This window comes from Paractinoplanes hotanensis (genome assembly GCF_023717965.1).
GTDB classification, from domain to species: Bacteria; Actinomycetota; Actinomycetes; order Mycobacteriales; family Micromonosporaceae; genus Actinoplanes; species Actinoplanes polyasparticus.
In genome coordinates, this window is the sequence record NZ_JAMQOL010000004.1 from 1 (window position 1) to 54,712 (window position 54,712).

General features: G+C 72.6%; 51 protein-coding genes and 1 pseudogene. 14 read left to right on the forward strand and 38 right to left on the reverse strand.

The features are described 5' to 3' along the window. Nucleotides 1-77: 77 nt before the first annotated feature. From LXN57_RS03615 to LXN57_RS03630, 4 genes are read right to left on the reverse strand one after another with little or no spacing between them, the layout of a single operon-like run. Nucleotides 78-947 carry a class I SAM-dependent methyltransferase gene (locus LXN57_RS03615; RefSeq protein ID WP_251796556.1) on the reverse strand — a complete coding sequence of 290 codons (870 nt, stop codon included), beginning with the start codon at nt 945-947 and terminating at the stop codon, nt 78-80. A 49-nt stretch (nt 948-996) separates the two neighbouring features. After that, nucleotides 997-2,586, reverse strand: coding sequence for a hypothetical protein (locus tag LXN57_RS03620; protein ID WP_251796557.1), 1,590 nt, complete (start codon nt 2,584-2,586; stop codon nt 997-999). Next, nucleotides 2,583-3,218: a hypothetical protein gene (locus tag LXN57_RS03625; protein WP_251796558.1), complete on the reverse strand. Its 636-nt coding sequence runs from the start codon at nt 3,216-3,218 to the stop codon at nt 2,583-2,585. The genes LXN57_RS03620 and LXN57_RS03625 overlap by 4 nt, the downstream gene beginning before the upstream one ends. Next, nucleotides 3,208-4,662 (reverse strand): glycosyltransferase, encoded by a 1,455-nt coding sequence (locus tag LXN57_RS03630; protein WP_251796559.1) that lies wholly within the window; start codon nt 4,660-4,662, stop codon nt 3,208-3,210. The genes LXN57_RS03625 and LXN57_RS03630 overlap by 11 nt, the downstream gene beginning before the upstream one ends. Before the next feature lie 90 nt (nt 4,663-4,752). On the opposite strand from LXN57_RS03630, the gene LXN57_RS03635 reads away from it, so the two are divergent. Beyond that, a complete protein-coding gene (locus LXN57_RS03635) occupies nt 4,753-6,954 on the forward strand; it encodes a glycosyltransferase family 2 protein (RefSeq protein WP_251796560.1) in 2,202 nt (733 codons plus the stop codon). A 191-nt stretch (nt 6,955-7,145) separates the two neighbouring features. Here LXN57_RS03635 and LXN57_RS03640 read toward each other — a convergent pair whose 3' ends face one another. The 7 genes from LXN57_RS03640 to ftsY all read right to left on the reverse strand — a co-directional run bounded on the left by LXN57_RS03640 (nt 7,146) and on the right by ftsY (nt 16,949). Further along, on the reverse strand, nt 7,146-8,162 hold the full coding sequence (locus LXN57_RS03640; protein WP_251796561.1) for a class I SAM-dependent methyltransferase: 1,017 nt from the start codon (nt 8,160-8,162) through the stop codon (nt 7,146-7,148). 37 nt (nt 8,163-8,199) lie between these two features. Further along, nucleotides 8,200-10,620: a glycosyltransferase family A protein gene (locus LXN57_RS03645; RefSeq protein WP_251796562.1), complete on the reverse strand. Its 2,421-nt coding sequence runs from the start codon at nt 10,618-10,620 to the stop codon at nt 8,200-8,202. 42 nt (nt 10,621-10,662) lie between these two features. Further along, nucleotides 10,663-12,930, reverse strand: coding sequence for a [protein-PII] uridylyltransferase (locus LXN57_RS03650; RefSeq protein WP_251796563.1), 2,268 nt, complete (start codon nt 12,928-12,930; stop codon nt 10,663-10,665). 9 nt (nt 12,931-12,939) lie between these two features. Then, nucleotides 12,940-13,278 carry a P-II family nitrogen regulator gene (locus LXN57_RS03655; protein ID WP_221376040.1) on the reverse strand — a complete coding sequence of 113 codons (339 nt, stop codon included), beginning with the start codon at nt 13,276-13,278 and terminating at the stop codon, nt 12,940-12,942. A gap of 35 nt (nt 13,279-13,313) precedes the next feature. Beyond that, nucleotides 13,314-14,681: an ammonium transporter gene (locus tag LXN57_RS03660; RefSeq protein WP_285904588.1), complete on the reverse strand. Its 1,368-nt coding sequence runs from the start codon at nt 14,679-14,681 to the stop codon at nt 13,314-13,316. Between the two features lie 236 nt (nt 14,682-14,917). Next, nucleotides 14,918-15,709: a phosphotransferase gene (locus tag LXN57_RS03665; RefSeq protein WP_221375988.1), complete on the reverse strand. Its 792-nt coding sequence runs from the start codon at nt 15,707-15,709 to the stop codon at nt 14,918-14,920. A gap of 40 nt (nt 15,710-15,749) precedes the next feature. Continuing rightward, nucleotides 15,750-16,949, reverse strand: coding sequence for a signal recognition particle-docking protein FtsY (gene ftsY, locus LXN57_RS03670; RefSeq protein ID WP_251796564.1), 1,200 nt, complete (start codon nt 16,947-16,949; stop codon nt 15,750-15,752). Between the two features lie 143 nt (nt 16,950-17,092). Here ftsY and LXN57_RS03675 point away from each other — a divergent pair, with 143 nt between their 5' ends. Further along, a complete protein-coding gene (locus LXN57_RS03675) occupies nt 17,093-18,775 on the forward strand; it encodes an alkaline phosphatase D family protein (protein WP_251796565.1) in 1,683 nt (560 codons plus the stop codon). 9 nt (nt 18,776-18,784) lie between these two features. On the opposite strand, the gene LXN57_RS03680 is transcribed toward LXN57_RS03675, so the two are convergent. The 3 genes from LXN57_RS03680 to LXN57_RS03690 form a co-directional block, all read right to left on the reverse strand. Continuing rightward, nucleotides 18,785-19,396, reverse strand: a complete 612-nt coding sequence (locus LXN57_RS03680) for an HAD family hydrolase (protein WP_251796566.1) — start codon at nt 19,394-19,396, stop codon at nt 18,785-18,787. A gap of 5 nt (nt 19,397-19,401) precedes the next feature. Continuing rightward, nucleotides 19,402-22,983, reverse strand: a complete 3,582-nt coding sequence (gene smc, locus LXN57_RS03685; protein ID WP_251796567.1) for a chromosome segregation protein SMC — start codon at nt 22,981-22,983, stop codon at nt 19,402-19,404. A gap of 204 nt (nt 22,984-23,187) precedes the next feature. Then, complete coding sequence (locus LXN57_RS03690; protein ID WP_097318386.1) at nt 23,188-23,382, reverse strand: hypothetical protein; 195 nt, start codon at nt 23,380-23,382, stop codon at nt 23,188-23,190. Between the two features lie 639 nt (nt 23,383-24,021). Between LXN57_RS03690 and LXN57_RS03695 the strand changes: the two genes are divergently transcribed. The 3 genes from LXN57_RS03695 to LXN57_RS03705 are packed head-to-tail and all read left to right on the forward strand — an operon-like array spanning nt 24,022 to nt 27,445. Continuing rightward, a complete protein-coding gene (locus tag LXN57_RS03695) occupies nt 24,022-25,542 on the forward strand; it encodes a DUF3492 domain-containing protein (RefSeq protein ID WP_251796568.1) in 1,521 nt (506 codons plus the stop codon). After that, nucleotides 25,539-26,879, forward strand: a complete 1,341-nt coding sequence (locus tag LXN57_RS03700) for a hypothetical protein (protein ID WP_251796569.1) — start codon at nt 25,539-25,541, stop codon at nt 26,877-26,879. The genes LXN57_RS03695 and LXN57_RS03700 overlap by 4 nt, the downstream gene beginning before the upstream one ends. Next, nucleotides 26,876-27,445 (forward strand): spherulation-specific family 4 protein, encoded by a 570-nt coding sequence (locus tag LXN57_RS03705; RefSeq protein ID WP_251796570.1) that lies wholly within the window; start codon nt 26,876-26,878, stop codon nt 27,443-27,445. The genes LXN57_RS03700 and LXN57_RS03705 overlap by 4 nt, the downstream gene beginning before the upstream one ends. Here the strand turns inward: LXN57_RS03705 and mutM are convergent. The 9 genes from mutM to rsmD all read right to left on the reverse strand — a co-directional run bounded on the left by mutM (nt 27,399) and on the right by rsmD (nt 33,793). Next, on the reverse strand, nt 27,399-28,253 hold the full coding sequence (mutM, locus tag LXN57_RS03710) for a bifunctional DNA-formamidopyrimidine glycosylase/DNA-(apurinic or apyrimidinic site) lyase (RefSeq protein ID WP_251796571.1): 855 nt from the start codon (nt 28,251-28,253) through the stop codon (nt 27,399-27,401). The genes LXN57_RS03705 and mutM overlap by 47 nt on opposite strands. 17 nt (nt 28,254-28,270) lie before the next feature. Beyond that, a complete protein-coding gene (locus tag LXN57_RS03715) occupies nt 28,271-29,443 on the reverse strand; it encodes a putative hexosyltransferase (protein WP_251796572.1) in 1,173 nt (390 codons plus the stop codon). Next, the gene (gene rnc, locus LXN57_RS03720) at nt 29,440-30,201 is read right to left on the reverse strand and encodes a ribonuclease III (protein ID WP_221375977.1); all 762 of its coding nucleotides are present in this window, start codon (nt 30,199-30,201) and stop codon (nt 29,440-29,442) included. The genes LXN57_RS03715 and rnc overlap by 4 nt, the downstream gene beginning before the upstream one ends. Further along, nucleotides 30,198-31,181, reverse strand: a complete 984-nt coding sequence (locus LXN57_RS03725; protein WP_251796597.1) for a phosphate acyltransferase PlsX — start codon at nt 31,179-31,181, stop codon at nt 30,198-30,200. The genes rnc and LXN57_RS03725 overlap by 4 nt, the downstream gene beginning before the upstream one ends. A 59-nt stretch (nt 31,182-31,240) precedes the next feature. Beyond that, a complete protein-coding gene (rpmF, locus tag LXN57_RS03730) occupies nt 31,241-31,414 on the reverse strand; it encodes a 50S ribosomal protein L32 (RefSeq protein ID WP_221375975.1) in 174 nt (57 codons plus the stop codon). A gap of 5 nt (nt 31,415-31,419) precedes the next feature. Further along, complete coding sequence (locus LXN57_RS03735; protein WP_251796573.1) at nt 31,420-32,016, reverse strand: YceD family protein; 597 nt, start codon at nt 32,014-32,016, stop codon at nt 31,420-31,422. Nucleotides 32,017-32,101: 85 nt separating this feature from the next. After that, a complete protein-coding gene (locus LXN57_RS03740) occupies nt 32,102-32,599 on the reverse strand; it encodes an SPFH domain-containing protein (RefSeq protein WP_221375973.1) in 498 nt (165 codons plus the stop codon). 154 nt (nt 32,600-32,753) lie between these two features. Beyond that, entirely contained in the window at nt 32,754-33,233 is a 480-nt protein-coding gene (gene coaD, locus LXN57_RS03745; protein ID WP_221375972.1) for a pantetheine-phosphate adenylyltransferase, read from the reverse strand. Beyond that, nucleotides 33,230-33,793: a 16S rRNA (guanine(966)-N(2))-methyltransferase RsmD gene (gene rsmD, locus LXN57_RS03750; RefSeq protein ID WP_251796574.1), complete on the reverse strand. Its 564-nt coding sequence runs from the start codon at nt 33,791-33,793 to the stop codon at nt 33,230-33,232. The genes coaD and rsmD overlap by 4 nt, the downstream gene beginning before the upstream one ends. 345 nt (nt 33,794-34,138) lie before the next feature. On the opposite strand from rsmD, the gene LXN57_RS03755 reads away from it, so the two are divergent. Further along, complete coding sequence (locus LXN57_RS03755) at nt 34,139-35,272, forward strand: cell wall anchor protein (protein ID WP_251796575.1); 1,134 nt, start codon at nt 34,139-34,141, stop codon at nt 35,270-35,272. A 372-nt stretch (nt 35,273-35,644) separates the two neighbouring features. Here LXN57_RS03755 and LXN57_RS03760 read toward each other — a convergent pair whose 3' ends face one another. The 3 genes from LXN57_RS03760 to fakA all read right to left on the reverse strand — a co-directional run bounded on the left by LXN57_RS03760 (nt 35,645) and on the right by fakA (nt 39,884). Next, nucleotides 35,645-36,004, reverse strand: coding sequence for a DUF952 domain-containing protein (locus tag LXN57_RS03760; RefSeq protein ID WP_251796576.1), 360 nt, complete (start codon nt 36,002-36,004; stop codon nt 35,645-35,647). Between the two features lie 65 nt (nt 36,005-36,069). Then, a complete protein-coding gene (gene recG / locus LXN57_RS03765; protein WP_251796577.1) occupies nt 36,070-38,262 on the reverse strand; it encodes an ATP-dependent DNA helicase RecG in 2,193 nt (730 codons plus the stop codon). Then, nucleotides 38,259-39,884 (reverse strand): DAK2 domain-containing protein, encoded by a 1,626-nt coding sequence (gene fakA, locus LXN57_RS03770; protein WP_251796578.1) that lies wholly within the window; start codon nt 39,882-39,884, stop codon nt 38,259-38,261. Before fakA ends, recG begins: the two co-directional genes overlap by 4 nt. Before the next feature lie 239 nt (nt 39,885-40,123). On the opposite strand from fakA, the gene rpmB reads away from it, so the two are divergent. Then, nucleotides 40,124-40,315: a 50S ribosomal protein L28 gene (rpmB, locus tag LXN57_RS03775; protein WP_026207002.1), complete on the forward strand. Its 192-nt coding sequence runs from the start codon at nt 40,124-40,126 to the stop codon at nt 40,313-40,315. A gap of 55 nt (nt 40,316-40,370) precedes the next feature. On the opposite strand, the gene LXN57_RS03780 is transcribed toward rpmB, so the two are convergent. Further along, the gene (locus LXN57_RS03780) at nt 40,371-40,829 is read right to left on the reverse strand and encodes a GNAT family N-acetyltransferase (RefSeq protein ID WP_251796579.1); all 459 of its coding nucleotides are present in this window, start codon (nt 40,827-40,829) and stop codon (nt 40,371-40,373) included. A gap of 15 nt (nt 40,830-40,844) precedes the next feature. Continuing rightward, nucleotides 40,845-41,786, reverse strand: a pseudogene (locus LXN57_RS03785) (thiamine-phosphate kinase); the annotation flags it as partial. A gap of 95 nt (nt 41,787-41,881) precedes the next feature. On the opposite strand from LXN57_RS03785, the gene LXN57_RS03790 reads away from it, so the two are divergent. Then, a complete protein-coding gene (locus tag LXN57_RS03790; RefSeq protein WP_133874791.1) occupies nt 41,882-42,115 on the forward strand; it encodes an Lrp/AsnC ligand binding domain-containing protein in 234 nt (77 codons plus the stop codon). A gap of 2 nt (nt 42,116-42,117) precedes the next feature. Further along, a complete protein-coding gene (locus tag LXN57_RS03795; RefSeq protein ID WP_251796581.1) occupies nt 42,118-42,759 on the forward strand; it encodes a DUF3515 family protein in 642 nt (213 codons plus the stop codon). Here the strand turns inward: LXN57_RS03795 and LXN57_RS03800 are convergent. Beyond that, nucleotides 42,756-43,850 carry a D-alanine--D-alanine ligase family protein gene (locus LXN57_RS03800; RefSeq protein ID WP_251796582.1) on the reverse strand — a complete coding sequence of 365 codons (1,095 nt, stop codon included), beginning with the start codon at nt 43,848-43,850 and terminating at the stop codon, nt 42,756-42,758. The two genes, LXN57_RS03795 and LXN57_RS03800, sit on opposite strands and share 4 nt — an antisense overlap. A 107-nt stretch (nt 43,851-43,957) precedes the next feature. Here LXN57_RS03800 and LXN57_RS03805 point away from each other — a divergent pair, with 107 nt between their 5' ends. Beyond that, a complete protein-coding gene (locus LXN57_RS03805) occupies nt 43,958-44,455 on the forward strand; it encodes a protein-tyrosine phosphatase family protein (RefSeq protein WP_251796583.1) in 498 nt (165 codons plus the stop codon). Between the two features lie 6 nt (nt 44,456-44,461). Here the strand turns inward: LXN57_RS03805 and LXN57_RS03810 are convergent, their stop codons facing one another. The 7 genes from LXN57_RS03810 to LXN57_RS03840 form a co-directional block, all read right to left on the reverse strand. After that, complete coding sequence (locus LXN57_RS03810) at nt 44,462-45,142, reverse strand: hypothetical protein (RefSeq protein WP_251796584.1); 681 nt, start codon at nt 45,140-45,142, stop codon at nt 44,462-44,464. Beyond that, nucleotides 45,139-46,014, reverse strand: coding sequence for an ATP-binding cassette domain-containing protein (locus LXN57_RS03815; protein ID WP_251796585.1), 876 nt, complete (start codon nt 46,012-46,014; stop codon nt 45,139-45,141). Before LXN57_RS03815 ends, LXN57_RS03810 begins: the two co-directional genes overlap by 4 nt. Continuing rightward, complete coding sequence (locus LXN57_RS03820) at nt 46,011-46,364, reverse strand: GntR family transcriptional regulator (RefSeq protein WP_221375959.1); 354 nt, start codon at nt 46,362-46,364, stop codon at nt 46,011-46,013. Before LXN57_RS03820 ends, LXN57_RS03815 begins: the two co-directional genes overlap by 4 nt. A 254-nt stretch (nt 46,365-46,618) precedes the next feature. Further along, nucleotides 46,619-46,975: a hypothetical protein gene (locus LXN57_RS03825; protein WP_251796586.1), complete on the reverse strand. Its 357-nt coding sequence runs from the start codon at nt 46,973-46,975 to the stop codon at nt 46,619-46,621. A 56-nt stretch (nt 46,976-47,031) separates the two neighbouring features. Beyond that, a complete protein-coding gene (locus tag LXN57_RS03830) occupies nt 47,032-48,135 on the reverse strand; it encodes a cystathionine gamma-lyase (protein WP_438872823.1) in 1,104 nt (367 codons plus the stop codon). 5 nt (nt 48,136-48,140) lie between these two features. After that, nucleotides 48,141-49,136 carry an NAD(P)H-dependent glycerol-3-phosphate dehydrogenase gene (locus LXN57_RS03835; protein ID WP_251796588.1) on the reverse strand — a complete coding sequence of 332 codons (996 nt, stop codon included), beginning with the start codon at nt 49,134-49,136 and terminating at the stop codon, nt 48,141-48,143. Further along, nucleotides 49,133-49,861 (reverse strand): lysophospholipid acyltransferase family protein, encoded by a 729-nt coding sequence (locus LXN57_RS03840; RefSeq protein WP_251796589.1) that lies wholly within the window; start codon nt 49,859-49,861, stop codon nt 49,133-49,135. Before LXN57_RS03840 ends, LXN57_RS03835 begins: the two co-directional genes overlap by 4 nt. Nucleotides 49,862-49,993: 132 nt before the next feature. On the opposite strand from LXN57_RS03840, the gene cofC reads away from it, so the two are divergent. From cofC to LXN57_RS03860, 4 genes are read left to right on the forward strand one after another with little or no spacing between them, the layout of a single operon-like run. After that, entirely contained in the window at nt 49,994-50,644 is a 651-nt protein-coding gene (gene cofC, locus LXN57_RS03845; protein ID WP_251796590.1) for a 2-phospho-L-lactate guanylyltransferase, read from the forward strand. 17 nt (nt 50,645-50,661) lie between these two features. After that, nucleotides 50,662-50,859, forward strand: coding sequence for a cold-shock protein (locus LXN57_RS03850; protein ID WP_251796591.1), 198 nt, complete (start codon nt 50,662-50,664; stop codon nt 50,857-50,859). A 54-nt stretch (nt 50,860-50,913) separates the two neighbouring features. Continuing rightward, a complete protein-coding gene (locus LXN57_RS03855) occupies nt 50,914-53,184 on the forward strand; it encodes an RNA degradosome polyphosphate kinase (protein ID WP_251796592.1) in 2,271 nt (756 codons plus the stop codon). Next, nucleotides 53,181-54,056 carry an NUDIX hydrolase gene (locus tag LXN57_RS03860; protein ID WP_251796593.1) on the forward strand — a complete coding sequence of 292 codons (876 nt, stop codon included), beginning with the start codon at nt 53,181-53,183 and terminating at the stop codon, nt 54,054-54,056. Before LXN57_RS03855 ends, LXN57_RS03860 begins: the two co-directional genes overlap by 4 nt. Here LXN57_RS03860 and LXN57_RS03865 read toward each other — a convergent pair. Next, nucleotides 54,013-54,435: a hypothetical protein gene (locus tag LXN57_RS03865; RefSeq protein WP_251796594.1), complete on the reverse strand. Its 423-nt coding sequence runs from the start codon at nt 54,433-54,435 to the stop codon at nt 54,013-54,015. The genes LXN57_RS03860 and LXN57_RS03865 overlap by 44 nt on opposite strands. Nucleotides 54,436-54,523: 88 nt before the next feature. After that, nucleotides 54,524-54,712, reverse strand: a 189-nt coding sequence (locus LXN57_RS03870) for a hypothetical protein (protein WP_251796595.1), incomplete at its 5' end; no start/stop codon positions are given.

A 54,712-nucleotide genomic window follows, 5' to 3' on the forward strand; every position in this document is an offset into this window, starting at 1 on the left:
CCGCGCCAACATCCTCAACTGCCGGGCGATCGCGGTCGGCGTCGGCGTCGCCTACGCGTCCAACGGCCTGCCGTACTTCACCCAGAACTTCGGTTACTGAGTTCTCGCACCACGCGGCGATACGACAGCAGGGCCTCACCCTCACCGGTGAGGCCCTCGGTCGTTTCCAGCCACGGGCCGGCGGCCTCGGGCGCGCCGCGCAGAAAGACCCTCGCCACCGCGGCCAACCGGCCCACGAGCAGGTTCCTGTCCGGCTTGCCGACCGGCCCGCCGACGACGAGCAGACCGATGTCGTGCACGCCGGCCAGGGCCTCCGACGACACCGTGCCCACTCGCACCTCGGTCACCTCACTCAGCTGATGAGTGGCGAGCGCGGCCCGCGTCCGCTCCACCCGGGACGCGTCCGGATCGAGAGAGACGAGCCGGCCGCCGGATTCCTCGACCGCGTAAGCCATCCAGACCGTGGCCGCGCCGGTCCCGAGCTCCAGCACCAGGCGCGGGCGCCGGGTACGGATCAGGTGCAGCACGTCGAGCAGCTCGGCGGCCCCGCCCGAGGGCGGCATCGGCGCCCGCGGCGTGATCTGCTGGAAGAGCTGGACCGTGGCCTCGACCTGGCGGGTCTGCGCGCCCATCCGGTCGGCCAGCTCTTCGTGCCGGTCCCCCGAATGCAGCAGCAACTCCTCCAGCGCGGAGAGCAGGCGGCGCTGGGTGTGGTCGAGCACCGTGCGCGCGTCGGTCTGCTGCCGCCGCTGCAGGCGCTGCAACCCGGAGAGCCGCCGGGCCAGCAGCAACAACCCGGCGAAGAGAATCGTGAAGAAGACGGCGAGCAGCGTCAGCGCCAAGCCGACGTTTCCGGTGAGCGCGGCGGCCGCCACCGCCACACAGAGCACACAGGCCCCGGACGCCGACACGACCTGACGGCGGGTCAGGCTCCGCAACCGGCGCATTGGATCTCCTTCAGCTTCTGCTCCCCGATCAGGAGAAACGCGGGCGGCGTCAGCCGGTTACGCCCGGGCAGAAGGCCACGCCGGCGCGTTGGCGGGACGCTATCTCGAGTGATTCGTCGAAGCGGCGCACCGAGAAGGGCGAGCCGGCGTGCAGCTTCACGAATTCGGCGCGCAGTTCGCAGCGCCGGGCGCCGCCGCCTCCGCCCGGATCGAAGTCGGCCATCTCGACGGCGATCCGGTCAGCGAGCCGGGCCGCCGGATTGGTCATGGTGATGTCGCGCTGGCGCTTGTTGACCGCCGCCGACACGGAGGCGGCGATCGCGAAAAGCACGATCGCCGCGACGAGAACGCCTGTTGCCAAACGAGTCCGGACGAGGTGGATCAGAGCCACCAGCAGCAGAGCCCCTGCCGTCGTAGTCACCGCGGAGTCGCGCCAGCCGTAACCCCACCGCCCCGAGGCCACGAGCTGCTGCACATCGGCGTTGAGCGACCCCATCCCGGCCCCCAGCAGCACCAACGTCCCTGCCGTCACCGCCAGCGCCGACGCCGCCCGCCGCCCCACTTGCGACAACCGTGGCAGGTCCCGAACGGCCAGCCACGCCAGCCACCCGATGATCAACACAGCGGCGATCAGCACGAGGCCACCCAGCCACGATCCACGAGGAGCAGCCGCACGCCACATCAGCGGCGGCAGCCAGGCGATGGCACGGACCGGTAAGGCCTCCACCGTCGCCGGCCCGAACTGGACGTCCGAGCCCCGGTAGCAGTTCCCGGCCGCGCAATACCGCTGAATCACCACTCGCACGGCTAGGAAGACCGGCAGGAATCCGACCCACAGCAAGCCGACAGCCTGCGCCGGCGCCCCGGTGAACAACCGTCCGGGGCGCCACCCGAGCACCAGCCATCCCCGCGCCGTCACGGCCACGGTTGCGAGCGGCAGAGTCAGATACGCGATCTCGTTGAACGCGGCCAGCGCCGCTCCACCGGCCAACAAGAGCGGCATCACCCACCGCCGCAGCGGTTTCTCGGGATCGACACGACACAACGCCGCGGTCACCCCGAGCACCAGGGCGGCCGACGCCAGATACAGACCGCCGAAGAGCACGATCGGACTGGATCCTCCGGCGGCCACGAATCCGGCCGCCACCGCGAACGGCACAACGGCGGCCACAGTGGACGGAGCCCGGCGGAACAGCCGGCCCCGGGCCACGACGCTTTCGGCCAGCAGCACGGCGACCACGCACAACACCAGCGCCGACACGAACGAGACGAGCCGTAGGCCGACGTTCACCGGCAGGCCGAGCACCTCGCTGAGCGCGTACGCGGCCGTGTCGAGGGCCTTCTCCAGCATCCGGCCGAAGAGGCGGAAGTTGCCGAGGCGCAGGTAGCCGGGCAGCGAGTCGACCGTGTGCGGCACGATTCGCAGCGGGTCGTCGCGGAAGAGGCCGCCGTGCCAGTAGAGGTTGAAGCGATGGTCGCGGCTCGGCGCCAGCGCGACCAGCGGCGCGAGCACCGGCAGCGGCACCAGCACGGCCCGGGTCAGCGCCCGCCGCCAGAGCGCTCCGACCGGCGGCCCCTCGACGACGAAGCGCATCCCGGCACGCGGGGCGGCGGGGGCATCGATCGTCGAGGCGCTCATGCCGGGGCCAACGACCCCACCCTTCGATCGGTGACGAGCAGGCGGGCGAGGGTGGGCGGGTCGCGGGGGTCGATCACGACGGCGTGGGCGGCCCGATGGTCGCGGCACAACTGGGCCACCCGGTCGGCCAGCAGCGCTTCCCAGTCCGAGTCGGGCTCGTGCCGCGCCCAGGTGGCCGGGTCGGGCAGATACTCGAGCACGACGCCCGGCACCTGCAGGTGGCGCAGCGACGGCTGGTCGGTCACCACCACCGGCAGATGGTCGGCCTCGACGAGCACGCGCTGGCGCAGCGCCCGGATCAGCCCGTGGGCACCGGCCCGCGACAGCCCCACCGCCACGTAGATCCGGGCCGGCGGCGGGGCTGCCTGGGCTCGCGCCGACGGGGCCGGCGACCGCCGCAGATGGCGGGCCATCGCCGGGGCGGTCCGCACCGGATCGCGGGCCAGGTCGACCAGGGCCCGGCCGAGCCGGTAGGAGCGGCTGCGCCGCAGGGCCAGCACGATCTCGCGGTTGCGGTCCCGGTCGCGTACGGCCGCGTCGCGCTCGTCCTCGACGCAGCGCAACCGCCCGGTCAGGGTGGCCACCTCCCAACGGGCGACCGCCAGGTCAGCCGCGTCCGGTTCATCGAGCACTTCCGGCCTCCACTTCGGATCGACGCTGACAGTGCCCGGCCAGCCAGGCCGCGGCGTCGGCGGCGCCGTTGCCGAACGCCACCTCGGCGCAGCGACGGCTGAGCGCCTCCCGGGCCACCGGGTCGGCCAGCCGTTCGAGCGCCGCAGCGGCCGCTTCGTCGTCGGTGGCGCAGATCGCCACCCCGGCCGCCGCCGCGAAGCGGGCCCGGGTCAGCTCGTCGTCGGCGCCGTCCGGATCGGGGACGAAGACCGTCGGCACCCGGGCGCCCAGCAGCTCGTGGAAGCTCGTGTAGCCGGCCCGCGAGACGGCGAGCGCCACCTCGCCCAGGTCGCCCGGCCCGGCCTCGACCACGGTGAACCCGGGCAGCGTGGCCTCGACGCCGCGGCACAGCAGGGTCGGGCGCGACGGGCGGCGGGGGCGCGGGGCGGGCAGTTCGGTGATCGGGTCGACCGTGGTCACGCCGGCCCGGGCCGCGGTGGTCCAGCCCTCGTCCCCGGCCGCGGCGAACTCGCCCGGTTCGAGGATGCCGTCGAACAGCGAGCCACGGGCCGCCCACTGGCCGCCGGCGCCCCGCCGCCACATCGCCGGCCGCAGCCACAGCCAGCGCGGGCCGGAGTGTTCGGCGACGGCGGCGGCGATGCCGTCGTGCGGCACCCCGCCGACGAGGACGGCGCGCGGACCGTAAAGGCGTATCAGGTGCCGCAGGCGGTCGCGCACGAAGCCGGTCCAGCGGTCGTCAGCCACCCCGAGCTCGGCCGCGGCGGGCAGGTATTCGGTGAGCAGCCCGGCAGCGTGGGCGGCCGGCAGCCCGTCCGAACCGGCGACCACCACGGCTTCGAGATCACCGGGCAGGTGGCGGGCGATGGCCCGGAAGCGGGCGATGTCGTCGCCGATCAGCAGCACATGCCGGGCCGGCCGGGCCACAGCGATGCGCGGCGCCGGAAGAAGGCCGCGCGTGAGCACGCCCAGCGAGGCCAGCCGCGCGATGTGGGAGCCGATCTCGTGCCAGTCGGTTCCGTGCAGCAGCGCCCCGGGCAGCCGTTCGCGCACGTTGGCGTTGGCCGGCGTCCACACCACGTCCGGGCCGAATTGCCGCTCGATGCGCTCGCGGACCTCGGCGAAGCCGGCCGGCGGCTCGTCGAGCACGACGATGGTGTGCGCGGCCCGCACCGGCGGCGCGTCGGCCACGGCCTCGGGGCGGCGGATCAGCAGCACTCTCGCCGCGAGTCCGGTGTCGTCGTCGTGAGCCAGGTCGGCCCGGCCGTCGCGCAGGCACGCGACGATCCGGCGGTCGAAGGGGCGGACGTGCGCCCGGCCCGGCTCCGGCACGTGGATCAGCACCGTGGTCAGCCCGGCCGCCGCCTGCGCCTCGACCTCGGCGACCAGGCCGGCTGCGCTGCCGCCGGTGTGCCGCAGGTCGGACAGGATGGCGACGTCGTACACGGGAGGGACAACGACACTTCCCAACAAGGCGATACGGACAATTCGCCCGAGTCGTTGATCACCCCGGAATTGCTCTCACCGAGGGGGACCATGCGCGACACCGGACCTCACCCGCTCGCCGTCGCGGCTCTGACGGCCCGGTCGACCGCGGCCCGTGAGCCGCTCGCCCGGGCGGGCGACGACCCGTGGACCGTGGGCGAACTGGCCCGCGTGATCGCGCTGCAGAACCTGCGGCCGGAGGATCGGGGTGAGGCGCTGGCCCTGCTCGGCGGGCTGCACGAGCGCGGGCAGGTCGCCGAGGTCCATCAGGGACTGCATTGCCAGCTGGCATACGCCGCCGGTGACCCGGACACGGCCGAGGCGCTGCTGGCCGAGTACCGGGACGTGCCCGAGCCGGTCCGGGCCGCCCTGGCCGTGGACCTCGGCCACGCGAGCCTGGCCACCCTGCTGCCGGCGCCGAAGGTGCGGGTGACCGACGGGCCGGGCATGCCGTTCGACCGGATCACCACCGGGCCGGCGCAGCGCCGCGGCCACGAGCGCCGGATCACCTCGATCGTCACCACCTGGCAGCCCGGACCGGAACTGCTCACCTCGGTGCGGTCGCTGACCCGCCAGACCTGGACCAACCACGAGATCCTGGTCGTCGACGACGGCTCCTCCACCGAGTTCGGGCCGGCCCTGCGGGCGGCGGCCGGTCTCGACCCCCGGGTGCGGGTGATCCGCATGGTCGCTCCCGGCGGCCCGTTCGTCGCCCGCAACGCCGGCCTGGACGCGGCGACCGGGGACTTCGTGACCTTCCAGGACGCGGCCGGCTGGTCCCATCCGCTACGGCTGGAACGCCAGGTGGCGCCGCTGCTGGCCGACGAACGGCTCTTCTCGACGACGTCGGCCGCCCTGGCCGTCACGCCCGTCCTCGTGGTGACCCGGCCCGGTCTGAGCACCCTGGGCGAGCCGAACCCCTGGTCCCTGATGGTCCGGCGGGCGGTCGCGCTGAGCCGGGTGGGTCACTTCGATCCCGTACGGGCGGGCGCCGACCTCGAGTACGCCGAGCGCGCCCACGCGGTGCTCGGCCCGGCCGCCACGATGCCGGTCAACGGCCTGCCGCTGGCCCTGACCCGGTTCGGCCCGGACGAGACCGTCGCCCTGCGGTCCTACATCTCAGCGTTCCGCCGCTGGCACACGCACGTCCGTGAGGGTCGTGAGCCGGCCACCCGCCCACGGGCGTTCGCCGTTCCGCGCCGGCTCCGCGGCGAGACCGGAGCCCGGGCCTACGACGTGGTGCTGGCCGGCGACTGGACCACCGCCGGCGGCGCCGGCCGGGCCGGGATCGGCCAGTTGCGAGCCCTGGCCGCCCGCCGTCAGCGCGCGGCCCTGCTGCACCTGGACTCGCCGGCCAACCTGCGCGAGGGCCCCCGCGACCTCGACCCGGTCGTCCAGGATCTGATCAACAACGGGGAGCTGACCGAGGTCGGGCTGGCCGACGACGCCCGGGCCCGGCTGGTGGTGGCCCGCTCGGCCCAGGTGCTGCAGTACGCCCCCGACCGGCCCAGCGGCATCCGGGCGCAGCGCGTGCTCATCGAGGACGCGGTCGCCGTGCCCGCCGCCGCCACCGCGGCCAAGCGCCTGTTCGGCCAGTGGCCGGTCTGGACCCCGGCCGGCCCGGACGGCCGCCGGCTGCTGTCCGCCGACACGAGCGTCACCGTGGCCCGGCTCGACCTGCCCAGCACGCTCGACGCCGCCCAGTGGCGGCTCGACCGGCGCGGACCGCGGGCCGACCGGCCGGTGGTGGGCCGGCACTGCCGGGGCGGCCCGGCCGAGTGGCGCCGGCTGCGCGACGAGGTGCCCGAGACCGCTCGCCTGGACGTCCGGCTGCTCGACGCGGCCGGCAGCGCGGACCGCTCGTTCGGGCGCTTCGGCCCGCCGCGCAGCTGGCTGGTCTACGGCCCGGGCGACGTCAGCCTGCGCTCGTTCCTCGGACAGATCGACTTCTACCTGCACCTGCCGCCCGACGACGAACCCGCCGACCCGGTGCCCGACCTGCTCACCGCCCTGGCCGCCGGCTGCGTAGCCGTGCTGCCCTACCGCTACGCGGCCACCTTCGGCGACGCCGCGGTCTACTGCACACCCGAGGAGGTGCCCGACACCGTACGCCTGCTGCACGCCAACCGCCGGGCCCTGCGTGACCAGTCGGACCGCGGCGCCGCGTACGTCCGCCGGCATCACACCCACGCCCTGTACGCCGAACGGGTCGCCCATCTCGCCCACCCGACCGCCGCCCAGGAACCGAACTGAAGGCAAACCATTCGGTGACCAACTGGCACCGCCCGAATCGTCAACCCGCCCCCGGCGCGACCGATTCGTAAGGGCACAAGACACACAGACAGACTCGGAGCGGCCCCCGCCGCTCCGTAAGCGGGACGCTCCATCTCCCCCACCCCGCGAACCGCTGCCCCGTCGTCCCCCGCGACGGGGCAGCGGTGTTTCTACACCGTGGACGAGGCGGAGGCGGCCTGCGGATGGGTCAATGCAGTCCAGCGGCCCGGCAGGCGGCGCCGGACGGTCAGGCCGAAACCGCCGCCCTGGCGGGGCGCGACCCGGGCCGGCTCGTCGTCGACCACCACGGCTGCGGCCGGGGCCAGGCGGCGGCCCAGCACGTGCAGGGCCGGGGCCAGCGGGTCGGGCGCGGCCGGGGTCAGCGACCCGTCCACCACCAGCAGGTCGATGTCGGTCAGACCGTCCAGGGCGTCCACGTCGTACCAGTCGGCCGTCCGGCCGTCGACCGACAGCTCGGCCAGCGGCACGTGCCGCACCTCGACCGCGGCCAGCCCGTGCTCGGCCACCCGCGTACGCACCCGGGCGGCCCGGCTCTCGTCGTGCTCCACGGCGACCAGCCGCCCGCCGCCGGCGCCCACCGCGTACCCCAGCCAGACCGTCGACGGCCCGCACCCCAGCGCCACCGTCAGCCCCGGACGGCGCTCGCGCGCGATGTGCACCAGCCCCAGCAGGTCGGTCGGGTGCAGCACGCCACCGGCCGGCATCGGCGCCCGCGGGCTGACCGCGCGGAAGAGCTGGAACATCGCCTCGATCTCGCGGCTCTGCTCGTGCAGCAGCACCTCGGCGCCGCGCGCGGTGAGGCGCTCGGTCCGCGCCAGCGCCTCCATCAGCTCCAGGTGGCGGTCGCCGGCGGCCAGCCGTTCCTTCTCGACCGCCGCGATCACCCGCCGCTGCAACTGATCGACCGTGCCGCGCAGCTCGCGCACGGCGTCCTGGGTCGAGCGGCTGAACCGGACCAGACGCCGCGACAGGTGGATCACGCCCGCCAGCACGGCGGCCAGCAGCGACGCGAGCAGGCAGGTGGCCAAGGCGGCCTGCCCGATCACCGACGAGACGGCGACCCCCACGGCCACCAGCAACCCGATCGCCAGGCCGGCCAGCTGACGGCGGGACGCGCCGCGCAGCCGCTGGACGACGGTGCGGGCGATCCTCAGAAGCCTGGTCATGCGCACACCGATCTCAACGCCGGGCCGACCCGGCCCGTTACGGGATCGTCAGCAACGCCGGCAGCATCCCCATGATCCGCGTGACGAACCGGGCCGGGTCGTGCGCCGCCGCGACCGCCTGCCGCGCCCGGCGGCTCTGCCCGGCGAACAGCGCCGGGTCGGCCCGGTAACGCGCGATCAGCGCGGACGCCTCGCTCCGGGTGCAGTAGACGGCAGCGTCGCCGTAGAACGGCCGGTAGCGCGGCGGCATCACCACGACGCACCCCATCGCCGCCGCCTCGAGCGCCGGGCGCGAATACCATTCGGCCGACTCCCGCGGCGGGAAGTGCAGGTAGAAGTCGAGCTGGTGCAGGAACGGCCGCGGCCCCAGGTCGGCGGCCTGGTAGGCGAGCCAGGCCGGTCCGATCGCGACGGGGGACGAGCCGGCCGGGCGATCGGGCAGCCGCACCCGGACGTCGGCCTCGGGCAGCCGCCGGCACACGGCGAGGCTGTCGGTCACGTCCGAGGGCCAGTTCGCCGCGTCGCACAGGTCGGTGCCGACGACGGCTGCGCCGGCCTTGCGGTCGGCGACCCAGCCGGCGGTCGTGAGGGTGACCGGCAGATCGTCCGGGTCCAGGTTCTCCACCGTACGCAGGGAGGCCCGCACCCCGGCGTCGCCGGGAACCCACATCGGCCCCGCCCGGAACAGCCGCCGCACCGCCGCCGCACACGCCACCGGCTCGTAGCGTCGGTCGCTGCCGTCGGACCGGACGGGCGCGCGGTCGGCCACGACGACGGCGCGGGTGGCCCGCACGCGGCTCGAGAGACCCCCGGTGAACTGCACGACCGCCGCCTGCCGCACCACCAGCAGCGCCGCCTCGACCGGGTCGTCCAGCCCGACCCGGTCCACCGCACCGCTGTTGACCAGATCCTGCACCACCCCGGCGAACGGCACCCGGCGCGCCTCCAGGGCCCGGTACGAGTCGAGTTGCAGCACCGCGACCCGCAGCCCGGCCGAGCTCAGCGCCCGCAACTCGTCCACCGCCGTGCGCTGCGTGCTCTCCAGGAACCGCCAGTCCGCCACCATCACCACGTCGTAGGCCAGCTCCGGGACGGCGCCGAGCAGGTGGCCGGGCGCCGGAAAGGGCCGGTCGGCCCCGTCCGCGGGCCGGTAGGCGCCGGCCTGCCGGGCCGCGATCACCTGGTGGTGCCGCTGGTAGGCCGACATGTACGCGGTCCGGGCCGGGTGCATCCAGTGCGCCCGGATCTCGGCCCGCGACAGCGAACCGGCCGACAGCCGGATCAGCGCGAGCGGCGGCGAGTCGAGGTGCCGGACCCGCCCGGTTCCGAACGCGGCCTGGATCCGTCCGATGTACTCGGAGTCGGCCGCCTTGCGCAGCCGGTCGAAGTAGCCGACCGTCCGCAGCACGGTGCTGCGCCGCAGCAGCAGCGACGACGGGTTGAACCGGCTGCTGCGCACTCCGGGCCGGGTGCACAGCAACTGGTCGGTGACGGCCAGGCCGTCGGATGTGGTGGCCACCAGCCGCCGGTCGTCGATCAGCGGCCGCACCTGGCACTCGATGCGGCGCGGATGGGACCAGTCGTCGGAGTCCTGGAACGTCGCGAACTCGCCGCCCGCCGCGTCCAGACCCGCGTTGCGGGCGGCGTAGGTACCGACGTTGACCGGCAGCCGGATCAGCTGGATCCGGTCGCCGAGCGCCACCGCCTCGCGCAGCACCGGCTCGAACTCCGGCGGCGAGGCGTCGTCCACGATGATCACCTCGGTGTTGGCCCAGCTCTGCGCGAGGATCGAGCGCACGGCGGTGAGCAGCCCCCGGTCCGGGCGGTAGGCGGTCACGATCACCGAGACCCGGTGCGAGTCGTCCACCCGCTCGGGCGCCTCGGCGGTCAGCCGGTCGAACGGGGCTCCGTCGCCCTCGGTCACGTCCAGGCCGGGCACCAGCGCCCGCACGGCGGTCCGCCAGGGGCCGGCCGGCCGCGGACCGGTGAAGGGATTGAGCAGATCGGCGCGCAGCCCGGCGCGGACGGCCTCGCCGATCCGCAGGTAGCGGCGCATCAGCTTCCGGGCCCGGGCCGGGCCCTCGACGGCCAGCGCAAGCTGTGCGTGCAGGGCCTGGTTGGCCGGTGACAGCGCCCGGGCCCCGCAGGCCCGCCGGGTGAGTTCGAAGAGCGCGAGCGCGTCGTCCGGCTCCTCCTGCAGCGCGAGGGTGTGTGCCAGCGCGGCGACCAGGCCGGGGTCGATCCGGCGGCGCCGGCTTCGCAGCCACCGCCGGTCCCCGGAGCGGGCCGCCTCGATCAGGCCGTCGAGGGTGCCGTGCTCGCCGAGAGCGGCCCGGGCCAGCAGCGCGCGGGCGTCGGACGAGCGGGTGCGGGTGGCGGTGGCGGTCAGCGCGAGGCGGAACCGGGGCCCGGCCGCCGCGACATGATCATCCAGCAGGCCGGAGGAAGGGGCGGGCATGCCCCGGTCAACGGGCGCGCGGCCCGGCGGTGACGTCGATCTTCAGACCGCGGCCAGCACGGCGGCCGCCACCCGATCCCGTTCGGCGGCCTGGGCCCACGACCCGACCAGGTAGAACGCGTCCACGACGTCGCCGCCCAGGGTCGAGATGCGGGCCGCGCGCACCTCGGCGCCGGCCTCGTCGAGCGCGGTCGCCACCCGGTAGAGCAGGCCCGGCGAGTCGGCCGCCCGCAGTTCGAGGACGGCCGCGTCGGTCGCCACGTCGCGCTGCCACATGACCCGCGGCGAGGCGGTGCCGCCGCGCGCGCTCATCGCCCGGGCCCGTACGCGCTGCGTTACCGAGACGTCCCCGGCGGCCACCCGGCGAAGATCGGCGGCGAGCGCCACCGGGTCGTAGGGGGTGCCGTAGCGCGGCTGGGTGAAGAACTCGACGATGGCCCGTCCGTCCACCGTGCTCGCGTTCGCGCCCACCACGTCGAGGCGGTGCATGGCCAGGCAGGCGGCGACCGCGCCGAGCAGGCCCCGGCGGTCGGCCGCGGCCACGGCCAGCCGGTCGCCGTCCAGGTGCACGGCGGGCAGGCCACCCTCGAGCAGCTCGGGGTCGGGGGCCGGCGGTTCGGGCAGCTCACCCGTGTCGAGCGCGGTGTGCACGCGGCTGACCAGCTCGCTCATGAGCCGGCCCTTCCAGTCCGACCAGGCGGCCGGGCCGGTGGCCTGCGAGTCGGCGCGGGCCAGGGCGTGCAGCAGGTCGAGGGTGGTGCTGTCGCCGACCGCCCCGGCCACGCTCGAGATGGTCATCGGGTCGCTCAGGTCGCGCCGGGTGGCCACGTCGGGCAGCAGCAGGTGCAGCCGCACCATTTTCTCGATGGTGGCCACGTCGGCCGGGGGCAGGCCGATCCGGGTGGCGATGGCGGCGGCGATCGGGGCGCCGACCACGCTGTGGTCGCCGGGCAGACCCTTGCCCACGTCGTGCAGGAAGGCGCCGATCAGCAGCAGGTCGGGCCGCTCGACCTCGCGGGCGTAGGCGGTGGCCTCGTACGCCGCCTGCACGAGGTGGCGGTCGAGCGTGAACCGGTGGATGGGGTGGTGCTGAGGCAGGCTGCGCATCCGGGCCCACTCCGGCAGCCAGGCGTCGATCAGCCCGTACCGGTCGCAGGTCTCCCACGTCGGCAGCAGGCCGGCGCCGGAACCGAGCAGCGAGACCAGGGCGGCCCGGGCGGCCGACGGCCACGGGTTGGGCAGCGGCGGGCTGAACGAGGCCAGCCACTCGCTGGTGGCGCGGGCGATCGGGAGCTGCACGACGGCGGCTGCGGCGGCCACCCGCAGCGACAGGCTGGGGTCGGGAACGGGACCGATGGCCGTGCGGGCGAGCACAAGTTCGCCGTCCTGTTCGACGACATCGCGGGCGACCGGGCGGCGGGACGGCGTACCGGCCGGCACGCCCCGGCGGCGGCCGTTGCGCAGCCGGTCGGCGGCCCGCCAGGCGTCGTCGAGAGCGTGTGCCACCGTACGGGCGTCCCCCGCGACCCGGCGCAGCAGCGCGTCGCCGTCGTCGAGGTCGAGCAGTTCGGCCACCGCCGCGCGTTCCTGCGCCACGAGCCGGTCGATCCGGCGCCCGACGGCCAGGTGGAGCGCGTCGCGGGTGTCGAGCTGTCGCAGGTTGGCCGCGCGCACCGCCGGGCGCATCGTGTCGGCCACCCCGGCCCGGCCGATGACGCGCAGCAGGGTCACGTCGCGCAGCCCGCCGGCCGCCTCCTTGAGGTCGCCCTCGAGCAGGAAGGCCAGCTCGCCGTTGGCCGCCCAGCGGGCCGAGGTCAGTTCTCTGAGCTGGGGCAGCAGCCGCACCGCGGTGCGCCGCCACTGGTCGGCCGCCGCCGCCACGAGCTCGCCGGTCAGGGCCGCGTCGCCGGCCACGTGGCGAGCGTCGAGCAGGCCGAGGGAGACCTTGACGTCGTCGTGCGCGACCGACAGCGCCTCCGGCAGCGTGCGCACGGAGTGGTCGAGGCCGAGCCGGGCGTCCCAGATCGGGTACCAGAGGGCGGCGGCTATCCGGTCGATGCCGGCCGCGCCGTTGTGCAGCAGCACGAGGTCGAGATCGCTGTACGGCGCGCACTCGCGCCGCCCCAGGCCACCCACCGCCACCAGGCTGACGCCGGGGACGTGGCGGGGAAACATCTCCCGCAACCACACGTCGAGCGCCGCTGCCCGTTCCTGCCGGGCGGCGGCGCCGATGTGCTCGCGGAGCTTGTCCAGCGAACCGCCGACCGGCACCTGGGGTGGAGCCGGCGGTTCGCTGGACATGCGTGTCATCCGTTCAGATCAGAGCGCGTCGAGGCCGCGCTCGCCGGTACGGACCCGGATGACGTCGTCGACCGACGTGACCCAGACCTTGCCGTCTCCGATCTTGCCTGTCTTGGCGGCCGTGACGACGGCGTCGACAATCTTGTCGACGTCGATCTCGTCGGTGACCACCTCGACCTTGATCTTCGGCAGGAACTCCACCGTGTACTCGGCTCCCCGGTACACCTCGGTGTGGCCCTTCTGCCGCCCGTAGCCCTGTACCTCGCTCACGGTCAGGCCGCTGACGCCGAGGGCGTGCAGAGCCTCCTTCACCGCGTCGAGCTGGTACGGCTTGATGACCGCGGTCACCAGCTTCATGCTCAGTCCTTCCATCGGGGCAGTCATAGGGTGATTTAACCGGGGACCTTCTGGCTGGTGTCGGCCTTGCCGTCGGCGTCCACCGACTGGCCGGGCTTGAGGCCCGCCATGGCGAAGGCGCCGCCACCGCCGGAACCGCCGGCCGGGGTGAGGTCGTAGCCGGACTCACCGTGATCCGCGATGTCGATGCCGCCGACCTCGGCGTCCTCGCTGACCCGGCCGAGCTTGACGGCCTTGAGGATAAGGGCGAGCACCGCGGCGATGGCGAACGAGTAGACCGTGACGGCCAGGCTGCCGACGAACTGGCGGCCGAGCTGGGTCGCGCCGCCGCCGTAGAACAGACCCTCCGAGGCGCCCAGGACATCGGTGATCGCACCGTTGACCGAGGTGGTGGCGAAGAGGCCGATGAACAGCGAGCCGATCCAACCGCCGACGAAGTGCACGCCGACCACGTCGAGCGAGTCGTCGTAGCCGAAGCGGTACTTCAGGCCCACGGCCAGGGCGCAGAGCACACCGGCGATGAGGCCGAGCAGCACGGCCGGCATCGGGGCGATGAAGCCACAGGCCGGGGTGATCGCGACCAGACCGGCGATCGCACCGGAGGAGCCGCCGACCAGCGTGGGCTTGCGGTCCCGGATCCACTCGACCACGAGCCAGCCGACGACCGCGGCCGCCGTGGCGAGCTGGGTGTTGACGAACGCGACGGCGGTGGTGCTGTCGACGGTCAGCTCGGAGCCGGCGTTGAAGCCGAACCAGCCGAACCACAGCAGGCCGGCGCCGAGGGCGACGAACGGCACGTTGTGCGGCCGCATGTTCTCGCGCGGCCAGCCGATGCGCTTACCGAGAATCAGCGCCAGGGCGAGAGCCGCGGCGCCGGCGTTGATGTGCACGGCCGTGCCACCGGCGAAGTCGAGCGCCTTGAGCTGCGCGCCGATCCAGCCGCCGCCCCAGACCCAGTGGGCCACGGGCACGTAGACGAGCGTGAACCAACCGAACGCGAAGAGGATCCAGCCGCCGAACTTGAAGCGGTCGGAGACAGCGCCGCTGATCAGAGCCACCGTGATGATGGCGAACATCATCTGGAAGGCCATGAAGACGTACGTGGGGATGCCGGTCTCGCCCCACATGTCGCCGACCCAGCTGGTGCTGGTTCCGGCGTAACCCCAGTTGCCGATGATGTTGTTGAGGCCCTCGGAGCCGTTCGCGCTGAACGCGAGCGAGAACCCGTAGAGGGCCCAGAGGATGGAGATGAGGCCGATGGCGGAGAAGCTCATCAGCATCATGTTGAGTACGCCCTTGGACCGGTTGAGGCCACCGTAGAACAGCGCCAGACCCGGGGTCATGAGCAAAACGAGCGCAGACGACAGGAGCAACCAGGCGGTATTGCCGGTGTCGATCTCCACGCTGCCTCCTCTCGGAATGAAGGTGTCTCATCAAACAGCCAAGGGCGGCGTCGCCGGTCGGCCGGTTTCGTGACGAGAGACTTCCGGTCCGAGGTTTCACGCACGGTCTACGCGCGATTTCCAGCGCGTGACGGACTGTTTCGTACGTGTGAAGAAAACCTCACAGGCACGCTCAGGAAACGGGATGAACAGGCATAATCGGCGCAACGGTCTCGCAGCCGATTGTCAACAGCCGATCACCGAAGCGCGTATTCGAGGGTGTGCCGCTCGTAATCGAGCAGCCGCAGATCACGCATCGGACGGCGCAGATGGCCCTTGTGCACGATGCGGACGAAGGCCGGGTCGCCGGCCGCCGCCATGCGCCGGATGCCCTCGACGTGGTCGACGATGCGCTTGCGGATCGTGCGCACCAGGCGGTGCCGGTCGCGCGGGATCAGGCCGTAGGCGTCGGCGAACAGCCGCAGGCGGCGCGGCCGGTTCGGCCGCTTCCAGCCCAGGGTGTACGAGTCACGGTCGCTGAACAGCGGCACCCAGGTCCACGCGGCGTAGGCCACGTCGTAGATGCGCGCGCCCGGCGAGGCCAGATCGAAGTCGATCAGCGCCAGCGTGCCGTCGGGCCGCCAGACCACGTTGTGCGGCGCGGCGTCGTGGTGGCAGATCACCTCGGTGTCGGGCGGCGGCGGGCCGAACGAGCGCCACACCGCGCCCGGCGGGGGCACGAAACCGTACTGGGCGTCGTGGAACATTCGCAGCATGGTGGCCACCGTGACCAGGGCCTCCTCGGTCACCCAGTGCGGGGCCAGCGGATACTCGCCGCACTCGCCGTCGAGGTAGGAGAGGACCTCGCGGCCCTTCTCGTCCATGCCCAGGGCGTGCGGCGAGCCGGTGAAGCCCACCCGCTCGAGGTGGTTGAGCAGACTGTGCACAGCCGGCGTCCACGGCCCGGCGTTGCGCCGCACGGTGTCGCCGACCTTGGAGACGGTGCTGACGTTGCCGCCGTGCAGCGGGATCTCCCGCTCCTGCGTCACCAGCACCCCTCCCCCCGCTGAGACCCCTGTTCGAACGAGACTACGCGGCGCTGCCAAGCAGCGCCTCGACGAAGGCGGCCGGCTCGAACGGCGCCAGGTCGTCCGGGCCCTCGCCCAGCCCCACCAGCTTGACGGGAATGCCCAGCTTGCGCTGCACAGCGATGACGATTCCCCCCTTGGCGGTGCCGTCGAGCTTGGTCAGCACCACACCGGTCACGTCCACCACCTCAGTGAACACCCGGGCCTGCTCGAGGCCGTTCTGACCGGTGGTGGCGTCCAGGATGAGCAGCGTCTCGTCGACCGGCCCGTGCTTCTCGACCACCCGCTTGACCTTGCCCAGCTCGTCCATCAGGCCCACCTTGTTCTGCAGGCGGCCGGCCGTGTCGATGATCACGGTGTCGATGCCGGTGTCGATGCCCCGCTTGACCGCGTCGAACGCGACGCTGGCCGGGTCGCCGCCCTCGGGGCCCCGGACGGTCTCGGCGCCGACCCGCTCGCCCCAGGTCTGGATCTGGTCGGCGGCGGCGGCGCGGAAGGTGTCGGCCGCGCCGAAGAGCACCGTGCGGCCGTCCGCGATCAGCACCCGGCCGATCTTCCCGCAGGTGGTGGTCTTGCCGGCGCCGTTCACGCCGACCACCAGCATCACCGCGGGCCGGCCGTCGTGCGGGGTGGTCTTCAGCGTGCGGTCGAAGTCGGGCTCGAGCGCGGCGACCAGCTCCTCGGCGAGCTGCTCGCGCACCTCGGCCACGGTGCGGGAGCCGAGCACGCGGACCCGCTCCCGCAGCCGGGCGACGATCGCCTGTGTCGCCTCGACGCCGACGTCGGCGCTGATCAGGCTGTCCTCGATCTCCTCCCAGGCGTCCTCGTCGAGGTGGTCGCGGGAGAGCACGCTGAGCAGGCCCTTGCCGAAGACGTTCTGCGAGCGCGACAGCCGGGCCCGCAGGCGCACCAGCCGGCCGGCCGTGGGCTCGGGCTTCTCGAGGACCGGAGCAGCCGGCTCGCCGGCAGCCGGCTTCTCCTCGACGATCAGGGGCGGCAGGCCCTCGTCGGCCTCGGCCGGCACGACCAGGGGCGGCGTCTCGACCCCGGGCTCCGCCGCGGACGGCCGCTCCAGGGTCGCCGTGTCGCCACCGGTCGACGACGGCGGCAGCTCACGGCGGCGCATGCGCGGCACCACCAGGCCGATCGCGCCGGCCAGCAGGACGACGAGCAGGATGACTGCGGCGACGACGTATTCCATAGCCGAAATCCTGACAGATGCCTGCTCCGGACGTGGCGTCGGCCGTGGACTGGCGACTTGCACCACCGTGACGGAGGATGGAGCGCCCCTCAGACGAGAAAGCGTGGAGGCTCTCCCATGCGCCCGACCCCTGCCCTCTCCCGGTGACCGCACAGCTGCTCATCGGCCCGCTCCTGCGACGGGTCGACGGCGATCGCGCCACGATCTGGGTCGAGACCTCCGAGCCGGCCTACGTCCATGTCGAGGCCGAGGGCGGGGGCGCGGGCTCGGCGCCCACCTTCACGGCGTACGGGCATCATTACGCCCTCGTCGTGGTCGAAGGCCTGCGGCTGGGCGCCTCGAGCACCTACAAGGTGCTGCTCGACGACCGGCTGGCCTGGCCGAGCACCGAATCGCCCTATCCGCCGCCGGCGATACACACCCGCCCGGCCGCGGACGCCGGGACGCCCGTACGCATGATTTTCGGCTCCTGCCGTGAGGCGACCCCGAGCGCGACCACCCGCAGGCTGCCGCCGGACGCCCTCGACGCCTACTCCCGGCGGCTGATGACCGACCCGCAGAACCCCGAGCTGCGCCCCGACGTGATCGTGCTGCTGGGCGACCAGGTCTACGCCGACAACACCTCGGCCAAGGTGCGCCGCTTCCTGCGCCGCCGCCGCGCCGACGGCCACGACGGCCCGGACGACCAGGTGGTGACGTTCGAGGAGTACACGAAGCTCTACCTGGAGTCGTGGCGCGACCCCGAGGTGCGCTGGCTGTTCGCCACCGTGCCGACCGCCATGATCTTCGACGACCACGAGATGATCGACGACTGGAACACCTCCGAGTCGTGGCGCCAGGACATGAACACCCAGAGCTGGTGGGAGGAACGCATCACCGGCGGCCTGGCTTCGTACTGGGTCTATCAGCACCTGGGCAACATGGGCCCGGACGAACTGGCCACCGACCCGCTGTTCCAGAAGGTCACCACGGTCGACGACGCCACCGACCTGCTGCACGAGTTCGGCCGCACGGTCGACACGGCCGAGGTGACCTACCAGTGGAGCTACGCGTTCGACATCGGCCGCACCCGCCTGGTGATGCTCGACAACCGGTGCAGCCGCGTGCTCACCCCCGACCGGCGCGAGATGCTGCCCGCCGCCGAGTGGAACTGGTTCGTCGATCAGGCCCACGGCGAGTACGACCACCTGGTCGTCGGCAGCTCCCTGCCGTGGCTGATGCCGCCCGCCATCCACTACCTCGAGGCCTGGAACGAGAGCACGGCCGCCTCCCACCGCCCCTGGGTGGCCCAGGCCGCCGAGAAGCTGCGCCGGGCCGTCGACCTGGAACACTGGGCCGCGTTCGGCCGCTCGTTCAACGCCCTGGGCGAGCTGTTCCGCCGCCTGGGCGAGGGCGGCACCGGCTCCCCCGGCCACCGGGTCGGCGCGGGCGGCGCCTACGCGGCCCCCGCCTCGATCAGCGTCCTTTCCGGCGACGTCCACCACTCGTACGTGGCCGAGGCCGACTTCGGCACCGACATGGCCACCCCCGTCATGCAGCTGACCTGCTCGCCGGTCCACAACCAGGTGCCCGCGTTCATGCGGCCCCTGATGCGCTTCAGCTGGTCCCGCGCGGCCGCCCGCGGCGTACAGGCAGTCGCCCGCTCGGCCGGCGTCCGCCGCCCCGCCTGGAGCTGGAAACGCCTGGCCGGCCCGTATTTCGGCAACGCCATCAGCACCCTGGTCCTCGACGGCCGCCGGGCCACCGCCCGCGTCGAGGGCACCGACAAGGACGGCAACCTCTTCGAGGTGGCCGTGGTCCTCTACCCACAGGACGGCTCCCGATGACGCACCCTGCTAAATATCGAGCGCCTTGCGCAGGTAGTCGAGGTGCTGGGGGCCGGACCAGCGGTAGGCCGACAGGCCGGCGGCGCGGGCTCCGCGGACGACGCGGTCGTCGTCGTCGATGAACAGCACCCGGTTCGGGGGGAAGCCGATCAGGTCGCAGGCCTTCTCGAAGAACTCGGGGGCCGGCTTGTGGGCCTTGATCTCCCACGAGCTGATCACCACGTCGACCTCGCCGGCCAGGCCCAGGGTCTCGAGGTCACCGCGCAGGCGGTCGGTCGCGTTCGTGGCCAGGCCCACCTTGCGCCCGGCGGCGCGGACCTCCCGGACGAACGCCAGCACCTCGGGGTCGGTCTCGCCGCGGTAGGTCTGCCACTGGGTGACCGCGGCCCGCGCGGCCTCGACGTCGAGCGGGAGGCGGGACGCGACCAGTTCCATCCACTCGGCGTCGGTGATCTCGCCGGCCATCGCCGGGCGGTAGATGTCCCACGACATCGCCGTCTCCAGCAGGGCGGCCGGCTTCAGGTCGTTCTCGACCTCGACGGCGATCATCGGGGCCGGGTCCCAGCGGCGCAGCACGCCGTCCAGGTCGATGAGCAGGGCCTGGGCGCGGTCGCGCGTCATGCTGGTCAATCCTCCGGATCGTGCTTCAATCGCTGGCTGATCACCTGGGTGACGCCGGCGCGCATGGTGACGCCGTAGAGGGCGTCGGCGACCTCCATGGTGCGCTTCTGGTGCGTGATGATCAAAAGCTGGCTCTTCTCGCGCAGCTGCGCGAAGAGCGTAATCAACCGGCCCAGGTTGACGTCGTCGAGGGCGGCCTCGACCTCGTCCATGATGTAGAACGGCGAGGGGCGGGCCCGGAAGATGGCGCACAGCATGGCCACCGCGGTCAGCGAGCGCTCACCACCCGAGAGCAGCGACAGCCGCTTGATCTTCTTGCCCGGCGGCCGCGCCTCGACCTCGACCCCGGTGGTCAGCATGTCCTCCGGGTCGGTCAGCACCAGCCGGCCCTCGCCGCCCGGGAACAGCACCTGGAAGACGAGCTCGAACTCGCGCGCCGTGTCCTCGAACGCCGAGGCGAACACCTCGAGGATCCGGTCGTCCACGTCCTTGACCACGGTCAACAGGTCCTTGCGGGTGGCCTTGAGGTCTTCCAGCTGGTCGGAGAGGAATTTGAAACGCTCCTCGAGCGCGGCGAACTCCTCCAGCGCGAGCGGGTTGACCTTGCCCAGCAGGGCCAGGTCGCGTTCCGCCTTGTTGGCCCGCTTCTCCTGGGTCGGCCGGTGGAAGGCCACCGGCTCGGGCACCGGCTTGCCGTCCTTCTCGGCCAGCGCCACCTCGGCCTGCGTGGGCGGCACCGGCTGCTCGGGGCCGTACTCGGTGATCAGCGTGTCGACGTCGAGCGAGAAGTCCTCGGCCGCCTTGGCCTCGAGCTGCTCGATGCGCATCCGCTGCTCGGCCCGGGCCACCTCGTCCCGGTGCACCTCGTTGGTGAGCCGCTCCAGCTCGCTGACCAGGCGCTTCGCACCCGCACGGACCTCTTGCAGCTCGGCTTCGCGCAGCGTACGGGCCTGGGCCAGCTCGTCGCGGACCTCGACCGCCGCCACCAGCGACACCCGTACGCGGGCCAGCGCGGCGGCGGCGCCCAGCGCGACCGCCCGGGCGATCTCGGCGCCCCGGGCCCGCGCCTCACGACGGGCGGCGGCCCTTTCCCGGGCCTGCCGTTCGGCGTTGGCCTGGCGCAGCAGCGAGTCGGCCCGCCCGGCGATCGAGGCGACCCGTTCCTCGGCCGTGCGGACGGCGAGCCGGACCTCCATCTCGTTCTGCCGGGCCTGCGGCACGAGCGCGGCCAGCGTGTCCCGCTCCTCGGTGGACGGTTCCTCGTCGATCGGGGTGGCCTCGGCCAGGCGCAGCCGCTCCTCGAGCTCGGCCACCCGCATCAGGTCGGCCTCCCGGGCGGATTCCGCCTTCTGCCGCGCGGCGCCCAGACGTTCGGTCTCGGCCTTCGCCGACCGGGCGGCCGCGCCCAGCTCGGCCAGGCGGCGGGCGGCCGCGTTGCGCTCGCCCTCGGCGGCCCGCTTGGCGCCGGCCGCGACGTTCACGGCTTCCTTGTGCCGCGCCACCTCGGCCCGGGCCTGGGCCAGCTGCTCCTTGAGCTCGCCGATCGACTGCTCGGCGGTGGTGCGGCGCGTCTTGGCCTCGTCGACCGCGGCCTGCACCTCGATGTAGCTGGTGGCCTTGCCAGAGCCACCCGCGGCGGCGTACGCGCCCAGCACGTCCCCGTCCGGGGTGACCGCGCGCAGCTCCGCGTTCGTCCCGACCAGCGCCACGGCCGCCGCGTGATCCGGCACGAGTACTACGTCCCGCAGCGCCCGGTTGAGCGCGGGGCGCACGTCGTCGGGGCAGCCGATCACATCGGGCGCCCACACGGCCCCCTCGGGCAGGGCGGGGCGCAGCGCGTCCAGCGACCCCTGCATGCCCGGGCCGGCCGGCGATGCCACGACCAGCGCGGCCCGCCCGGCGTCGGCGATCTTCAGCGTGCGCATCGCCTCGACGGCCTCGTCCACGCCGGACAGCGCGACCGCGTCGGCCAGCGAACCCAGCGCCGCGGCCAGGGCCGCCTCGTGCCCGGGCTGAACGGTGAGCATCGAGGCCAGGCTGCCCAGCAGTCCGGGCACCTCGCCCGCCCGGGCCAGCAGCGCCCCGGCGCCGTCCTTGCGCTTGAGGCCGAGCGCGAGCGCCTCCTCGCGGGCCTTCCAGCTGGCAGCGTCCTTCTCGGCAGCGCGCTCGGCGTCCGACAGTTCCTTGACGACCGCGGCCGCCCGGTCGTGCGCCTCGACAGCCTCGGCGTGCCGCTCGTCGAGCTCGGCGTTGCCCCGGTCGGCCTCGGACGACTCGGCCGCGACGGCGTCCACCTCGGCCTGCGCCGCCTCGGCGCGCATCATCGCGTCGGTGTGGGCGGCGGCCAGGCGCTCGATCTCGTCGGTGGCGCCCTCGGTGCGAGCCCGGGCCGCGTTGACGTTGCCGGTCAGCTTGGCCAGGCCCTCGCGGCGGTCGGCGATCGCTTTCGCCGCCGTACGCAGGGCGCCCTCGGCCGCGGCGAGCTGACGCTCCAGCTCCTGGCGGTGCTCGATCGCCTCGGCCAGGCGCATCTGGTCGTCGGTGAGCGCCTCGCGGAGCTCGTCCTCCTGCTCGCGCACCCGTTCCGACTCGGCCACCAGCTGGTCGGGGTCGCGACCGGGCCGCTCCTCGTCGGGGGTGGCCGCCAGGTGCCGCAGCCGCTCGGTGGCGAGCTGCTCGGTCGACCGGAAGCGCTCCTGCAGGGCGGACAGCTTGTACCAGGTGTCCTGCGCGGCCTGGAGCAGCGGAGCGTCCTCGGCGTGGGCCAGCTCGAGGTCGGCCAGGTGCCGCTGGACCTCACGGTTCTCGTCCTCGACCTGGCCGCGGCGGTCCCGCATGGCCGACTCGTCGGCGATCTCCTTGTCCAGGGTCGTCCGCAGTGTGTGCAGGTCGTCGGCGAGCAGCCGAAGCCGGGCGTCGCGCAGATCGGCCTGGATGCCGGCCGCGCGCCGGGCCACCTCGGCCTGCTTGCCGAGCGGCTTGAGCTGGCGCCGCAGCTCCGCCGTGAGGTCGGTCAGCCGGTTGAGGTTGACCTGCATCGCGTCCAGCTTGCGGATCGCCTTTTCTTTCCGCTTGCGATGCTTCAGTACGCCCGCCGCCTCCTCGATGAAGGCGCGGCGGTCCTCCGGCTTGGCGTGCAGCATCGCGTCGAGCCGTCCCTGACCCACGATGACGTGCATCTCCCGGCCGATGCCGGAGTCGCTCAGCAGCTCCTGGATGTCGAGCAGCCGGCAGGCGTTCCCGTTGATCTCGTACTCACTGGCGCCGTCCCGGAACATGCGGCGGGTGATCGACACCTCGGTGTACTCGATCGGCAGGGCGCCGTCGTTGTTGTCGATCGTGAGCGTCACCTCGGCCCGGCCCAGCGGCGCCCGCCCGGACGTGCCGGCGAAGATGACGTCCTCCATCTTGCCGCCGCGCAGCGCCTTGGCGCCCTGCTCGCCGAGAACCCAGGCGATGGCGTCGACGACGTTGGACTTGCCAGAGCCGTTGGGGCCCACCACACAGGTGATGCCCGGCTCCAGCCGCAGCGTCGTAGCGGAGGCGAAGGACTTGAAGCCCTTGACCGTCAGGCTCTTGAGGTGCACGGATCTCCGGGGGTCGGTCGTCTTCTGCTTCGGCGCAGACTACCCCCGGCATGCGCCGGCGGCCGTAATCGCCGCTCCGGGTGGCCCCGAAACCGGACAAAAAGATGCGCGCCGCCACGGAGTGGAGGCGCGCGATTTCGGGGTGCGTCTTTGGTTCGAGGGGATGTCAGTGGCCGCCGGTGAAGCGGGGCGGCCGGATGGAACTCAGGTCAGCGCGGGCTCGGTCAGCCGCGCGAAATCGTCTGCCTCAGCGGCGGCCGCCGCCAGACGATCATTTTCCGCCCGCAGGCGGGTGACCTCGAACTCCAGGGACTGCACCCTGGAACGCAGACGGGTGACCTCGTCGAGCAGACGCCGATCGGGCGCTGCACCTACGTGGCCGAAGAGGGCCTTCGCCATGGTGACTCCTTGAGAAGCACTGCTTCTTCTTTATGGAAAGCGTTGACGGAGAGGCCGACCAACGCGCGCTCAGCAGCACCACAGAGCCGTGCTCAAGGGCACGCTTGGGCACAGAATCATGCACCCTGGGAAAGTAAACTCAAGGTGCTGATTGCTCGAACCCAACGGGAACCGGGCACGAGTAGGCGCGACTGGCGACTCCTCCATAGTCCGCCGATACCCAGTTTCCGTCAAGCGCTGCGGAGGCGTCCGGTCGTAGCGAAGCAGTGAATCATGCCACCCTCAGGGCCGTCAGCAGGCCAAACAGCCTCTTGACAGCGTGCCCGAGCGGTAGCCGGGCCGGCCGGAGATCACCAAGACCGGCCGAAGTTGGCATGCCCGACCGGATCAACACCCCTCCGGCGGGCCACACCTGACCCACCCTTCATGGGAGGGGGAGGTGGTGGCGAACCGTAACCCCACAAGCAAGATCCACCCCGACTTGTCCACAGGCACACCCTTCCCGGCACCCCAAGAGCAGCAGCACAGGATCCACATTTAACGGACAAATAGGGCGGCAAATCGGGTAAATGTTGCGTAAATCTGTCGCCTACCCGACACGCTCCCCTGCCTGTGGGGCGCTGTTTCGTTGCCCCCATCGTGAATCCGACCCCGCCGCGAGAGCGCATCTGCATGCTGACCGGCGGCGGGTACCCGTACCGGCGGGACGCCCTCAGCGGATGGTGCCGCACCCTCGTCGAGGGGCTGCGCCGTTTCCGCTTCGAGCTGCTCACCGTCACCGATCGGGAACCGCCGCCGGCCCCCGCCTACCCGCTGCCGCTCAACGTCGGCTCGTCGCGCGCGGTCGCCATCGGCCGCCGGGACGTAGCCAAAAACGACCGGAGCGAGAGCCGAAACGAACGCAACGAACGCCGCCGCACCGAGGCTGAGCTGGGCAAAGAGGCCGCTGGGTTGATCTGCCGGGGGCTCGTCGGCGGGCTGGACGACGCGGAGCAGACCTTCGCCGACGGGCTGCGGCGGGTGGCTGGGCATCCGGCCGTGCTGTCCTCGCTGCCGCTGGCCGACGCGTTGCTCGAGGCCTGGCGTACGGGCGACTCCCTGCCCCGGCTGAGCATGCGCGACGCCCGCACCGCGGCCACCCTGCTGCGGCACGCGCTCGGCGCGGTAGCGGTCGAGGTGCCCGAGGCCGACCTCGTGCACTGCATCGGCGGCACCACTCCGCTGCTCACGGCCCTGGGCGGGCGGTGGCGGCAGGGCGTGCCGCTGCTGCTCACCGAGGCCCGGGCGCCCGTGGCCCGGCACAAGCCGCACGAGGAGCGCCTGTCGCCGGCCGTGCGGACGGTGCTGCGGCGGTTCCGGGGCTCGGTCGCCCGCACCGGGTACGCCGAGGCCGGACTGATCGCGCCGCTCAGCGCCTACCACCACGGCTGGGCGCTGCGGCACGGCGCCCAGGTGGACAAGCTCGTGCAGGTGCCGGCCGGGGTCGACCCGTCCGAGCATCCGGGCGCGGCCGGGGCCGGACCGGACCCGGCCGTGGTCTGGGCCGGCAGCGGCGGGCCCGACAGCGGCCTGTCCGCGCTGCTCGCCTCGTTCGAGCAGGTCGTCGCCGCGCTGCCCGGCACGGTGCTGCACCTGGTCGGGGTGACCGCGGCCCACGAGGACCACTGCGCCGAGCAGATCGAGCGCACCGGGCTGGGCCGGGCCGTACGCCTGCACCCGCTGCCCGCCGACCCGAGCGACCGGTACGCCCGGGGTCACGTGGTGGCCCATGTGCCCGGCCCGGCGGACCCGCCCTACCGCCTGGTCGAGGCGATGATGTCCGGCCGCGCAGTGGTCGGGGTCGACGTAGGCCCGGCCGCCGAGACGCTCGGGGACGCCGGCGTGCTGGTGCAGGCGGGCGACCCGGCCGAGCTGGCAATCGCCGTCGTCGACCTGCTGCGGGCACCGAGCCGCCGCCAGGCCCTGGGCGAGGCCGCGCGGCAGCGGGCCCTCAACCACTTCACCACCGACCGGGTGGTCCGGGTCTACGGCGAGCTCTACGCCGATCTCGCGGCGCCACCCCCGCCGCCCTCGTTCGAGCTGGCGCTGGCCGTCCCCGCCCCGCGGGCCGAGCCGCCGGTCACCGTGCGCTGGCTGATCAGTGAAAGGCAGGACGGATGACGATCACGCCCGGACGGACGCGCACGGCTTCCCGGCGCACGCGTCGTCGCGGTCCCGCTGTTCCCCGGCACAGCCTGCCGCCTGCGGTGATCACCGCCGAACCGGCGTACGCCCCGGCGCCGCCGCCCCGGGAACCCGCCGAGCAGGCGCCGCCCGCCCGCTCGCACCGGGCACCGGCCCGCCGCTCCTACCTGCGCGCCGCGTTCGTGCGCTGCGCCCTCTACCTGGGTCCGCTGAGCGTCGCCGCAGCCGCCGCGGAACCACTGGCCGAGGTTCCCTGGCCGGTGCCGCTGGCCACCCTGTTGCTGGGCTGGGCCGCCGCGCAGGCCCTGACCTGCACCGGCGTCTCGGTCGCACGCCGGTCCGGCCCGGCCGCCGCCGCACGCCTGGTCGGGGGCGGCTTCGCGGCCGTGGCCGGGCTGTGGTGCGCGCTGGTCTGGATCGCGCCGGACACGCTGGTCGGCCCCTACCGGGGGCTGGCCCTGGTCGTCGGGCTGGGCGGGCTGGGCACGCTCGCCACGGTCACCGCCGCCCTGGTGACGCGGGCCGAGGCGGCCATCGTCGTGTGGAGTCTGCCCTGCTGGCTGCTGGCCGCGTCGGCGCTGGCCGAGCCGCTGATCGGCCGGACCGCGGAGGTCGGCCTGCTGCTCCCGGCGGCCATCGTGGTGGCCCTGGTGCGCGCGTTCCAACCCGTCCTGTTGCCGGGCATCAGCGGGCGCCGCCCCCGGCTCAGCCCGGCCGAGCTGCGCCGCGGCGGCGGCTACCTGGTGATCGGCGCGTCCCAGGCGGTGCTGGTGGGACTGGTCTGGCAGGCCGGCCCCTCCGGCTCGACGGCGCCGTTCTGGCTACCGCTGCTGCTGGCCGTGCCGATCCTGGAGGCGCTGATCGGCTGGCACACCGGCCAGGTCGAGGCCGGGCTGGACTCGGCCGAGGACGGCGCCGACTACCGCCGGCACGTCCGCAGCGTCACCTTGATCACGATCGCGGGGCTGCTGCCGCCGTTCGCCGTGGGCGTCGCGCTGGCGCTGGCCGCGTACCAGCTGCCGGCGGCCACCTCCTCGGCGGTGGTGCTGGGGCTGGCCGGCGGCACCCTGCTCGGCGGGGTCTTCGCCATCACCTACCTGCTGGCCGCGCGTTCCCGTACGGGAATCGCCGCCACCCTGGCCGCCGCGCCCCCGCTGGTCACCCTGGTCCTGCCGCTGCTCCCGCTGCCCTCCTCCGGCCCCCTGCCGGACGCCGTCGCCGTGCTCGCCGCCACCCACCTGGCCGGCCTGCTCGTCGTGGCCCTGACCGCCCAGCCCGCACCGACCGCTGACGACCCCCGGAGAACATCGTGAAGACACTGTTCCCCCCGTACGCCCACCCGTCGCCCGAGCTGCCGCTGGACGGCGACACCTGGATCGTCCGCGAAGTGCCCGGCGATCGACGCTCCCTGCACCAGTCGCTGGGCCGCATCGACCTCGACTGGGGCAGCCGCTCGCTGGCCGACGTGCTGGCCGATGTGGACGCCTGGCGCGCCGACGGCGCCGAGGGCCTGTTCCTCGACCGGGCGCCGGCCGGGTCGGGCGGGGTCGGCCCGGTCGCGCTGACCGTGCGGCTGGCGGCCCGCCGCGGCCTGCACCGGGTCGTGCTCAACCCGGGCGTGCCCACCCATCCGCTGTATCGCGACCTGGGCGTCCGCATCTGCACGTTCGAGGGGCCGTGGTCGGCCTATCAGAGCTGGGACGGCGACGGGTCGAAGCCGGGCGACGGCCACATCGTCCACGGCGTGCCGTCCGCGCTGCTCACCGCCGCGCGCCGGTTGATGGGCCGGCGCGGGGCGGGCTTCGGCCTGGCCACCGACGCCAGCCCGTACGTCAGTGCCGGATCGCTCGCGGGCGGGGCTGGCAGCGGGGACAGCTGAACGAGGAGCGGTTCATGAACTGCTCGCGACGGATCGGCGTGCCGCACCGGTGGCACGGCTGACCCTCCCGCCCGTACGCGTTGAGGGAGCGGTCGAAGTAGCCGCTCTCCCCGTTCACGTTGACGTAGAGCTCGTCGAAGCTGGTGCCGCCGGCGACGATGGCCTCGCCGAGCACGTCCCGGATGTGTGCGAGCAGACGTCGTACGGCGGGGCGGGTCAGTTGATCCGTGAGCCGGGCACCGTGCAACTGGGCCCGCCAGAGCGCCTCGTCGGCATAGATGTTGCCCACGCCGGAGATCAGCGTCTGGTCGAGCACGGCCCGCTTGATCTCGGTGTGCTTGCCCCGCAGCCGGGCGACGAACGCCTCGTCGTCGAAGAGCGGGTCCATCGGGTCACGGGCGATGTGCGCGATCTCGTCGGGCAGTTCGGCGCCACCCTCCGAGACGGACAGTCCGCCGAACGTGCGTTGGTCGACGAAGCGCAGCTCGGGACCGCCGTCGGTGAATGTGAACCGGATGCGCAGATGTTTCTCGTCCTCCGCCTCGGACGGTTGCATGAGCAACTGGCCGCTCATGCCGAGGTGGCCGATGATCGCGTCCCCCGAGTCGAGCGCGAACCAGAGGTACTTGCCGCGGCGGGACACGTCGGTGATGGTCCGGCCGGCCAGCAGGGCGATGAAGTGCGCGTCGCCGGTCAGGTGGCGGCGGATCGCCCGGGGGTGGTGCACCTCGACGGTCCTGATCGTGCGGCCGGCCACCCACTTGGCCAGGCCCTGGCGCACGGTCTCGACCTCGGGCAGCTCGGGCACTGCGACTCCTTCTCCACTCACAAGGTGTAGGGCCAGACGGTGACCAGATAGGCGCCGTACCACAGACCGAACAAGGCCCACGCCGTGATCGATGCCACGGCGACGCGCGGGCGGGCCCGGGCGGCGGCCACCGCGGCCGGCAACAGCGTCAACAGTACGGGGACCAGCAGCCGGGGCTTCGAGTGGTAGAACCCGGCCTGACCGTAGACGAGCACCATCGCGATCACCCCGTACACGGCGAGCGGCAGCCACGGCCGCTGGGCCAGCGCGACCCCGGCCGCGGCCAGGGCGGCCAGCAGGATCAGGGCGACGCTGACCGGCACCCAGCCGTCGCCCGTGCTCAGCGTCGAGGCCACGAAGGACACCGTGCTCGACCCGTAGTCGAAGGCGGTGCCCCAGCCAGCGGCCTGGATGCGGAACCACGCCGCCGGGTCACCGACCCGCCAGCCCACCCAGGCGAGGAAGAGCGGCACCCCGGCCAGCGCGACGACCGCGGCGGTGATCGGCTGCCACGCCTTCGCGCGGGACTCACGAACCGCCATGAGGGCGGCCACGGCCAGGGCGACGGCCGCGGCGGCGCCGGTCGGACGGGTCAACGCGGTCAACAGCCCCAGCAGCCCGGCCGCCCACCACACGCGCCGGTGCGCGGCGACCAGCATCCCGGCCACGAGGGCGAGAAAGATCCCCTCGGAGTACGCCATGGAGAAGACGATCGAGACGGGCGCGCTGAAGCAGATGGCGACCAGCGCCCACCCGGTCCGCTTGTTGTGCAGCGAGGCGCCGAGCAGGTGCACCGCGACCGCGGCGCCGACCGACGCCAGCCAGCTGACCGCCAGCGCGGCCGTGTGCGCCTCGATGCCGAGCCCCGCCACGAGCCGGATGAGCATCGGGTAGACCGGGAAGAAGGCCAGCTCGTTGCCCTGCAGCACGCCGGCTTCGTACGTGTAGCCGTGCGGATAGCCGTTGACGGCGACCCGCAGGAACCAGCCCGCATCCCAGACCAGCAGGCGCTGCCGGATCCCGACCGGGTCGTCGTCGGCGGCGTCCAGCCAGCCCAGGATGACCAGCTGCGCGATCCGGGTCAGCGCGAAGATGCCGACGGCGAGGCCGACCCCGCGCCAGGCGCCCGCCAGATCCCAGAGCCGGGGGCGCCGGGTCTCCTCGGCGTCCTGTTCCACCGCGCGGCTCACTGGCCGTTGTCGTCCTCGGACTTGTCCAGCAGGCTGCCGTCGGGTTCGCTGGTGCGCTCGGTCAGGATCCGCCAGGCGGCCGCGGCGGCCCGCTGCTCCGCCTGCTTCTTGCTGCGCCCCTCGGAACCGCCGTAGCGCTCGCCGGCCACCACCACCCAGGCGGTGAACGTCTTGGCGTGGTCGGGGCCGGAGTCCTCGATCACATAGTCGGGCACGCCGAGGCCGAGCGCCGCGGTGAGCTCCTGCAGGCTGGTCTTCCAGTCGAGCGCGGCCCCGCGGCCGGCCGACTCGGCCATCAGCGGGTCGAACAGCCGGTGGATCACCTCGGCCGCCACGTCCAGGCCGTGCTCCAGATAGATCGCGCCCAGCAGCGCCTCGAGCGTGTCGGCCAGGATGCTCGCCTTGTCGCGCCCGCCGGTCGTCTCCTCGCCCTTGCCCAGCAGCAGGTACCGGCCGAGCCCCTCCGGCCCGAGGCCACGGGCCACGTCGGCCAGCGCGTGCATGTTGACCACGCTGGCCCGCAGCTTGGCCAGCTGCCCCTCGGGCAGGTCGGGGTGGTTGTGGAAGAGCGCCGACGTGATCACGACGCCGAGCACGGAGTCGCCCAGGAACTCGAGGCGCTCGTTGGTCGGCAGGCCGCCGTTCTCGTACGCGTAGGAACGGTGGGTGAGGGCGCGCTCCAGCAGGTCGGGCTCGACGGGGACGCCGAAGGACTCCTCCAGCGGCAGGGTCGACGGCCGGCGACGCTTGTCACTCATGGAACACCTCGTTGTGTTTCGATCATCTCGGCCATCGCCGCGATCGCGGCTTGGCGGTGAAGCTGGGCGGCGAAGGCGATGCCGGCGGCGAGATCCGGGCCGGAAGCGGCGCCGTGACAGACGACCACGGTGCCCCGGACGCCGAGCAGCAGCGCGGCGCGGGGCGGGCTGTCGCCGTCGGGCGGTCGCCCGTGGTGGTGGGGTGGGCCCAGTTCGGCGTACGCCGTCTCGAGCCCCTTGAGCAGCACGTTGCCGGTGAACCCGTCGGTGACGACCACGTCGGCGACCGTGCCGGTGACCACGTCGTTGCCCTCGACGAGACCGATGTAGCGCCCGCCGCCGGGCAGCTCGATGCCGGCCAGCAGCGCGGGCAGGGCGCGGCGCAGGCGGTCGCCCTTGCCGCGCTCGGTGCCGATGGTCAGCAGCCCGACGCGGGGCTCGGACACTCCGTGGACCACCGACGCGTACGCGGAACCGAGCCGGGCGTGCATGACGACCGTCTCTTCGTCGGGATCGACGGAGGAACCCACGTCGAGCAGCACCAGCCGGCCGGCGGTGGTGGGCAGGACGGCGGCCAGCGGCGGGCGGCGTACGCCGGGACGGCGGCCCAGGCCGAGCGCGGCCGAGGTCACGGTCGCGCCGGTGTTGCCGGCCGAGAGGACAGCGTCGGCGGCGCCCTGGGCGACGGCGAGCACGGCCGACCGCACCCCGGACTCGACCCAGCTCTCCACACGATCGCCGGGAGCTATGGGCAGCGTGCTGATCCGGGCGCGATCGCCCGGCGGCAGGGCGCCAAGAACCTCGCCGGCAGCTTCGAGCGGGCCGACGAGAAGCAGGTGTAGGGCCGGATCGGCCTGACAGGCAAGCAGAGCGCCGTCAACCACGACGGCGGGAGCGTGGTCCCCGCCGAGGAGGTCGACGGCGATCCGCGCGGCGCCCGGCTCCCCGACAGTCAGCTGTCCGGAAGCCGCGGCACCGATCGGTCGCCGTAGCTCAGGTACGACCCGCCCGGAATGAGGGCGAGTCACTTAAGCGCGGCTCAGACCTCGAGGACCTGACGGCCGTTGTAGGTGCCACAGACCGAGCAGGCGGTGTGCGGCAGCTTCGGCGACTTGCACTGGGGGCAGGCCACGGTCTGGACCGCGGTCGCCTTCCAGTTCGCCCGGCGGGACCGGGTGTTGCTGCGCGACATCTTGCGCTTGGGGACGGCCACGGTACCTACTCCTCAGAATCTTGCTGCGGCGAAGCCGTCTTGGACGGCTCAGTCGAAATGTTGCGCAAAGCGGCCCAGCGGGCGTCCACGGCCTCGTGGCTGTGATCGGCCGGAAGGTCGTCGAAGTGCACCCCGCACTCGGGGCACAGACCGGGACAGTCCGGCCGGCACAGCGGGTTGGTCGGCAGCATCAGCACCACCGCGTCCCGCAACGCCGGTTCCAGGTCGAGCAGGTCGCCCTGCATCCGGCCCACCTCGTCCTCGTCCGTCGTCTCCTCGGTGGTGCTGTCCGCGTAGGCGAACAGCTCCGCGATCTTGACGACGAAGGACTCGCTGATCTCGTTGAGGCAGCGGCCGCACTCGCCGGTGAGCGAGCCGCGGACGTTGCCGCTGACATAGACCCCTTCGGAGACCGACGTGAGCGTCAGATCGAGCTCGACGTCCGACCCCTCGGGGACCGAGACCAGCTCCAGACCGAGGTCCTTCGGTGCCGGGATCACCCTTTTCAGGGCACGCGTCGCGCCAGGCTGCCGTGGAAGTTTCGTCGTGTCGACGACGAGCGGCTGCCTGGGGTCCAGGTGTGACTGTGGTGACTTGGGCATCGTTATTCCTCAGCCATGGGTAGGCCGACAGGAAAGGTTACCTGAGCTGCCGCCGTACCGTCGAATCAGGGGTTCTCGCACCCCTCTAGAACGGCAGAGGGCGCTCCGCGTCTTCCCCTTGGAAGGTCCCGATCTCGCGCAGCGCGTGCATTTTGTCACGGCCGCGCTCTATCGACGCCAGGGCCCGGGTCAGGAACTGCTCGAAGTTGGCGAGCGCGGTGTCGACGTAATCGTCGACCTCGTCCCGCAGGCGCTGGGCCTCGGTGCGGGCCTCGGCCACGATCCGGGCGCCCTCGTGCTCGGACGAGACCGTGATCTCGTTGACCGAGACCAGCCGGGCGTGTTCCGTCTCACCCTCGCTGATGATCCGGTCGGCCTCGCGGCGGCCGGCCTCGATGATGCGGTCACGCTCGTCGAGCACGGCGGCCGCCTTGCGCAGCTCGGACGGGAGTTCGGCGCGCAGGTCCTCGAGACGCTCGATCATCTCGTTCCGGTCGTACATGAAATTGGTCCGTGACATGGGCACGGAGCGCGATTCCTGCACGAGCTCGATGATCTCGTCGATGCGGTCGAGCGGATCCACCGGTACTCACTCCTCCATCCAGCCGCCCCGCCCGCAACCCTGAACCGGACTGAAGGCGTTCCGACACGCCACTCAGCGTGGTGCGATCACGTTACTGCGTCACCGCCGTCGCCGCGCCGTTCCGGCACCGGCGCGTCGATCCGCCCCGGCGCCGTCAGTTCTGCTTGAGCCGGGTCAGCAGACGCTCGCCGACGAAGTCCGGAACGTACGCCGAGGCGTCGCCGCCCCACTTCACGACGTCTTTGACGAGGCTCGACGAGAGGAAAGAGTAGAGCGGGTTGGTCGGCATGAAGAGCGTCTCCACGCCGGACAACCCGATGTTCATCTGCGCCATCTGCAACTCGTAGTCGAAGTCGCTGACCGCCCGGAGGCCCTTGATCACCACGGCCGCGCCCTGGGACCGGCAGAAATCGACGAGCAGGCCGTGGAACGAGGCGACCCGGACGTTCTCGTACGAGGCGGTGGCCTCGCCGAGCATCTCGATGCGTTCCTCGATCGTGAAGAGGCCCGTCTTCGACTGGTTGATCAGCACCCCGATGATCACCTCGTCGAACAGCCGGCTGGCCCGGCCGACGATGTCGAGGTGGCCGTTGGTGACCGGGTCGAAGGAGCCGGGACACACCGCTCGTCTCATGATCGGCGACCGTACCAAAGCGTGGTCTCCCCGTAACGCCGACTGCGGTCGGCAGTGATGCCGTCCACCCAGGTCACCGCGCCCCCACGGGTGGCCCGCTCGAGCACCACCACGGCGTCCGGGGCCAGCCAGCCGAAGTCGATCAAAGATTGCTGCACGTCGATGAGGTCGCGGTCACTCACCTCGTACGGCGGATCGGCGAACACGATGTCGTACGACCCCCCGTCGGGCGGGCCGGCGACGACCTGGGCGACCTTGCCCGTGACCAGCCGAGCAGCGCTGCCGACGCGCAACGTCACGATGTTGTCGCGGATCGTGCGCGCGGCCCGGGCATCCCCCTCGACCAGAAGGGCATGGGCGGCACCGCGCGAGAGCGCCTCGAGCCCGACCGCTCCGGAACCGGCGTAAAAGTCTGCGAACCGGGCGTCGGTCAGGTCGATCATGGATTCGAGGGCGCTGAAGAACGCCTCACGGACGCGATCCGTGGTGGGCCGGGTCAGCGCACCGGCCGGAGCGGACAGTCGGCGGCCGCCGTGCGCGCCCGCGATGATCCTGGTCATGAGCGCTCGCGCGGCTCTGCGGTGAACACGACTCGAAGCTACTTCACCACTTACCGACCGCACCGAAAGAGTGAACAAATCCGCACCCGGTGCACACGGAGAGCGTCGATACGTGAGCGATCCGTCGATGCAAAATCACGGATGCGCATCAACACCTTTAAGCGGCTCTGAGGGATTTCCCAGATTTCCATAAGTCGCTATGGTCAGGCGCTGTTGCCGACATTCCACCGATTGTCGGCCGCGACGTGGGGAGGCGTCGCCGCAGGCCATCGCCCCTTTACCGCCGGCGATCAGCCCGCCCGCCTCCTTGCGCCGTACCCCTGATTTCCCCAGACAGGAGTAGGCGTGAACCTGCTGAAGTCCAAGCTGCGGCGTGCTACCGCCGTAGCCGCGGGAACGCTCATCGGCCTTGCCGGTGTCGCGTTCTTCGCCTCGCCCGCCAGCGCTCACCACAGCGCGGTCAAGGGCACCGCCGTGTGTGACACGACGACCGGTGACTGGGTCGTCGACTGGTCGGTCGACACCGATTCCGAGGGTCACGCTGAGGCCTACCGCTTCGTGCGCGTCGAGTCCACCCCCGAGGGTTCGCCGGTCGAGGGCATCGTCCACACCCCGGATGACGCCAACCCGGTCTTCCCCCACAAGGACGGCGAGACGCTCAAGGGCACCCAACGAGTGGACGGCGAAGCCAAGTCGGCCTCGCTGACCGTTCAGGCCAAGTGGGACAACGAGTACACCGAGTGGGAGCCGCAGACCGGCACGGTCGAGTTCGACGGTGTCTGCTCGAAGGACGCCCCGAAGCCGGACGCGCAGCTCGTCTCCGACTGTGACGGTGTGACGATCACGCTGGCTAACGGCGCCGAGGCCACGGCCGACGCGAAGTTCACGATCATCGGCTCCGAGGACTTCAAGAAGGACGTCACCGTCAAGGCCGGCGAAGAGCCGGCGACGGTCAAGGTTCCGGCCGAGAACGCCAAGAAGATCGTCGTCACCGAGGCCAGCAGCGAAGAACCGGTTCTCGAGGGTGAGTGGAAGCAGCCCGAGAACTGCGAGCCCGAGGACAACGCCTCCCGCTACTTCGAGGCGACCTGCGAGTCGCTGATCTTCACGATCGACAACACCAAGGGCACCGAGGCGATCACCGCCACCTTCACCCCGAACAAGGGCGAGCCCAAGTCGCTGACCGTCAAGGCGGGCGACAAGGGTTCGGTCACCTTCAAGGGCGAGAAGGGCCTCAAGGTCACCCCGGCCGAGAACGGCGAGTCCGGCGAGGCTATCGACTGGGATGCCCAGAAGCCCGAGGACTGCGACGCGACCCCGACCCCGACTCCCACCGAGTCGTCCCCGGGTGAGGGTGGCGGCCTGCCCGTCACCGGCCCCGTCGCCGGCAGCATCGCGGGTGGCGCGGCCCTCCTGCTGGCCGCCGGCGCCGTGCTCTTCATCCTGGCCCGTCGCCGCAAGGTGAAGTTCACCGCCTGACAGCAACCATGAGAAAAGGGGGGGGGGCCCCCGGGGGGGGGGGGGGGGGGGGGGGGCGGCGGGGGGGGGGGGGGGGGGGGGGGGGGCGGGGGGGCGGGCGGGGCGGGGGGGGGGCCCCCCCCCCCCCACCCCCCGCCGCCCCCCCCCCCCCCCCGGGGGCGGCGCGCCTTTTCTTTGTGCCCGACGTGCGGCTTGCGCGGCGGTTCGCGCCCGGCGTGCGGCGGTTCGCGCCCGGCGTACGGCGGTTCGCGCCCGGCGTACGGCGGTTCGCGCCCGGCGTGCGGCGGTTCGCGCCCGGCGTACGGCTCTTCGCGCCCGGCGTACGGCTCTTCGCGCCCGGCGTACGGCTCTTCGCGCCCGGCGTACGGCTCTTCAGAGCTCCGGCTGCGCTCCGAGCTGCAGCGGCTCGAAGGCTCCGTCCGGCCCGGGGCGGTATTCCTTGACCGCGGCCACCGCGTCGAGCGGCAGGGGCGCGTACAGGTGCGGGAAGGGGTTGCCGTCGGCGGCCGGCGGGTCGCCCTGCTCCCAGGTGATCGGGACGGGGAGGCGGGACTCGTCGATCACGAGCAGCAGAAGGTCGTCGCGGCCGCGGAACAGCGCGGTGGCGGGAATGTGGGCTTGGTGCTCGGTGGAGCAGTGGATGAAACCCTGGGTGGCCAGGGTGTCGCCCTCGTAGACGCCGGCTGCCTGGGCGGCCTCCCAGGCAGAGCGCGGCACGATGTGCAGGATCATTACTGCTCCTCTCTGCCCGCACAGCCGGCGCCGCACGGTGTCGTCAGCCGCCGCTCAGCGCGGCGTCAACCCTTCTCCAGATACTCAGCCCGATCCTCGTCGACCAGAGCCGCGACCGAGGCGGCCAGCGCGGGGTATTTCGTCAGGTCGGGGTCGTCGCCGACCAGCTCGGAGGCCTCGGCGCGGGCCTCGGTGATCAGTTTCGCGTCGCTGATCAGGGACAGCAGGCGCAGGTGGGAGTGCTTGCCGGACTGGGAGGCGCCCAGCACGTCGCCCTCGCGGCGCTGTTCCAGGTCGATCTCGCTGAGCTTGAAGCCGTCGGTGGTGGAGGCCACGGCGGCGAGGCGCTCGCGGGCCGCGGTGCCCTCGACCGACTCGGTGACCAGCAGGCAGATGCCCGCCGCGGAGCCCCGGCCGACGCGGCCCCGCAGCTGGTGCAGCTGGGAGACACCGAACCGGTCGGCGTCCATGATGACCATGACTGTGGAGTTGGGCACGTCGACGCCGACCTCGATCACCGTGGTCGCCACCAGCACGTCGAGGTCGCCCGCGGCGAACTTGCGCATCACCGCGTCCTTCTCGTCGGCCGGCAGCTTGCCGTGCAGCACCCCGATGCGCAGGCCGTGCAGCGGACCCTCCTCGAGGATCGGCGCGACCTCGAGCACGGCCAGGGGCGGGCGGCGGGCCGGCTCGTTGTCGCCCGGTGGTTCCTCCTCGTCGCCCTCGGCCGTGCCGATGCGCGGACAGACCACGTACGCCTGATGGCCCGCCTGTACCTCTTCGCGCAACCGGCGCCAGGCCCGGTCGAGGAAGGCCGGCTTCTCGGGCGGTACGACGTGCGACGCGATCGGTGAGCGGCCCCGCGGGAGCTGCGACAGGACGGACGTCTCGAGGTCGCCGTAGACGGTCATGGCGACCGTACGGGGAATCGGGGTGGCCGTCATGACCAGCACGTGCGGCGGTTTGGCGGCCTTGGCGCGCAGGGCGTCCCGCTGCTCGACGCCGAACCGGTGCTGCTCGTCGACGACCACCAGACCCAGGTCGTGGAAGTCGACCCCCTCGTAGAGCAGGGCGTGGGTGCCGATGACGATGCCGGCCGTGCCGTCGGCCACCTTGGCCAGCGCGGCCCGGCGGGCGGCGGCGCCGAGCGAGCCGGTGATCAGGGTGAGCTGGGTGCCCGCGGGGTCGCCGTCGATCTCGCCGGCCCGGCCCAGGGCGCCCAGCTGCGCGCCGATGCTGCGGTAGTGCTGGGTGGCCAGCACCTCGGTCGGCGCGAGCAGGGCGGCCTGGCCGCCGGAGTCGACGACCTGGAGCATCGCGCGCACCGAGACGAGGGTCTTGCCCGAGCCGACCTCGCCCTGCAGCAGCCGGTGCATGGGGTGGGGACGGGCCAGGTCGGCCGCGATCTCTTCGCCCACGGCGGCCTGGCCCTCGGTCAGCTCGTACGGAAGGCTCGCGTCGAACTTGGCCAGGATGCCGCCCTCGATCCGCGGGCGGGCGCGGCCGGGCGCGGCCGCGGCCCGGGCCCGGCGCTGCACCAGGGTCAGCTGGACGGCGAAGGCCTCGTCCCACTTGAGGCGGTATTTCGCGGCGTACAGGGCCTCTTTGGAACTCGGCCGGTGGATCTCGCGCAGGGCGTTGCCGATGGACCCCAGATTGCGTTTCGCCCGCACGGTGGCCGGCAGCGGGTCGGCGGGCGGCTCGAACGTCTCGAGCAGGGTGCGAACGCAGCGGGCGATGACCCAGGTGGGCACGGCCTGGGCCGCCGGGTAGACCGGGATCAGCGCGCCCGCGAACTCCTCGATCTCTTCGGCCGCCTCGTCGTGCGTGGCGTCGGCGGCGAGCAGCTGGTAGGCCGGGCTGACCAGCTGGCGTTTGCCGCGGAAGTCGGAGACCTTGCCCGCGAACAGCCCCCAGCGGCCCCGCTTGAGTTCGCGCTCGCGCCACGCCTGACCGAAGAAGGTGCACGTGAGGGTGGCGCCGGACTCGTCGCCGATGGTCAGTTCGAGGATGTTGCCGCGGCGCTGGCGCATCGGCTTGACCGCAACCGACTGGATCTGGGCGAGCACGGTGGCCTGCTCGCCGATTTGCAGCCCGTGGATGGCGGTCTCTTCGCCGCGCTCGTCGTAGCGGCGCGGGAAGTGATAGATCAGGTCGCCCGCGGTGTGCAGGTCGAGGTGGGTGGCCAGCGCCTTGGCGTCGTTCTTCTTGAGCACCTGCTCGAGCGGGGTGTCGGTGGTGGTTCTCGTCTCGCTCATTCCACTCCAACCAGCAGGTGGTAGCGGGGTTGCCCGCCCGTGTAGCACTGCAGCTCGGCGAACGGCCAGACGCGTCCGGCGTGGGCCCGCAGGGTCCCCTCGAGCGCGGCCGGGGCGTCGGCCCCGAGGACGAGGGTGACCAGCTCACCGCCGCCGCCCAGCATGCGGTCGAGCAGGCGGGCGCTGACCTCGGCCAGGTCGTCGCCGATGACGTGCACCTCGCCGTCGACCAGGCCGAGCAGGTCGCCCGCCCGGCACGGGCCGGCGACGGTCAGGGAGTCGCGCCGGGCGGTGCAGACCTCGCCGTAGCGGCAGGCGCCGGCCGCCTCGGCCATGGCGATGACGTCGTCGGCGAAGGGCCGCCGGGGATCACGGACGGCCAGCGCGGCCAGCGCCTGCACCGGGGAGCGGGTGGGGACGACGCTGACCCGCAGACCGGCCGCCTCGGCCTCGCGCGCGGCGGAGAGGGCGACGGCCTGGGTGTTGGCGTCGTTGGGCAGCAGCACGACGCAGCGCGCCCGGGAGGCCCGGACGGCGGCCAGCATCTCGCGCGTCGACGGGTTGCGGCCGACGACAGTGGCCCCCTCGGCCTCGAAGAGCGCGGTCAGACCGTCGCCCGCGGCCACCACGACGGCGGCGCGCTCGGCCGCCTCAGCGTAGGTGTGGTCGTGCTGGTGCTCGTCGAGCGGAGTGACCGTGATGGCGTGGGGCCGCCCGGCCCGGACGCCGGCCTCGATGGCGGGCCCGATGCCGGCCGCGGGCACGTGGACGTGCACGTTCCAGGTGGCGATGCCCGGGTCACCGGAGCCGACCACCACGAGCGAGTCGCCGAGGGCCCCCAGCTCGATCCGGAGCCCGTCGACCGCTGCCGCCTCGGCTTCGAGCAGATACTGCACCTCGTAGCCCCACTCGCCGCGCCCGTCGCCCACGCTGACGGCGGCCGCGGGCTCGACCGTTGCGGGCTCGGCAGCAGTTATGGGCTCGGCGGCGCGGCCGCTGGGGAGGGACAAAGCCTCGACCAAGGCCTCCAGGAGGACGACGAGGCCGCGCCCGCCGGCGTCGACCACGCCGGCGCGGGCCAGGGCGGGAAGCTGCTGGGGGGTGCGGGCCAGCGCCTCAGCCGCGGCCCGGGCGGCTGCGCGGGCCACGGCGAGCAGGTCGTCGGACTTGAGGCGGGACGCCGCGTCGGCGGCCGCAGCGGCCACCGTGAGCACCGTGCCCTCGACCGGGCGGGCGACGGCGGCGTAGGCGGCCTCGGAGGCGGACCGCAGCGCCCGGGCCAGCCCGGCGCCGCGGACGGCAGCGCCGGCGGCGACGCTGTCGGCCATGCCGCGCAGGATCTGCGAGACGATCACGCCGGAGTTGCCCCGCGCGCCCAGCAGCGCGCCCCGGGCCATGCGGCGCAGAGCGCCGCCGGGGGCCGCCGCCTCGGGCGTGGCCGGTTCGAGCGCCTCCAGCGCCTCTTGGGCCGAGGTGAGGGTGAGCACCAGGTTGGTGCCCGTGTCACCGTCGGGCACGGGGTAGACGTTCAGCTCGTCGATCTCGCGCTGGTGGGCTCGCAGCGCCCTCAGGCCGCCGCCGCACCAGCGGCGGACGGCTGCGGCGTCCAGCGTCTCGAGCACGCCAAAATCGTACTGACCGCCACTGACAACTTCTCGTCGCGACCGTCCGTGCCTGTGGACAACTCAGCCCGCTGGGCCCGCCGAGGCGTACGGTCGGGCCCGCCCCCTGGTCGGGCGGGGTGGGTTGGTTGGGGGCGATTCGCTGTTCGGGGCAGGCATCGGGTAACCTTGCCGGGTTGCCTGCGCGGCGGTGTTCGCTGGGCGCCCTCAAGTTCTCTTTTTCGACTCAGGAGTTACCCGTGGCTAGCGTGTGCGACGTCTGTGGCAAGGGACCGGGCTTCGGCCACAACGTGTCCCACTCGCACCGGCGGACCAACCGCCGCTGGAACCCGAACATCCAGTCGGTGCGCACCCCCGCCGGTGGTGGCACGACCAAGAAGCTCAAGGTGTGCACCTCGTGCATCAAGGCCGGCAAGGTCGTCCGCGCCTGATCCAGTCTTGCGATGAACCCCTCGGCCCACGCGGGCCGAGGGGTTATTCGTCTTTCTACAGCTCCTTCGCGTACGAGAGCACGCCGTCGTGGCCCCGGTAATACCCGAAGTCCTCGATGCGCTCGTAGCCGGCCGACTCGTAGAGGGCGATCGCCTCGGGCTGCCGGTCGCCGGTCTCCAGGATCACGCGGCGGCAGCCGGCCACGCGGGCCGACGCCTCGATCGCCGCGAGCATGCGGCGACCGAGGCCGCGGCCGCGGGCTGACCTGGCCGTGAACATGCGCTTGAGCTCGGCGTCGTCGCCGTGGCGGCGCCAGGCGGCACAGGCCACCAGGCGCTCACCGCCGTCGGCCACGTAGAAGGCGCCGTTGGGCGTGGCGAAGTCCTCGTCGGCGATGGGTGTGTCGTCGCCGGAGCCCCCGTACCGCTCGGAAAGCTCGGCGATCACGTCGACGAGCAGCGCCCGGACGGACAGCTCGGTGTAGTCGGCCTGCCTGATCTTGATTTCTTGCACAACGGGCAAGCGTAATCAGCGGAAGTGGTCCCAGCCCAGTGGGCCGCTCCACGGTTTGCGGTCGACGGTGATGCCGGTGCCCTCGTGCACCACGCCGATCGCCTGCCAGCCGGGCGGAAGCTCGGCGCCGGGCGGGAACGTCGCGGCCAGGGCGTGATCGTCGCCACCACCCAGGATCCACTGCAACGGGTCGACGCCGAGCGCGGTCGCGGCGTCGAGCATCTGGCCCGAGACCTCGAACGACTCGGTGCGCACGTCGACGCCGACCACGCTGGCCCGGGCGATGTGGCCGAGGTCCTGGAGCAGGCCGTCGGAGACGTCGATCATCGAGGTGGCGCCGGCCCGGGCCGCGGCCGGGCCCGCCGCGTACGGCACGTCGGGGCGCCGGTAGGCCTCGACCAGCGCTTTCGGTGTACGGAAACCCCGCGACAGCACCGTGTAGCCCGCCGCCGCGTAGCCGATCCGACCGGCCAGCGCGATGACGTCGCCGGGCTGGGCCCCGCTGCGCAGCACGGGCGCCTGCCCACCCAGGTCGCCCAGGGCGGTCACCGCGATGGTCAGCGTCGGGCTGGACGACGTGTCCCCGCCCACCACCGCCGCGCCGACCTTGGCGGCCTCGTCGGAGAGCCCACCGGCCAGATCCTCGGCCCAGCTCACCTCGAGATCCGTGGGCGCGCACAAACCGACCAACAGGGCTGTCGGCGCCGCTCCCATGGCGGCTATGTCGGCCAGATTGGCGGCGGCTGCCCGGTGGCCCACGTCGGCCCCGGAGGACCAGTCGCGGCGGAAATGACGGCCCTCGACCAGGACATCGGTGGAGGCCACGATCCGTCCGTCGGGGGCGGCGACGATGGCGCTGTCGTCGCCGGGACCGAGCAGTGTCGTCGGACCGTTCTCGAGCCGGGCGACTACCCGGGCGATGAGCCCGAACTCCCCGGCCTCGGCGATGCTCACTTGAGTGGCCTTTCGTTCCTGATGCGGCCCGCTGTCGCGCGGATCCTTACGGTAGTTTTCACGTTCGGGTTACGGCGGAGGCGGAATGGAGTCGGAGCGTGGTACAGGCATACATCCTGATCCAGACCGAGGTCGGAAGGGCCCATGACGTGGCCGCCGCGATCGGCAAAATTCCTGGTGTCGTGCGCGTCGACGCGGTCACCGGCCCCTATGACGTGGTGGTTCTGGCCGAGGCGCACACGGTTGACGACCTCGGCGGGCTCATTGTGAGCAAAGTCCAGTACGTACCCGGCATCATGCGAACCCTCACCTGCTCCGTGGTAAACCTCTGACCATGGTCGACGTGGAGACTCCCCCGGCGAAATCGAAGAAGACGGACCCGGCGACGCGGGGTGCGGCCCTGTGGGCCACGGTGATCGCCGTTCCCGTCGCCGTGCTCGTCGGCCTGGTGGCCTTCTGGCAGATCACGCCGCAGGACGGCGGGACGGCCGCGGCGCCGTCCGCCTCGGCGCCGGTCGCGGTGCCGTCCACCCCGGTGAAGCTGGCCGCGCCCGAGCTCGACGCCCGTACGACCCAGGTCTGCCTGGCCGTGACCTCCCAGCTGCCCACCGAGCTGCGGGGGCTGCCCGGCCGCAAGGTGACGGCCGGCCCCGAGCAGAACGCGGCCTGGGGTGAGCCGCCGGTCACGCTGCAGTGCGGGGTGACCCAGCCGACCATGTGCGAGCGGGTCGACGGCGGCCATGCCGGCTGCGTGCCGCTCGACGCGACGATGCTCGCGATGGACGGCGTCTGCTGGTGGGCCGAGGACGGCCCGGCCATCGACGTCTTCACCACGATGGACCGTGAGGTCGCCGTGCAGGTGAGCGTGCCCGGCAGCTACAACCAGACCGGCCAGTGGGCCAACGAGTTCTCCGAGCCGGTGGTCAAGACGGTCAAGTCGACGACCAAGGGCGTCCCCAGCGGCTGCAAGGGCTAGTGCAGGCCCGATCCGCGACGCAGGGCGGTGCGGATCAGGCGGTCGACCACCTTGGGGTATTCGAGGCCGGTGGCCGCCCACATCAGCGGGAACATCGACGTCGGCGTCATGCCCGGCATCGTGTTGATCTCGTTGAGGTAGACCTGGTGGTCGGCCGTCACGAAGAAGTCGACCCGGGCCAGGCCGGCGCAGTCGAGGGCGGTGAAGGTCTGCCGGGCGTACTCCTGCACCTGGCGGGTCACCTCGGCCGGGAGGTCGGCCGGCAGGTCGTACCGACCGCCGTCGATGTACTTCGTCTCGAAGTCGTACCAGTCGGCGTCGCCGACCTGGATCTCGGCCAGCAGCGAGGCCTCGGGGGCGCCGCCGGCCTCGCTCTCGAGCACGCCGCATTCGATCTCGCGGCCCACGATCGCGGCCTCGACCAGCACCTTGGGGTCGATCTCGCGGGCGACGGCGACGGCCTTGTCGAGGTCGGCCCAGTCGGTGACCTTGGTGATGCCGTGCGAGGAGCCGGCCCGGGCCGGCTTCACGAAGACGGGCAGGCCCAGGCGCTCCTTGTCGGGTTCGCTGAGCGAGACGCCGGCCCGCAGGACCACGTACGGGCCGACCGGGATGCCCTCGGCCAGCGCGAGCTTCTTGGTGAATTCCTTGTCCATGGCCGCGGCCGAGGCGAAGACGTTGGCGCCCACGTAGGGCAGGCCGGCCATCTCGAGCATGCCCTGGATCGTGCCGTCCTCGCCGTAGGCGCCGTGCAGCACCGGGAAGACCACGTCGACCCCGGCCAGCGTCGAGATGCCGTCGGTGGGCTCGCGCACGATCAGCTCGGTGGCCGTCGGGTCGGCCGCCAGCACGACCGCGCTGCCGCTGGCCGCGGTGATCTCGGGCAGCGTCCGGTCGGCGATGGCGAAGGTGGACGGATCGTCCCCGGCGACCACCCAGCGGCCCTCACGGGTGATGCCGACCGGGAGCACCTCGTACTGGTCCGGGTCGAGCGCGCGCAGGATGCTGCCGGCGCTCACGCACGAGATCCCGTGCTCGCTGCTGCGACCGCCGAAGACGATCGCGACACGGGTTTTCCGAGGGGTCGTCACTTTCTTTGGGCCTCTCGCTAGCGGGCATGCCGGGGGGAACCCTACTCTGCGTTAGCCACTCGCGGGATCACCCGGCCTCGGGGCCGGGACAGGGGAACGGGCAGTTCATGAGAGCAGCACTCCACGTGATCGCCGGGCCGGGGCCCGGGCAACTCGCGACCATCGCGCACCCGCGCGCTGACGCCTGGCCGGTCGAACAACTCGGCGCGCTCGCCCGCGCCGGGGTGAACGTCGTCGTCTCGGCCCTGACCACCACCGAACAGCACCGGCTCGGCTTCGGCGACACCGCGTCGGCGGCCGCGACGTACGGGCTGGAGTTCCTGTCGTTCCCGGTGCCGGACGGCGGCGTCCCGCGCGACGAGGCCGTCCAGGTCGTCGCGCTGGCGACGAGGCTGGCCGGCCAGGTGCGCTCCGGCCGCTTCGTCGTGACCCAGTGCTTCGGCGGCATCGGCCGCTCGACGCTGCTGGCCTGCACGACGCTGGTGCTGCTGGGCATCGCCCCCGGCGAGGCGCTGAGCCGGGTGACCGGCGGCACCGAGATGCCGATCACCCAGGACTGGCTGTACGACTTCGCGGCCTCCCACCCGTCGCGGCGCACGGCCTGATCGCCGCTACGTCGCCGACCGCTTGACGGCGACGTCGCGGAGCAGCCGGTGCGTCGCCGCCCAGCCCAGCACGACCGCGACAGCGGTCAGGGTCAGCGCGATCGCGTAGGGCAGCCGGGCGATCAGCTCACCGGAGTCGTCGATCTCGATCAGCCCGTTGCCGGTCAGCGCCGGCAACGAGCCGGGCGCGATCAGCAGCACGCCGATCCACGGCCGGAACCGGTAGAACCCGGCCGTAATCAGGATGCCCGAGGTGACGAAGCCCGCCGTGGCCGGCAGCAGATGGAAGTACTCGGCCGCCGCCTCGCCGAACCGGAACACCGGGTAGCTCTCGGCCCGGTGGCCGGCCAGGCCCAGGACGACGCTCTCGACGGCGTGCCCGACGACGACCACGGCCGGGAAGACAATCGTGACAGCCAGGGCCGACAAGGCCATCCCCCGCAGGAACTCGTGCCGGGTCACCCCGTTCGCCACGAAGATCTTGAAGAACATGCTGACCAGCAGGATGCCGGCGACCAGCGGCCAGTAGAGGGCGGCCGCGCCCGCGACGACCAGCCAGAAGCTGAACCGCACCGGACCCGCCGCCGAGATCGCGGCCACCGCGACCACCTCGACCGCGACCAGGATGGCGGCGAACCAGAGGATCATCGGCCGCCAGAGCCGGAGCAGGGACGTGACGACACTCATCGGGAAGCCTCCAGCCGCTGCGAGGTGAGGTGCACGAACAGGTCCTGCAGGCCGAGCGGGCCGAACGTCAGGCCCGCCTGCTCGCCCCGGGCGATCTCGCCGGGCTCGAGCCGGCCGTCCAGGGTCAGGGCGCGTACGCCGCCGAGGCTCTGCTCACCGAGCACCGTGTGCCCGGCGGCGAAGGCGGTGACCCGCTCGGCCGGCCCGGTGACGGTGACCCCGCGCCCGCGCAGCGCGTCGGTCTCGTCGTGCAGCAGGATCCGGCCGCGGTCGATGATGACGACACGCTCGAAGAGATCGGCCACCTCCTCGATGAGGTGGGTGGAGAGGATGACCGTGCGCGGGTGGGACAGGTAGTCGGCCAGCAGCTCGCGGTAGAACAGGGTGCGGGCCACCGCGTCCATGCCCAGATAGGACTCGTCGAGGATGGTCAACGGCGCCCGCGCGGCCAGCCCGAGCACCACCCCGACGACCGAGCGCTGGCCCCGCGAAAGGGCCGAGACGCGCTTGCGGCTGTCGAGCTCGAAGATGTCGAGCAGCTTGAGCGCATACTCCGCGTCCCAGGTCGGCCGCAGCCAGCCCGCGACGTCGAGCGCCGTGCGCACCCGGTCCGAGTCGTTCAGGTCGAGCGTGTCGCGGACGAACACCGTGCCCCGCATGACCCGCGGATTCTCGAACGCCTCGACCCCGTCGACCAGAACGGTGCCCCGGTTCGGGCGCCGGTAGGAGGCCAGCGCGCTGAGCAGGCTGGTCTTGCCCGACCCGTTGCGCCCCAGCAGCCCGTAGATCTTGCCGGTCGGCAACGTGAGATGCACGTCGTCGACGGCCAGGGTGTCGCCGTAGCGGATGGTCACACCCCGCATCTCGATCATCGCCGGCTCCCCAGGTAGTGCGTGATCTCGTCGATGCTGATGCCGACCCGATCCGCCTCGTCGAGCACCGGCTCGAGCGCCTCGGCGAAGAAGCGTTCCCGCCGGGCCGCGCGCAGCTTGCCGGGCGCGTCCGGGCTGACGAACATGCCGATCCCCCGCTTCTTGTAGAGAACCCCCTCGTCGACCAGCTGGGCGAAGCCCTTGGCCGCGGTGGCCGGGTTGATGCGATAGAAGGCCGCGTACTGGTTGGTGGACATGACCTGCTCGTCCTCCCGGAGGGAACCACTGAGGATGTCGTTCTTGATGCCGTCGGCGATCTGCAGGTAGATCGGGCTGCGGTCGTTGAACACGCGACCCTCCCTACGTTGGTTCATTACTCATGTAACTAACCATAGAAGCGCTGAGGATCGAAATCAATACGTACGCGGCGTGGATCAGCACCCGCCTCCCGAGCGGGCTTCGCGCCGTCGTCGGTCGCGGCCGAGCCCGGCCGCCGGCTCATGAGATCGGTCCCCGGCGTGCAAGATACGGAAGCTTTTCCCGAAGACGCGGAACGTCGGTGCTCCCCCTGGACGCACTCTGGTCCAGGACGTCGTGACCGGCGTCAGGCGGCGAACGTCTGGGGCAGCACGCCGTTGTCCCACAGGGTGTCGAGGTGGTCGAGGAAGCCGACCAGGCTGCGCTCCAGTTCGCGGCGCTCGGTGGACGGCAGAGCGGCCAGCGGGTCGCTGAACACGAGCCCCTCGGGGTGCTTGGCCCGGGTGCCGACGAACTTGCGGCACGAGGAGCACCAGACGTAGCTCACCAGCGTGGGGCGACGGGCGTTCTCGGGGGCGGTGACATAAGCGCGGAGACTCTTGTCCCCGCACGAGGGGCACTCTCGCTCGCCCGGGGCGGCGAAGAAGCTCTCGCCCTGGGTCATGGCGGCTACCTGGTCACCGGAGAAGCTGTCCCAACTCACCCGGGCACGGTATCCCGCCCGCCCCCGGCCAGTGGATCACTCGGGGGCGTGGCGGGTCAGGCCTCGTCGAGGGCGGCGGTCAGGTCGGCCAGCAGGTCGACCGTGTCCTCGATGCCGCACGACAGACGGATGAAGCCGGGGGACGTGTCGTCGCCCCACTGGGCGCGGCGGTCGGCTGTGGTGTGGACGCCGCCGAACGACGTGGCCGCGAAGACCAGCTCGGCTGCCGTCAGGAAGCGGGCCACCCGCTGCGCGTCGCCCAGGTCGAACGAGACCACGCCGGGGATGCGCCGCATCTGGCGGGACGCCACGGCGTACGACGGGTCGGAGTTCAGACCCGGCCAGCGCAGCCCGGTCACGTCGGCCCGGCCGCTCAGCAGGGCCGCCACCGCCGCCGCGTTCTGGCTCTGGCGGGCCAGGCGCAGGTCGAGCGTGGCGATCGAGCGGTGGGCCAGCCACGCGTCGAAGGCGCCGGGAACCGCGCCGGTGTGCTTGCGCCAGGTCTCGACCTTGTCGAACAGCGCCGGGTCGTTGGTGGCGACGTAGCCCAGCAGCACGTCGGAATGGCCGGTCAGCGCCTTCGTGCCGGACGCGACGACCAGGTCGGCTCCGAGCGCCAGCGGGTTCTGGCCGAGCGGCGTGGCCGTGGTGTTGTCGACGGCCACCAGCGCGCCGGCGGCGTGCGCGGCCGCGGCGACCTCGGCGATGTCGCAGACGTCGAGGCCGGGATTGGCCGGGGTCTCGAGCAACACCAGGCGTACGCCGGTGAAGTCGGGGAACGGACCGGCGGTCGGCGCCGGCACCGTCGTCACACCGAGGTCGCGAAGGGTGCTCTCGGCGAAGCTGCGGACCGTGAAGTAGCCGTCGGAGGGCAGGACCACCGTGTCGCCGCTGCGGAGCACAGAGAGCAGCAGAGCGGTGATCGCCGCCTGACCGCTGGCGAACGTCAGCGTCCGGCCGCCCTCGAGCTGGCCGATCGCCGACTCGAGCAGGCGCCGGGTGGGGTTGTCGGGCCGCCCGTAGCCGTTGTCGCCGACCTGCCCTTGCTCGGGGTCGAGGTGGTAGGGCGCGGCGAAGACCGGGCCGGGCAGGAACGGGTCGCCCGGCTCGGCCTCGGGCAGTCCCGCGTGCACAACCCTGGTTCCGTCGCTGTAGCTCAGCTCGCTCACTCCGGCTTCATCTCCCGACCCATCAGCAGTTTCACCGCGACCCGCGGGTCCACACCCTCGTGGCACACCCGCTCGACCTGCTCGGTGATCGGCACCTCGACCCCGTGCGCGCGGGCCAGGTCGCGGATCGCCAGGCAGCTCTTGACGCCCTCGGCCGTCTGCCGGGCGGCCGCCTGCGCCTGCTCCAGAGTCTTGCCCAGACCCAGTTGCTCGCCGAAGGTGCGGTTGCGTGACAGTGGCGACGAACACGTCGCCACCAGGTCGCCCAGCCCGGCCAGGCCGGCGAAGGTGAGCGGGTCGGCGCCCAGCGCCACCCCCAGCCGGGCCGTCTCGGCCAGGCCGCGGGTGATCAGCGACGCCTTGGTGTTGTCGCCCAGCTTCATCGCCGCCGCCATGCCGTAGGCCAGGGCGATCACGTTCTTGACGGCCCCGCCCAGCTCGCAGCCGACCACATCCTCGCTCGTGTAGGGACGCATGTAGGGCAGCGCGATCGCGTGCTGCACGGCCCGGCGCCGGTCGGCGTCGGCGCCGGCCACCACCGTGGCGGCCGGCTGCTCGGCGGCGATCTCGGGCGCCAGGTTGGGCCCGGAGACGACCACCACCCGGGACGCGTCGACCCGGGCCGTCTCGACGATGACCTGGCTCATCCGTTTGGTCGTGCCGAGTTCGATGCCCTTCATCAGCGAGACGATCGTCGAGTCGGCCTCGAACGCGCCCGCCCACTCGGCGAGGTTGCCGCGCAGCGTCTGGGACGGCACGGCGATCGCCACTATTCCGGCGCCGGACACGGCCTCGGTCAGGTCGCCGGTGGCGGTGATGCGCTCGGGCAGCTTGAGCCCGGGCAGCGCGCTCTCGTTGAGGTGGTGGTCGCGGATCGAGGTGACGACCGCCTCGCGGCGGGCCCACATGGTGACGTCGGCGCCGGCCTCGGCCAGCATCTTGGCGAAGGCCGTGCCCCAGGCGCCGGCCCCGATCACCGCGGCCCGGCTCATCCGGCGTCCCCGGCGCTGGGCGCCTGGCGCCGCGGGCGGTCGTAGAGGGCGGCCGGCGGTTGCTCGCCGCGCAGCTCGCCGACGAGCAGGCTGATGTCGTGCATGATCGTGTCGGTCATCTGCTCGAGCACCTGCCGGGTCGGGGTCGTGCCGTGCCACCGGCTCAGGTCGACCGGCGGACCGGCTGTCACCGTGACCGGCGTACGCCGGAATCGCAGTTTGCTGGTGCGGGGATCGAAGATGCGCTCGGCCCCCCAGTTGGCCACCGGGACCACCGGCGCGCCGGTGACCAGGGCCAGCCGGGCCGCGCCGGTCTTGCCCCGCATCGGCCACAGGTCGGGCTCGCGGGTGGTCGTGCCCTCGGGATAGATCACCACGACGCCGCCCTGCTGGAGCGCGTCGACCAGCACGTCGAGGGACTTCACGGCCTCGACACTGCCGCGTTCCACCGGGATCTGCTGGACCTTGCGGAGAAAGCCGCCGAGCAACGGCACCTTCCACAGGCTGGCCTTGCCCAGGAAGCGGGGCCACCGGCCGGCGCTGAAGATGTAGTAGCCGACGATGACCGGATCGAAATGCGACACATGGTTCGGGGCGATGATCACGCCGCCGGACCGCGGGATGTGTTCCGTGCCGAGCCAGGTCCGGCTGGTCCAGACCTTGAGCACAGGAATCACCAGTGCCGCCGCGAAACTCCGCCAGAATCCGAGCCTGCGGTGTGCCACGGCTCCTCCTGCCCTGCTCGGGCGGCGGTTCCCCGTCGCCCTGGTCGTCGTGCCTGCGTCGAAATCATGCCTGCTCGCGGCCTGCGGTACCAGGTAGGGGTCCTTACCGGCTCCGCTGGCACACTGGTGACGATGACTACGGGCGACTGGGTGGCGGTCATGCCGGTGAAGCGGCTGACGGCCGCGAAGAGCCGGCTGCGCGGTGCCGTGCCCGCCGCCCGGCACGGCGATCTCGCGCTGGCCATGGTGCGCGACACCGCGGCCGCTGTGCTGGCCGCTCCGGCCGTGGCCGAGCTGCTGGTGGTGACCGACGACCCGGTGACGGCCGCGGCCGTGACCGCCCTGGGCGCCCGCGTGGTGCCCGACCGGCCGGCCGCCGGGCTCAACGAGGCCATGCGGTACGGCGCCGACGAGGTCGCCGGGCTCGGCGCCCACCGCGCCGTGCTGGCCGGCGATCTGCCCGCGCTGCGCCCCGCACAGCTCGACGCGGCGCTGGCTGCCGCCCGGCCCGGCCGCGCGTTCGTGGCCGACGCCGCCGGCAGCGGCACGGTCCTGCTGGCAGTGCCGCCCGGCGAGCCGCTCGACCCGCGGTTCGGCATCGGTTCGGCGGCCGCCCACGTCGGCTCCGGAGCACGCCCGCTCACGGGCGACTGGCCCGGCCTGCGGCAGGACGTCGACACCCCGGGCGACCTGCGCACCGTCCTCGGCCTGGGCGCCGGCGAGCACACCTGTGCCCTGCTGCGTGACGTGGGACTCAAGGTGGCCTGCGTCTCCGCCGCCTGACCGGTAGCGTCAAGGCCATGCAGGGCACCGTCGCGACCTTCGACCCCACCTCCCGCAGCGGCACTCTGCTGCTCGACGACGGCACTGAGCTGGCCTTCGGCGCGCCCGCCTTCGACGCCTCCGGGCTGCGGAAACTGCGTCTGGGGCAGCGGGTCGCCATCGAGGCCGGCGAGGACGGCCACGTCCGCCAGGTGAGAATTCCCGGGGTCGACTGAAACGGTGCAGCTGTGTCCGTTTCACGTTCTGGCGAAACCGGCGATGATGGTGCGATGCACACCTCGCCCCGGACCCCCACCAGCCGCCGGCGTGGCCCGGACGGCCGCTTCCTTCCCCGCACGACCAAGAGCGAAACGGCAGATCCGGCGCCCGTGTGCGAGACCGCGGACGCCGATCCGACAACGACGGAGCGAGTGGTGACCACCAGCATCGAGCCCGACGACCTGACCGAGCGCGACGGCCCCGAGCTGACCGAGCTGCCGGAGGACAGGTTCCTCAACCGGGAACTCTCCTGGCTCGACTTCAACGCCCGGGTGCTGGCGCTGGCCGAGGACCCGGAGACCCCGCTGCTCGAACGGGCCAAGTTCCTGGCCATCTTCGCCAGCAACCTCGACGAGTTCTACATGGTGCGGGTCGCGGGCCTGAAGCGCCGGCTCAACGCCGGTCTGCCCATGCGCGGTGGCGACCGCTCCTCGTTGCGCAACCAGCTCGACATGATCTCGCAGCGCACGGCCGACCTGGTGACCCGGCAGTCGGCCTGCTTCGGCGACGAGGTGCGCCCCAAGCTGTCGGCCGAGGGCATCGAGGTGGTCGCCTGGGCCGAGCTGGACGCCCCCGAGCGGGAACGTCAGCGCACGTACTTCCGCGAGCAGGTGTTCCCCGTGCTGACGCCGCTCGCGGTCGACCCGGCGCACCCGTTCCCGTACATCTCGAACCGGTCGCTGAACCTCGCGGTCGTGCTGCGGGATCCCGACGGCAGCGGAAACGAGCTGTTCGCCCGCATCAAGGTCCCGAACAACGTGCCGCGCTTCGTGACGGTGCAGAACGACAGCCGGGCGGCGCGTTTCCTGCCCGTCGAGGAGCTCATCGCCGTCCACCTCGACCAGCTCTTCCCGGGCATGCAACTGCAGGAGTGGCACCTGTTCCGGGTCACCCGCAACGCCGAGCTCGAGGTCGACGAGGACCGCGACGAGGATCTGCTGCAGGCGCTCGAGCGCGAGCTGGCCCAGCGCCGCTTCGGCCCGCCGGTGCGCCTCGAGGTCGCCGCCTCGATCAGCGACCACGTGCTCGACCTGCTGGTCCGCGAGCTCGACGTGGTCAGCTCGGACGTGCAGCGGGTGCCCGGCCTGCTCGACCTCTCGGCCCTGTGGCAGGTCTTCGGCGAGTGCGACCGCGACGATCTGAAGGACCGTCCTTTCGTGCCGGCGACGCATCCGCAGCTTGCCGACGGTGAGGTGCCGCGGAGCGTCTTCAACCGGCTGCGCGAGAGCGACATCCTGGTCCACCACCCCTACCACTCGTTCTCGACGAGCGTTCAGCGCTTCATCGAGCAGGCCGCGGCCGACCCCCACGTGCTGGCCATCAAGCAGACCCTCTACCGCACCTCGGGTGACTCGCCGATAGTCGACGCGCTGGTCGACGCGGCCGCCGCCGGCAAGCAGGTGGTGGTGCTGGTCGAGGTGAAGGCGCGCTTCGACGAGGTGGCCAACATCGCCTGGGCCCGCACGCTCGAGCGGGCCGGCTGCCATGTCGTCTACGGCCTGGTGGGGCTCAAGACCCACTGCAAGACCGCATTGGTCGTACGCCAGGAAGGCCACCAGATCCGGCGGTACTGCCACATCGGCACCGGCAACTACCACCCGAAGACCGCGCGCCTCTACGAGGACTTCGGCATGCTGACCGCCGACCCCGAGGTCGGCGCCGACGTCACCGACCTGTTCAACGTGCTCACCGGCTACAGCCGCCAGCGGTCGTACCGCCGCCTGCTGGTGGCGCCGCACGGCGTCCGCTCCGGCCTGATCGAGCGGATCGAGGAGCAGGCCCGCATCGCCCGCGCGGGCGGCGAGGCGCTGGTGCAGATCAAGGTGAACTCGCTCGTCGACGAGGAGACCATCGACGCGCTCTACCGGGCCTCGCAGGACGGCGTGCGGTCCGATCTGATCATCCGCGGCATGTGCGCGCTGCGGCCCGGCGTCCCCGGTCTGTCCGACAACATCCGGGTCCGCTCGATCGTCGGCCGCTTCCTGGAGCACTCGCGCGTGTTCCGGTTCGGCGCCGGCGACGACGCCGAATACTGGATCGGCTCGGCCGACATGATGCACCGCAACCTCGACCGCCGGGTCGAGGCGCTGGTGCGGGTCACCCTGCCGACCGCCCGCGAAGAGCTGCGCTACGTGCTCGACCTGTCGATGAGCGACACCACCGAGGGCTTCGACCTGGCCGGCGACGGCACCTGGCACCGGCACCCGGCCAGCCCCACCGACCCGCACGTCCACCTGCAGGAGGCGTTGCTGCGCCGGGTCATCGGCAAGGCGGTCAAGTGAGCGAGACGACCGCGGTCCGCGCCGCCGGTGGCGTTCTCGTACGCGACGGCCGGGTCTGTCTCGTGCACCGCCCCCGTTACGACGACTGGGCGCTGCCCAAGGGCAAGCTCGACAACGACGAGCCGCCGATCCTCGGCGCCGCTCGCGAGGTGCTGGAAGAGACCGGCCAGACGCCCCGGGTCCGGGCGGCCCTGCCCGCTGTTTCCTACACGCTGCCGGACGGCCGCCCCAAGACGGTCGACTACTGGCTGATGGAGGCGGTGGGTGACGGTGGCCCCGTGCAGGACACCCACGAGGTCGACGAGATCGCGTGGCTGCCGTTCGACGAGGCCGCGGCCCGGCTGACCTACGCCGACGAGCGGGCCGTGCTCGAGCACGCCGCTTCCCTGCCCCCGATCACGTCGGTGTTCGTGCTGGTGCGGCACGCGCACGCCGGCGAGCGCAAGAAGTGGTCGGGCAACGACGCGCTGCGCCCGATCGACGCCCAGGGTCAGGCCGAGGCCGAGCGGTTCGCCGCGATCTGCGGCCCGATCGGTCCGGAAAGGCTGATCACGGCGACGCCGTTGCGATGCAAGCAGACCCTGGAGCCGGTGTCGGCCGCGCACGGCGGTCTGCCGATCGTCGTCGACGGCGCGTTCGCCGAACCGGCCGATGCCGACGAGGCGCCGGCCAAGGCCAAGCTGGCCGCGCAGCGCCTGCTCGATGTGCGTTCCGGCGGCCGCACGGTGATCTGCAGCCAGGGCAAGATAATCCCGCACCTGCTGGCCACCCTGCTCGACGAGGCCGACAGCGAGCCCTACAAGACCGCCAAGGGCGACGCCTGGCTGCTCACCTGGACCGGCGACCGCCTGCTCGAACCGGCTCGGCTCTAGTACGTACCGGGTCGGCGCGCCAGAAGCCGATCAGGTCGCCGGTCAGCCACCGGGCGCGCCACAACTCGTCCTCGCGCGGCTCCCAGTCGCGCAGGGGCAGCAGTGAGACCCGCCAGCCGAGCACACAGACCAGATACCAGTTGTAGAGCGGGATCAGGCCGAGCCAGGCGTCCCGGGGCCGGTACGAGGCCCACGGGGCGAGCACGCGCACGACGAGCGCGGCCCAGGCCCCGGTGACGAGCCAGTCCAGCAGTCCCGAGCCGGTGTACTGCTTGGCCAGCCCGCCGAGCGTCCAGCCCGGCACCACGGCGGCCGTGAACACCAGCGCGGCGATGAGCGACCGGCCGAACAGTCCCCGCGGCGACACATCACGCCCCATGCCCGCAGACGGTAGGCGCGCTGCCGTTCCCCCGACCCGGACACACGAAAGGCGTCCACCGTTCGGGTGGACGCCTTTTCGCGCGGAACTAGCGGGTCTTGCGGGTCGTGCCCGTGGCGCGGGCGCGAGCCGGAGTCGCCGCGGTGGCCGCGGTCGTGGTCTTGCGGGCGGTCGTCTTCTTGGCGGCCGCCGTCTTGGTCGCCGGGGCGGCCTTGGTGGCGGCGGTCTTGGTGGCGGCCGTCTTCTTGGCTGCCGTCGCCTTGGTAGCGGTGCTCTT

What these genes read in the sequence shown, in the direction of transcription:
- LXN57_RS03615 (WP_251796556.1), bottom strand. Translation starts at nt 947, where the DNA reads ATGCGCCGGTTGCGGAGCCTGACCCGCCGTCAGGTCGTGTCGGCGTCC.
- LXN57_RS03620 (WP_251796557.1), bottom strand. Translation starts at nt 2,586, where the DNA reads ATGAGCGCCTCGACGATCGATGCCCCCGCCGCCCCGCGTGCCGGGATG.
- LXN57_RS03635 (WP_251796560.1), top strand. Translation starts at nt 4,753, where the DNA reads ATGCGCGACACCGGACCTCACCCGCTCGCCGTCGCGGCTCTGACGGCC.
- LXN57_RS03640 (WP_251796561.1), bottom strand. Translation starts at nt 8,162, where the DNA reads ATGACCAGGCTTCTGAGGATCGCCCGCACCGTCGTCCAGCGGCTGCGC.
- LXN57_RS03645 (WP_251796562.1), bottom strand. Translation starts at nt 10,620, where the DNA reads ATGCCCGCCCCTTCCTCCGGCCTGCTGGATGATCATGTCGCGGCGGCC.
- LXN57_RS03650 (WP_251796563.1), bottom strand. Translation starts at nt 12,930, where the DNA reads ATGACACGCATGTCCAGCGAACCGCCGGCTCCACCCCAGGTGCCGGTC.
- LXN57_RS03655 (WP_221376040.1), bottom strand. Translation starts at nt 13,278, where the DNA reads ATGAAGCTGGTGACCGCGGTCATCAAGCCGTACCAGCTCGACGCGGTG.
- ftsY (WP_251796564.1), bottom strand. Translation starts at nt 16,949, where the DNA reads ATGGAATACGTCGTCGCCGCAGTCATCCTGCTCGTCGTCCTGCTGGCC.
- LXN57_RS03680 (WP_251796566.1), bottom strand. Translation starts at nt 19,396, where the DNA reads ATGACGCGCGACCGCGCCCAGGCCCTGCTCATCGACCTGGACGGCGTG.
- LXN57_RS03690 (WP_097318386.1), bottom strand. Translation starts at nt 23,382, where the DNA reads ATGGCGAAGGCCCTCTTCGGCCACGTAGGTGCAGCGCCCGATCGGCGT.
- LXN57_RS03700 (WP_251796569.1), top strand. Translation starts at nt 25,539, where the DNA reads ATGACGATCACGCCCGGACGGACGCGCACGGCTTCCCGGCGCACGCGT.
- rnc (WP_221375977.1), bottom strand. Translation starts at nt 30,201, where the DNA reads ATGAGTGACAAGCGTCGCCGGCCGTCGACCCTGCCGCTGGAGGAGTCC.
- LXN57_RS03735 (WP_251796573.1), bottom strand. Translation starts at nt 32,016, where the DNA reads ATGCCCAAGTCACCACAGTCACACCTGGACCCCAGGCAGCCGCTCGTC.
- coaD (WP_221375972.1), bottom strand. Translation starts at nt 33,233, where the DNA reads ATGAGACGAGCGGTGTGTCCCGGCTCCTTCGACCCGGTCACCAACGGC.
- rsmD (WP_251796574.1), bottom strand. Translation starts at nt 33,793, where the DNA reads ATGACCAGGATCATCGCGGGCGCGCACGGCGGCCGCCGACTGTCCGCT.
- LXN57_RS03760 (WP_251796576.1), bottom strand. Translation starts at nt 36,004, where the DNA reads ATGATCCTGCACATCGTGCCGCGCTCTGCCTGGGAGGCCGCCCAGGCA.
- recG (WP_251796577.1), bottom strand. Translation starts at nt 38,262, where the DNA reads ATGAGCGAGACGAGAACCACCACCGACACCCCGCTCGAGCAGGTGCTC.
- LXN57_RS03795 (WP_251796581.1), top strand. Translation starts at nt 42,118, where the DNA reads ATGGTCGACGTGGAGACTCCCCCGGCGAAATCGAAGAAGACGGACCCG.
- LXN57_RS03805 (WP_251796583.1), top strand. Translation starts at nt 43,958, where the DNA reads ATGAGAGCAGCACTCCACGTGATCGCCGGGCCGGGGCCCGGGCAACTC.
- LXN57_RS03810 (WP_251796584.1), bottom strand. Translation starts at nt 45,142, where the DNA reads ATGAGTGTCGTCACGTCCCTGCTCCGGCTCTGGCGGCCGATGATCCTC.
- LXN57_RS03815 (WP_251796585.1), bottom strand. Translation starts at nt 46,014, where the DNA reads ATGATCGAGATGCGGGGTGTGACCATCCGCTACGGCGACACCCTGGCC.
- LXN57_RS03835 (WP_251796588.1), bottom strand. Translation starts at nt 49,136, where the DNA reads ATGAGCCGGGCCGCGGTGATCGGGGCCGGCGCCTGGGGCACGGCCTTC.
- cofC (WP_251796590.1), top strand. Translation starts at nt 49,994, where the DNA reads ATGACTACGGGCGACTGGGTGGCGGTCATGCCGGTGAAGCGGCTGACG.
- LXN57_RS03850 (WP_251796591.1), top strand. Translation starts at nt 50,662, where the DNA reads ATGCAGGGCACCGTCGCGACCTTCGACCCCACCTCCCGCAGCGGCACT.
- LXN57_RS03855 (WP_251796592.1), top strand. Translation starts at nt 50,914, where the DNA reads ATGCACACCTCGCCCCGGACCCCCACCAGCCGCCGGCGTGGCCCGGAC.
- LXN57_RS03865 (WP_251796594.1), bottom strand. Translation starts at nt 54,435, where the DNA reads ATGGGGCGTGATGTGTCGCCGCGGGGACTGTTCGGCCGGTCGCTCATC.